This window comes from Fulvivirga marina, from assembly GCF_016775155.1.
Lineage (GTDB): Bacteria > Bacteroidota > Bacteroidia > Cytophagales > Cyclobacteriaceae > Fulvivirga > Fulvivirga marina.
The window spans coordinates 57,672-115,342 of sequence record NZ_JAEUGD010000002.1; the positions used below are offsets into that span (position 1 = coordinate 57,672).

General features: G+C 39.7%; 47 protein-coding genes (1 of these 47 only partly in view). 24 read left to right on the forward strand and 23 right to left on the reverse strand.

Going from position 1 to position 57,671, the window contains the following annotated elements:
- On the forward strand, positions 1 to 427 hold the final stretch of the coding sequence (aspS, locus tag JMN32_RS01055; RefSeq protein WP_202854417.1) for an aspartate--tRNA ligase. It extends 1,319 nt beyond the left edge of the window; the window shows 427 of its 1,746 coding nt (coding positions 1,320-1,746); its start codon lies beyond the left edge, outside the window; it ends in the stop codon at positions 425 to 427.
- An 88-nt stretch (positions 428 to 515) separates the two neighbouring features.
- Here aspS and JMN32_RS01060 read toward each other — a convergent pair whose 3' ends face one another.
- Both JMN32_RS01060 and JMN32_RS01065 read right to left on the reverse strand, forming a co-directional pair.
- Positions 516 to 1,619 carry a fatty acid desaturase family protein gene (locus tag JMN32_RS01060; protein ID WP_202854418.1) on the reverse strand — a complete coding sequence of 368 codons (1,104 nt, stop codon included), beginning with the start codon at positions 1,617 to 1,619 and terminating at the stop codon, positions 516 to 518.
- A 424-nt stretch (positions 1,620 to 2,043) separates the two neighbouring features.
- The gene (locus tag JMN32_RS01065) at positions 2,044 to 2,772 is read right to left on the reverse strand and encodes a pyridoxamine 5'-phosphate oxidase family protein (protein WP_202854419.1); all 729 of its coding nucleotides are present in this window, start codon (positions 2,770 to 2,772) and stop codon (positions 2,044 to 2,046) included.
- A gap of 86 nt (positions 2,773 to 2,858) precedes the next feature.
- On the opposite strand from JMN32_RS01065, the gene pdxR reads away from it, so the two are divergent.
- Positions 2,859 to 4,325, forward strand: coding sequence for a MocR-like pyridoxine biosynthesis transcription factor PdxR (gene pdxR, locus JMN32_RS01070; protein ID WP_202854420.1), 1,467 nt, complete (start codon positions 2,859 to 2,861; stop codon positions 4,323 to 4,325).
- On the opposite strand, the gene dnaA is transcribed toward pdxR, so the two are convergent.
- Positions 4,306 to 5,724, reverse strand: coding sequence for a chromosomal replication initiator protein DnaA (gene dnaA / locus JMN32_RS01075; RefSeq protein ID WP_202854421.1), 1,419 nt, complete (start codon positions 5,722 to 5,724; stop codon positions 4,306 to 4,308). The genes pdxR and dnaA overlap by 20 nt on opposite strands.
- 267 nt (positions 5,725 to 5,991) lie before the next feature.
- On the opposite strand from dnaA, the gene JMN32_RS01080 reads away from it, so the two are divergent.
- The 4 genes from JMN32_RS01080 (at position 5,992) to JMN32_RS01095 (ending at position 14,531) form a co-directional block, all read left to right on the forward strand.
- The gene (locus JMN32_RS01080) at positions 5,992 to 7,155 is read left to right on the forward strand and encodes a methylmalonyl-CoA mutase family protein (protein ID WP_202854422.1); all 1,164 of its coding nucleotides are present in this window, start codon (positions 5,992 to 5,994) and stop codon (positions 7,153 to 7,155) included.
- Between the two features lie 9 nt (positions 7,156 to 7,164).
- Positions 7,165 to 9,291, forward strand: a complete 2,127-nt coding sequence (gene scpA / locus JMN32_RS01085; protein WP_202854423.1) for a methylmalonyl-CoA mutase — start codon at positions 7,165 to 7,167, stop codon at positions 9,289 to 9,291.
- Between the two features lie 63 nt (positions 9,292 to 9,354).
- Positions 9,355 to 13,590 (forward strand): CHAT domain-containing protein, encoded by a 4,236-nt coding sequence (locus JMN32_RS01090; RefSeq protein WP_202854424.1) that lies wholly within the window; start codon positions 9,355 to 9,357, stop codon positions 13,588 to 13,590.
- A 113-nt stretch (positions 13,591 to 13,703) separates the two neighbouring features.
- Complete coding sequence (locus tag JMN32_RS01095; RefSeq protein ID WP_202854425.1) at positions 13,704 to 14,531, forward strand: ion transporter; 828 nt, start codon at positions 13,704 to 13,706, stop codon at positions 14,529 to 14,531.
- 2 nt (positions 14,532 to 14,533) lie between these two features.
- On the opposite strand, the gene JMN32_RS01100 is transcribed toward JMN32_RS01095, so the two are convergent.
- From JMN32_RS01100 to JMN32_RS01110, 3 genes are all read right to left on the reverse strand, one after another.
- A complete protein-coding gene (locus tag JMN32_RS01100; RefSeq protein ID WP_202854426.1) occupies positions 14,534 to 15,370 on the reverse strand; it encodes a hypothetical protein in 837 nt (278 codons plus the stop codon).
- Complete coding sequence (locus tag JMN32_RS01105; RefSeq protein ID WP_202854427.1) at positions 15,357 to 19,379, reverse strand: DEAD/DEAH box helicase; 4,023 nt, start codon at positions 19,377 to 19,379, stop codon at positions 15,357 to 15,359. Before JMN32_RS01105 ends, JMN32_RS01100 begins: the two co-directional genes overlap by 14 nt.
- A 110-nt stretch (positions 19,380 to 19,489) precedes the next feature.
- Positions 19,490 to 20,404: a ComEA family DNA-binding protein gene (locus JMN32_RS01110; protein WP_202854428.1), complete on the reverse strand. Its 915-nt coding sequence runs from the start codon at positions 20,402 to 20,404 to the stop codon at positions 19,490 to 19,492.
- Positions 20,405 to 20,637: 233 nt separating this feature from the next.
- On the opposite strand from JMN32_RS01110, the gene hemA reads away from it, so the two are divergent.
- Together hemA and JMN32_RS01120 are read left to right on the forward strand one after the other, a co-directional pair.
- The gene (gene hemA, locus JMN32_RS01115) at positions 20,638 to 21,903 is read left to right on the forward strand and encodes a glutamyl-tRNA reductase (RefSeq protein ID WP_202854429.1); all 1,266 of its coding nucleotides are present in this window, start codon (positions 20,638 to 20,640) and stop codon (positions 21,901 to 21,903) included.
- An 85-nt stretch (positions 21,904 to 21,988) separates the two neighbouring features.
- A complete protein-coding gene (locus JMN32_RS01120) occupies positions 21,989 to 22,753 on the forward strand; it encodes a S1/P1 nuclease (RefSeq protein ID WP_202854430.1) in 765 nt (254 codons plus the stop codon).
- Positions 22,754 to 23,105: 352 nt separating this feature from the next.
- Here JMN32_RS01120 and JMN32_RS01125 read toward each other — a convergent pair whose 3' ends face one another.
- The 6 genes from JMN32_RS01125 to JMN32_RS01150 all read right to left on the reverse strand — a co-directional run bounded on the left by JMN32_RS01125 (position 23,106) and on the right by JMN32_RS01150 (position 28,433).
- Positions 23,106 to 23,855 (reverse strand): SDR family oxidoreductase, encoded by a 750-nt coding sequence (locus JMN32_RS01125; protein ID WP_202854431.1) that lies wholly within the window; start codon positions 23,853 to 23,855, stop codon positions 23,106 to 23,108.
- A gap of 79 nt (positions 23,856 to 23,934) precedes the next feature.
- Positions 23,935 to 24,516, reverse strand: a complete 582-nt coding sequence (locus tag JMN32_RS01130; protein WP_202854432.1) for a TetR/AcrR family transcriptional regulator — start codon at positions 24,514 to 24,516, stop codon at positions 23,935 to 23,937.
- A gap of 120 nt (positions 24,517 to 24,636) precedes the next feature.
- Complete coding sequence (locus JMN32_RS01135; RefSeq protein WP_202854433.1) at positions 24,637 to 25,458, reverse strand: M57 family metalloprotease; 822 nt, start codon at positions 25,456 to 25,458, stop codon at positions 24,637 to 24,639.
- Positions 25,459 to 25,758: 300 nt separating this feature from the next.
- Complete coding sequence (locus JMN32_RS01140) at positions 25,759 to 26,580, reverse strand: M57 family metalloprotease (RefSeq protein ID WP_202854434.1); 822 nt, start codon at positions 26,578 to 26,580, stop codon at positions 25,759 to 25,761.
- Between the two features lie 170 nt (positions 26,581 to 26,750).
- Positions 26,751 to 27,533, reverse strand: a complete 783-nt coding sequence (locus JMN32_RS01145; protein WP_238354302.1) for an exodeoxyribonuclease III — start codon at positions 27,531 to 27,533, stop codon at positions 26,751 to 26,753.
- Positions 27,534 to 27,596: 63 nt separating this feature from the next.
- Complete coding sequence (locus JMN32_RS01150; RefSeq protein WP_202854435.1) at positions 27,597 to 28,433, reverse strand: aminotransferase class IV; 837 nt, start codon at positions 28,431 to 28,433, stop codon at positions 27,597 to 27,599.
- A 293-nt stretch (positions 28,434 to 28,726) separates the two neighbouring features.
- Here JMN32_RS01150 and hpf point away from each other — a divergent pair, with 293 nt between their 5' ends.
- Positions 28,727 to 29,032, forward strand: coding sequence for a ribosome hibernation-promoting factor, HPF/YfiA family (gene hpf, locus JMN32_RS01155; protein WP_202854436.1), 306 nt, complete (start codon positions 28,727 to 28,729; stop codon positions 29,030 to 29,032).
- A gap of 118 nt (positions 29,033 to 29,150) precedes the next feature.
- Here hpf and JMN32_RS01160 read toward each other — a convergent pair whose 3' ends face one another.
- Genes JMN32_RS01160 through JMN32_RS01175 form a run of 4 tightly spaced genes read right to left on the reverse strand, consistent with a single transcriptional unit; the run spans position 29,151 to position 36,703 of the window.
- A complete protein-coding gene (locus tag JMN32_RS01160) occupies positions 29,151 to 31,535 on the reverse strand; it encodes an ABC transporter permease (protein ID WP_202854437.1) in 2,385 nt (794 codons plus the stop codon).
- Positions 31,536 to 31,567: 32 nt separating this feature from the next.
- A complete protein-coding gene (locus JMN32_RS01165) occupies positions 31,568 to 33,994 on the reverse strand; it encodes an ABC transporter permease (RefSeq protein ID WP_202854438.1) in 2,427 nt (808 codons plus the stop codon).
- 12 nt (positions 33,995 to 34,006) lie between these two features.
- On the reverse strand, positions 34,007 to 34,240 hold the full coding sequence (locus JMN32_RS01170) for an ABC transporter permease (protein ID WP_202854439.1): 234 nt from the start codon (positions 34,238 to 34,240) through the stop codon (positions 34,007 to 34,009).
- A 30-nt stretch (positions 34,241 to 34,270) separates the two neighbouring features.
- Entirely contained in the window at positions 34,271 to 36,703 is a 2,433-nt protein-coding gene (locus tag JMN32_RS01175) for an ABC transporter permease (protein WP_202854440.1), read from the reverse strand.
- 258 nt (positions 36,704 to 36,961) lie between these two features.
- On the opposite strand from JMN32_RS01175, the gene JMN32_RS01180 reads away from it, so the two are divergent.
- Positions 36,962 to 38,335, forward strand: a complete 1,374-nt coding sequence (locus JMN32_RS01180; RefSeq protein ID WP_202854441.1) for a sigma-54-dependent transcriptional regulator — start codon at positions 36,962 to 36,964, stop codon at positions 38,333 to 38,335.
- 22 nt (positions 38,336 to 38,357) lie between these two features.
- Positions 38,358 to 39,686: a sensor histidine kinase gene (locus tag JMN32_RS01185; RefSeq protein WP_202854442.1), complete on the forward strand. Its 1,329-nt coding sequence runs from the start codon at positions 38,358 to 38,360 to the stop codon at positions 39,684 to 39,686.
- A 2-nt stretch (positions 39,687 to 39,688) separates the two neighbouring features.
- Here the strand turns inward: JMN32_RS01185 and JMN32_RS01190 are convergent, their stop codons facing one another.
- Positions 39,689 to 40,300, reverse strand: coding sequence for a CGNR zinc finger domain-containing protein (locus JMN32_RS01190; RefSeq protein ID WP_202854443.1), 612 nt, complete (start codon positions 40,298 to 40,300; stop codon positions 39,689 to 39,691).
- A gap of 123 nt (positions 40,301 to 40,423) precedes the next feature.
- Here JMN32_RS01190 and JMN32_RS01195 point away from each other — a divergent pair, with 123 nt between their 5' ends.
- From JMN32_RS01195 to JMN32_RS01205, 3 genes are all read left to right on the forward strand, one after another.
- Positions 40,424 to 40,735: an antibiotic biosynthesis monooxygenase gene (locus JMN32_RS01195; RefSeq protein WP_202854444.1), complete on the forward strand. Its 312-nt coding sequence runs from the start codon at positions 40,424 to 40,426 to the stop codon at positions 40,733 to 40,735.
- 65 nt (positions 40,736 to 40,800) lie between these two features.
- Positions 40,801 to 41,283: a DinB family protein gene (locus JMN32_RS01200; protein ID WP_202854445.1), complete on the forward strand. Its 483-nt coding sequence runs from the start codon at positions 40,801 to 40,803 to the stop codon at positions 41,281 to 41,283.
- A gap of 94 nt (positions 41,284 to 41,377) precedes the next feature.
- Positions 41,378 to 43,111, forward strand: coding sequence for an MASE1 domain-containing protein (locus JMN32_RS01205; RefSeq protein ID WP_202854446.1), 1,734 nt, complete (start codon positions 41,378 to 41,380; stop codon positions 43,109 to 43,111).
- 2 nt (positions 43,112 to 43,113) lie between these two features.
- Here JMN32_RS01205 and JMN32_RS01210 read toward each other — a convergent pair whose 3' ends face one another.
- From JMN32_RS01210 to tilS, 5 genes are all read right to left on the reverse strand, one after another.
- Positions 43,114 to 43,758 (reverse strand): hypothetical protein, encoded by a 645-nt coding sequence (locus JMN32_RS01210; RefSeq protein ID WP_202854447.1) that lies wholly within the window; start codon positions 43,756 to 43,758, stop codon positions 43,114 to 43,116.
- Positions 43,755 to 44,153: a DUF3052 domain-containing protein gene (locus JMN32_RS01215; protein WP_202854448.1), complete on the reverse strand. Its 399-nt coding sequence runs from the start codon at positions 44,151 to 44,153 to the stop codon at positions 43,755 to 43,757. The genes JMN32_RS01210 and JMN32_RS01215 overlap by 4 nt, the downstream gene beginning before the upstream one ends.
- A 143-nt stretch (positions 44,154 to 44,296) precedes the next feature.
- Positions 44,297 to 45,232: a malate dehydrogenase gene (gene mdh, locus JMN32_RS01220; protein ID WP_202854449.1), complete on the reverse strand. Its 936-nt coding sequence runs from the start codon at positions 45,230 to 45,232 to the stop codon at positions 44,297 to 44,299.
- Positions 45,233 to 45,449: 217 nt separating this feature from the next.
- Entirely contained in the window at positions 45,450 to 45,869 is a 420-nt protein-coding gene (locus tag JMN32_RS01225; protein WP_317191747.1) for a Crp/Fnr family transcriptional regulator, read from the reverse strand.
- 91 nt (positions 45,870 to 45,960) lie between these two features.
- Positions 45,961 to 47,223: a tRNA lysidine(34) synthetase TilS gene (tilS, locus tag JMN32_RS01230; protein ID WP_202854451.1), complete on the reverse strand. Its 1,263-nt coding sequence runs from the start codon at positions 47,221 to 47,223 to the stop codon at positions 45,961 to 45,963.
- A 188-nt stretch (positions 47,224 to 47,411) separates the two neighbouring features.
- On the opposite strand from tilS, the gene JMN32_RS01235 reads away from it, so the two are divergent.
- The 10 genes from JMN32_RS01235 to JMN32_RS01280 all read left to right on the forward strand — a co-directional run bounded on the left by JMN32_RS01235 (position 47,412) and on the right by JMN32_RS01280 (position 57,282).
- On the forward strand, positions 47,412 to 49,028 hold the full coding sequence (locus JMN32_RS01235; RefSeq protein ID WP_202854452.1) for an OstA-like protein: 1,617 nt from the start codon (positions 47,412 to 47,414) through the stop codon (positions 49,026 to 49,028).
- A 124-nt stretch (positions 49,029 to 49,152) separates the two neighbouring features.
- The gene (locus JMN32_RS01240; protein WP_202854453.1) at positions 49,153 to 49,863 is read left to right on the forward strand and encodes a T9SS type A sorting domain-containing protein; all 711 of its coding nucleotides are present in this window, start codon (positions 49,153 to 49,155) and stop codon (positions 49,861 to 49,863) included.
- Positions 49,864 to 49,971: 108 nt separating this feature from the next.
- Complete coding sequence (locus JMN32_RS01245; protein WP_202854454.1) at positions 49,972 to 50,784, forward strand: outer membrane protein assembly factor BamD; 813 nt, start codon at positions 49,972 to 49,974, stop codon at positions 50,782 to 50,784.
- Positions 50,785 to 50,806: 22 nt separating this feature from the next.
- Positions 50,807 to 51,130: a DNA-directed RNA polymerase subunit omega gene (locus JMN32_RS01250; protein ID WP_202854455.1), complete on the forward strand. Its 324-nt coding sequence runs from the start codon at positions 50,807 to 50,809 to the stop codon at positions 51,128 to 51,130.
- Positions 51,131 to 51,141: 11 nt separating this feature from the next.
- Positions 51,142 to 52,344 carry a bifunctional phosphopantothenoylcysteine decarboxylase/phosphopantothenate--cysteine ligase CoaBC gene (gene coaBC, locus JMN32_RS01255; RefSeq protein ID WP_202854456.1) on the forward strand — a complete coding sequence of 401 codons (1,203 nt, stop codon included), beginning with the start codon at positions 51,142 to 51,144 and terminating at the stop codon, positions 52,342 to 52,344.
- Complete coding sequence (gene porD, locus JMN32_RS01260) at positions 52,337 to 53,230, forward strand: type IX secretion system protein PorD (RefSeq protein ID WP_202854457.1); 894 nt, start codon at positions 52,337 to 52,339, stop codon at positions 53,228 to 53,230. The genes coaBC and porD overlap by 8 nt, the downstream gene beginning before the upstream one ends.
- A 3-nt stretch (positions 53,231 to 53,233) precedes the next feature.
- On the forward strand, positions 53,234 to 53,449 hold the full coding sequence (locus tag JMN32_RS01265) for a hypothetical protein (RefSeq protein ID WP_202854458.1): 216 nt from the start codon (positions 53,234 to 53,236) through the stop codon (positions 53,447 to 53,449).
- Positions 53,450 to 53,454: 5 nt separating this feature from the next.
- Positions 53,455 to 55,110 (forward strand): DNA repair protein RecN, encoded by a 1,656-nt coding sequence (recN, locus tag JMN32_RS01270; RefSeq protein WP_202854459.1) that lies wholly within the window; start codon positions 53,455 to 53,457, stop codon positions 55,108 to 55,110.
- Between the two features lie 20 nt (positions 55,111 to 55,130).
- A complete protein-coding gene (locus tag JMN32_RS01275; protein ID WP_202854460.1) occupies positions 55,131 to 55,721 on the forward strand; it encodes a hypothetical protein in 591 nt (196 codons plus the stop codon).
- A gap of 124 nt (positions 55,722 to 55,845) precedes the next feature.
- Complete coding sequence (locus JMN32_RS01280) at positions 55,846 to 57,282, forward strand: SLC13 family permease (RefSeq protein ID WP_202854461.1); 1,437 nt, start codon at positions 55,846 to 55,848, stop codon at positions 57,280 to 57,282.
- Here JMN32_RS01280 and JMN32_RS01285 read toward each other — a convergent pair.
- Positions 57,275 to 57,628 (reverse strand): DUF6249 domain-containing protein, encoded by a 354-nt coding sequence (locus JMN32_RS01285; protein ID WP_202854462.1) that lies wholly within the window; start codon positions 57,626 to 57,628, stop codon positions 57,275 to 57,277. The genes JMN32_RS01280 and JMN32_RS01285 overlap by 8 nt on opposite strands.
- Positions 57,629 to 57,671 lie beyond the last annotated feature (43 nt).

Here is a 57,671-nt window from a genome sequence, read left to right on the forward strand (position 1 = left end):
CTACCATGCTATGCACCACCCTTTCACATCGCCAGTGCCTGAAGACCTGAACAAACTGGAAAGTGATCCGGGAGCTGTAAAAGCCAATGCCTATGACATGGTAATCAATGGTGTAGAAGTTGGCGGTGGCTCAATCAGAATCCATGACAAAGAGATACAGCAACGTATGTTTAAGCAACTTGGCTTTAGCGATGAAGAAGCAAAAGCTCAGTTCGGCTTCTTAATGGATGCCTTTGAATATGGCGCCCCTCCTCATGGTGGTATTGCTTACGGCTTCGACAGGCTTTGCTCATTATTCGGTGGGTCTGACTCAATAAGAGACTTCATCGCCTTCCCTAAAAATAATGCCGGACGCGATGTGATGATTGACTCACCTAGTGTAATCAGTCAAGAACAGCTAAAAGAGCTTGGGATCGACCTAAAATAAAAGCTTACATATAAAAGAAAAGCCGTTTCAAATGATTGAAACGGCTTTTCTTTTATGACAATACCTGATAGAATTCCAACAAATAAATCTATGCCTTTACAGGGTCCAATGCCACTGTTTTGTTGCTACCAAATCTTTTAAGCGTTTTATAATGCGAAGCCAGAGCGCCTAGAAATGTGGGATTAACGTGATACGGAACACCATGTTTCTGTGCTATCCTTGATACTATTTTGGAGATTTCCGGGTAATGAATATGACAAATATTGGCAAAAAGGTGATGTTCGACCTGAAAATTTAACCCTCCGCACAAAAAAGTGGCGATAGAACTTTTAGTAGAAAAGTTAGCTGTGGTTTGCATCTGATGTACTGCCCATGACTCATCCACTTTACCATCAGTATCAGGCTCTGGAAATTCCGTACCTTCCACCACATGTGCCAACTGAAATACCAGCCCCAACACAAACCCCTCAGCAAGGTGCATGGCAAAAAAGCCAATGATGAATTGCCACCATGTGATGTCAAGAACAACTAATGGTAGAACAATAAACAAGGTGTAGTACACAGCTTTGAAGAAGAACAGGTTGAAATATTCAATCTTCGGGTGGTTGCTATTATCAGTATGACCTATTTTCTTTTGAAAAAACTTAACATAGTCTTTTCTAAAAACCCACGAAAGAGACGCAAACCCATAAAGAAAAAAGGCATAAAGATGCTGATACTTCATAATTGCTTTATGATCTTCCAGAGGTGAAAGCCTTACTAACCCTGGAGCAACATCCAAATCCTCGTCATGCCCCGGGATATTGGTAAATGTATGATGCACCTGGTTGTGCGTAACCTTCCACACATAAGCATTGGCCCCGATCAAGTTAAAAGTGAGACTTAAAATATTGTTAACCTTGCCACTTGAAGAATAAGAACCATGGATGGCATCATGACAAACATTAAAACCAATAAAGGCCTGAACCATTCCCAGAAGAATTGCTAAAAACAGCATCATTGGGGCTCCAAAGCCTCCAAGTAAAATCATCAGGTAAAGAGCGACAAGCCCTCCCAAAAAAAATATGGTTTTAAAAACCATCGCACCATTTGCATTCTTGCTAATGTTATTTGTTTTAAAATAGTTTTCGACTTCCTGTTTTACTTCAGCGTAAAAGCCAGATTGTTTTCTGCCGTTAAATTTTACTTTCATATAAATCGTTTAATGTAATTTTCTGATCCTGAACAGGATCCATTTCGGCTCATTTTTAAAAGCTCCTTAGTAGCTCTAAACCTTAAATCTAACTTTATACCTGATGCAAACGAAGCTTTTATCAAACTTTCACCTGAAACTTTCAGTTTAAACTTCCTTTGTTGTGCATTACTAACTAATTAAAGTATTATTCTAATTCAATCTCACCCAATATTCGTCGCGCTTAACTTTTATTTTGAAGGACACTAATGAAATGCATGAAGAGCAGGCAGGCATTAATACCTCCCTACAACGCAGGGAGAAAAAAGGTTCAGCTGTGTGATACTAATTCAGGTTCTGCCAATGGTTATTTGCAAAATAAACAAAACCCCACCTACAGTTTCCTGCAAGCCAGGGGCTAGCGACTTGACTCTAAAGGTTTTTCTTATTTATTCCAGGCAGCGTTGCTCAATCGGTGCCCATTATCATTTCTAAAATAATCTACTAGCCTAAACCCTTGATCACTTTCAGCAAGGTAATTACGTACAGATTCCGGGGTTTTTATGTGTGGCTTTAAGAGATCATCATTTATTGGAGTTCCAACCCCCATACCTATTGGCACCACTCCTGCCCATATATCTGTCTCATAATCTTCCTTATCATCTTTAGGAGGGCCGGTTCTGATTTTTGCAGAGGCCTGCTCCATTTCGATAGCAAGCACTGTAGTCCCTTTCAACTCTTTGTCGTTTGGTGGTCTTACTTCCTTCCAGCGCCCCTCTATCAAATGTTCCGACATAACATATAAAGCATGATTCTTATCTTCCTCGGCCACCACCCGGGCGGTACCAAACACCACAACAGACCTGTAATTCATGGAATGATGAAAAGCAGACCTAGCCAATACTAACCCATCCACATGACACACCGAAAGTGTCATAGGCACCCCTTCCTCCAATTTTTTAATCATTCTACTGGTAGTTGCTCCGTGAACATACAGCTGGTTCCCTTCCCGCCCGTAAAATGTAGGGATAATCATGGGGTGACCATCAACAATAAAACTTATGTGGCACAAAAAACCGGCATCCAGGATCTCATATACTGTGGATTTTTCATAACACCCCCTATCAGGAGCTCTTTTAACTTTGTTTCTGGAAGTTACTTCAAATTGTTCCATAAGAAATTATGTTTTAGATAATGTAAAACTAATCACATCATGGAGTATCTTTAGGTGCCATTTTTAACTTATTAACGGGTCCGGTTATGTTTCCATGGAAAACAGTCATCAAACTTGACAATAGTTTAAGCACTCCTTTATACCTCCAAATTGTCAATGCAATTGTCAGAGAGATCACTAGTGGCCATCTTGCTAAAAGCACCAAAGTACCTGGCACACGTTTGATGTCCGAAACATTATCTGTAAACAGAAAGACAGTAGTACAGGCTTATGACGAGCTGATGGCTCAAGGGTGGTTTGAAGCCTTTCCTTCACGCGGCACATTTGTTTCTGGCAAGCTCCCCATTGTTGAACCTCACACCTTAGATAGACATAAAGGGGGGGAAGATGTAGCTGCAATACTGCAAATAAAATCGACGGAGTTTACAGACTATAGGAGCAAGCCTAAACATTCAATAGAAATCAACCAGGGCACCCCAGACCCCAGACTAGCTCCTATCGATTGGATATATAAAGAGTGTCGATCTCTGGCCAAAACTACCTATGGTAAAAACTTTCTGAAATATGGTGCCGCCAGAGGAGATGAGAAATTAAGAATCTCACTCAGTAGGTATCTGTCAGAAACCCGCGGTATGAATATCAACAAGGAAAACATTCTGATCACCCGCGGTAGTCAGATGGGTATATTTATGATCTTAAATGTTTTACTCAACAAAGGAGACACAGTAGTTGTAGGGCATAGCAGCTATGATTCGGCGGACTGGAGTATTAAGCATCTAGGAGGTAATCCCCTACGAATAGGTGTTGACGAATTCGGGCTAAATATAGATGAGTTGGAAAAGTTGCTTAAGACAACTAAAGTGAGCATAGTATATATCACTCCTCATCATCATTACCCCACAACGGTGACATTACCCGCTGAACGAAGGATCCAGCTTCTGGAACTTGCTCTGAAGTACAACTTTGCCATTATTGAAGACGACTACGATTATGACTTCCATTATAGTAGCAGTCCCCTGCTTCCTCTAGCCAGCCTCAATCATCACGAACATGTGATTTATATAGGTTCCTTCAGCAAGATCTTCGCCCCGGCCATCAGAATAGGTTACATTGTATCATCTCGTAGAATCATCAATGAGCTAAGTAAAATAAGAGGCATTATTGACAGGCAGGGTGACCCGGTCTTGGAGCATGTAATGGCGCTAGCCATTGAAAGCGGTGAACTACAAAGGCACTTAAAAAAAACATTGAAAATTTACCTTTCCAGAAGAGACCTGCTTTGCAAACGTCTAAACGAAAAGCTCGGGGGATTAATTGAGTACAAAGTGCCGGAAGGTGGTATGGCTCTTTGGGTTAAGTTCCTCAGTGGTTTAAAACCTGATGCTGACTACTTGGTCTCCGAGTGTCTAAAAAGAGGCCTATACCTCAATTTATGCCATGATTTTATTAACCATCAAAGTTCCATGCGTCTTGGTTTTGCCTCTGTAAATGAGCAAGAGATTGAAACCGCTATCGATATTTTAGCTGAAGTTATTAAACAGAACGCATCTTAAGCTTTTTCTTCAGCTCTTCAACAGATGCTTTGAACGAAGCATTGGTGTCCATCATATCGTTAACTGACTGTACAGCATGTATAACCGTACTGTGATCACGGCCTCCGAAATGATACCCAATGGCCTTTAAAGAGTGGTTAGTGTATTCTTTAGAAAAATACATTGCGACCTGTCTGGCTATTACAATTTCCTTTTTACGGATTTTATCTTTCAGTGAAGCCACCTCCACTTTAAAGAATTCTGCAACAGTCTTTTGAATATAATCAATACCTACTTCCGTTTCGATATCATGAACTATATTCTTCAAGGTTTGCTTCGCCAGCTCAAGGTCAATATCTACACGGTTTAATGAAGCATGCGCAATCAGAGAGATCAGCACACCTTCCAGTTCCCTGATGTTGGTATCAACACTATATGCAAGGTACTCTATAACATTTTCTGGTATATAGATACCATCAGACTGCATTTTGCGCTGGATGATCGCTACACGGGTTTCATAATCTGGTTGCTGCAAGTCAGCAGTCAACCCCCATTTAAACCTGGACAAAAGGCGCTCCTGAAGACCTTTTAAATCTCGCGGAGGACAGTCACTGGTCATCACTATCTGCTTGCCTGCCTGATGCAAGTGATTGAATATATGGAAGAATATCTCCTGCGTTCTTTCCTTTCCTGCCAAAAACTGAACATCATCGATAATCAGTATATCCACTTGCATGTAAAAGTTTTGAAACTCCTGAGCCTTATTATTTCTTAAGGCATCAATGAACTGATTGGTAAACTTTTCAGATGACACATACAGTACAAAACGATCTGAAAGATTGTTTTTAATTTCGTTACCAATAGCCTGAACAAGGTGAGTTTTACCAAGCCCCACACCTCCGTAAAGCATTAGCGGGTTAAATGAGGTAACACCAGGCTTTTGAGCTACAGCATATCCGGCAGACCTAGCCAGTCTGTTACAGTCACCTTCAATATATGAATCGAAAGTATTATTCGGGTTTAGCTGCGACTCCTGATAAAATGAATCCACCGACTTCAACTGAAACGGAGAGATGTATTCATCTTTACCACTATTGGCATTGTAATTCTTAGAAGGTGTACGGTTAGGCAGACTAACAGATAAAGGAGAAGATTTGCTATTGCCTCTATCCACAATTACAGAATACTCTAATCGAGCCTTTGGACCCATTACAGCTATAATAGCCTTTTTTAGTACATGCACATAATGCTCTTCCAACCATTCATAGAAAAATTGACTCGGAACCTGAATAGTCAAAACATCATCCGCGCATTTTAAAGGCACTATTGGCTGAAACCAAGTATTGAAACTTTGCTCCGCCACATTATCCTTGATTACCCGTAGACAATCACTCCAAACCGTTTCGCAATCAATGTGCATGTATTGTAATTCTATAAGATTGGTTAGACTCTAAACCCTCCAAGAGAAAAGGGTAACAAATTTGTAAAAAAAATCACGAACTTAAAAGCGCTCTATAACTCTATTTTTTAAAGATTTTTCACTTACTTTCTTTAGAGCAATAAAAGAATACGATTTCTTTAAAATGTATAATTGAATTAGTTACGCAGGTAATAATATTATTACAACTCACTTCTAATAAGTAATCCAAAACAATTAACTTTACCTTATAACCTTACATATATATTAATGAGTGAACGACAAGAAAATTTATTTATTGACTTTAAAAACTCTTCTAAAGAGGATTGGGTAAAAAAGGCCACCTCTGACCTAAAAGGAGAAGATGTATTTAAAAAATATAACTGGAATTTTGACGACACGATCTCTCTTGCCCCTTACTATGATAAGAGTGACCTGGATGACCTCAAAAACATTGATGCCTTTCAAAACAGACTTATTCTGAAAGAGAATCCCACGGCCGAGAACAGGTATTGGGAGAACTTGCAAAAAATAATCGTAGATAACTCAAAAGCAGCAAATAAGCAGGCTCTGGAAGCCCTTAACAATGGCACTGATGGGATTATTTTCGATTTGACTCAGGGCAAGAAGGTTTCAATGGCAGATTTACTGGAAGATATTCTAATTGATTATTGCAGTATTTCATTCTTACTAGGTGCTGATTTTAAACAACAACTATCAGCTTACACTGACCTAATCGAGAGTAAAGGAATTGACCATCAATCTGTTTCAGGTATTGTTATCTTAAGTAAAGATTGCCAGACCACTGACAATTATCTCGAAGCTTTTAAAGCGACGGTCAATTTCCCAGGATTGCTATCTCTATGTGTTACATCCCTTGAAGAAACTGCGTCTTCCTCCATTGCACATTTACTTCAATCAGCCGTTTATGTGATTAACACTTTAGACACCGCTCAATTTGAGATCCATCAGATCATTTCCAAGATCTCATTTAGCTTACCTGTAACTACCGACTATTTTGGAGAAATAGCTAAGGTCAGGGCCTTAAGAAACCTGTTTTTCCAGCTTAGCCAAGCTTACCAGGCCGAAAGTTTCAACCCCGAAGACCTGCATATACACTGCATTTCTACTATTTGGACTGAAGAGAAGTATCAGCCTCATGCCAATATGCTGAAATCTACAACTGCCTCCATGTCCGCAATACTGGGTGGCTGTAATAGCTTATTGGTAGAACCTGAAGACTACAAAAATTCTCTTATGGTAAGGATTGCTCGCAATGTAAGTTCTATCCTCAAAGAAGAGTCTTACCTAAATAAAACCGTCGACCCAGCAGCAGGATCTTACTACTTGGAAGTACTCACCGACAAATTGGCCAGCGAGGCCTGGCAAAAATTTCAGAAAAAAGTAAAACAGGAAAAAGAAGAGATACAATAATTCTTAAATATGCAACCAGATTTCACCCATATAAAATACAACGAGTTTTCTCCTAAAAAGGAGAACTCACATCAGGTTACCACTACTACATCAGCAGAAAAAATAGATATACGATCTTTCTATACCAAAGAAGATTTTGAGCAACTTAAGCATACTGGCTATTCAGCAGGCATACCACCATATCTAAGAGGTCCTTATTCCACGATGTATGCTGGCCGCCCCTGGACCATACGGCAGTATGCGGGATTCTCAACAGCTGAAGAGTCCAATGCCTTTTACAGAAGGAACCTGGCAGCTGGACAAAAGGGACTTTCAGTAGCTTTTGACCTGGCAACCCACCGAGGGTATGATTCTGATCATCCACGTGTATCCGGTGATGTCGGTAAAGCTGGAGTTGCCATAGACTCTGTTCTGGACATGAAAGTACTTTTTGACCAGATTCCACTGGATAAGATGTCTGTATCCATGACTATGAATGGAGCGGTATTGCCGATTATGGCATTTTATATCGCGGCAGCGGAAGAGCAGGGTGTAACCCCGGAACAGTTAAGCGGAACTATTCAGAATGACATCCTGAAAGAGTTCATGGTGAGGAACACCTATATATATCCTCCCCTACCATCCATGAAGATCATTGCTGACATTTTCGAGTACACTTCAAAAAATATGCCCCGCTTCAACTCCATCAGTATCAGTGGGTATCACATGCAGGAAGCTGGCGCAACTGCTGATATAGAACTAGCCTATACCTTAGCTGACGGACTGGAGTATTTAAGAACAGGAATCAACGCGGGCATGGACATCGATGTCTTTGCTCCAAGATTGTCCTTCTTTTGGGCTATTGGCATGAACCATTTCATGGAAATAGCAAAAATGAGAGCAGGAAGATTATTGTGGGCGAAGATTGTCAAACAATTTAACCCTAAGAACCCTAAGTCCATGGCATTAAGAACGCATTGCCAGACTTCAGGATGGAGTTTAACGGAACAGGACCCTTACAACAATGTTACACGTACATGTGTTGAGGCCCTGGCAGCAGCGCTTGGCCACACCCAATCATTACATACCAACGCTTTGGATGAAGCCATTGCTCTTCCTACCGACTTCTCTGCAAGAATTGCACGAAACACTCAGCTTTATTTACAGAATGAGACAGGCATAACTAACGTGGTTGATCCATGGGGAGGATCTTATTATGTAGAAAGCCTTACTGCAGAACTTGTAGATAAAGCCTGGGCTCTGATAGAGGAAGTTGAAGAACTGGGAGGTATGGCCAAAGCCATAGAAAGTGGAGTCCCAAAAATGAGAATTGAAGAGGCCGCAGCCAGAAAACAAGCCAGAATTGACTCGGGGAAAGATATTATAGTTGGCGTAAATAAATACCAAACTGACGAAGAACCTGACTTTGATATTCTGGAAGTTGACAACACCAAGGTCAGAAACCAGCAAATAGAACGACTAAATCAGCTTAAGGCGGAGCGGAACAGTGAAGCGGTTCAAAAATCTCTTCAAGCTATAACGGAAGCGGCAAAATCCGGCAACGGCAATTTGCTGGAATTGGCAGTAGATGCAGCAAGAAAAAGGACCACGCTTGGGGAGATATCCGATGCTATGGAAGAAGTGTATGGCCGCCACAAAGCTACAATAAGATCAATATCGGGAGTATATTCGGGAGAAGCTAAAATGGATAACAACTTTAAAGAAGCTAAAGCACTTTCAGACAAATTTGCAGAGGAGGAAGGTCGAAGACCACGTATTATGGTAGCAAAAATGGGGCAGGATGGCCATGACAGAGGCGCGAAGGTAATTGCCACCAGCTTTGCTGACCTTGGTTTTGACGTAGATATCGGACCATTATTCCAAACTCCGGAAGAAGTAGCTCAACAGGCTGCTGAAAACGATGTACACATAATTGGTGCCTCGAGTTTAGCTGCAGGTCATAAAACACTTGTACCCGAACTTATTAATGCACTAAAGAAACTGGGAAGAGAGGATATCATGGTAATTGCAGGAGGGGTAATTCCTCCAAAGGACTATGATTTTCTTTATAAAGCAGGGGTTAGCGGCATTTTTGGCCCGGGTACAGTAATCGCGGAGGCAGCGAAAGACATCCTGAACAAATTGCTAAGTAATTAAAAATTAATAACCTGAACTATATTAAAATATAGGAAAGACTCCCTAAACCTAAATGCACGTGTCATGGATTTTAATTATACCAGCTTGAAGTCATACTTAGCCTTTATGCTGCTCTTTTTGTGCTCATTTGGTTATGCACAAAACTGGGACAAGTATCTTGAAAAAGCAGATGATCAGTTTGAAGAAGGTGATTACGCTAAAGCAAAAAAGACCTTAGCAAAATTCAAGAAAAAGGCAGCAAAAAAACTAGGCAGCAATAATGAATATATGCCTCAATACCACCTAAGAGAAGCCAAGTTCAATCTGGCTGTAGGTGTATTGGCAGATTTTGATAATAGTATTCAGCAGGCACTACAGGTCAGCTTGGCTGCAAATGGTAAAAACAGTGTAAAACATGCGCAAAACCAACTGGAAATAGCTGAAATTCTGGCACATTATGGCAATTATGTAAGTGCACAGGAACATGTCGATGCTGCGGAGCAGACACTAAAATCATCAGATAAGCTGGATGATAAAATGCAGGCACAAATCAACCTGACCAGAGCTGAGGTACTCTCTGGTCAGGGGTATTACAGAAAGGCATTGTCTTTTATTAATAATCAGTTAGATTACTTCCAAAGCAGAGCTGTACTTAAAGAGACTTACGTTGATGAGTCAGGAAAACTAAAAACCAGAAGGCTATCTGAAGAAGAAGTAGGTGAACGACTGAGCGACTATGCTACGCTACTTACTTTAAAGGCAAATACCTTTCGAAAAAAAGGCAATTACAATAGTGCCGACAGTGCATTTACCAGAGCTGAAGAGTGGATCAGCTATAACTTAGGCAACACCAGCGTCTATTATATTAACAATCAGTTTTTGCACGGCAAGCTGTTAGTTGAGAATGGTATTGACATTGATAAAATGCCTAATAGTATCAAGTTTGAAAAATCACTCTCCAACTTGAAAAGACAGCATGAAGAATCGCATTACCTTGCTTTTGATCTTTTTGAAGCTCTCCTAAAACAATACTTACAAAATGACAATAAGGGTAAGTATCGTAATCTGAAAGTGGAATATGAAAAAGCTATCAAGAGAAACTTCGCAAAAACAAGTTTGCATTATCTCAACCTGGAAACCATAGAGTTTGATTCCAAACTTGAAAAGGATAGAACGGATAACCTCGAGGCTCGGGCTTACGGTATACTTGCAAATACAAGGGCACTACCCAGAAATCACAAAAAGACCATTGACATTCTTGACTTTCTATATCGGCTAACCAGACAAAAGCAAAACTTTATTGCTGCAGAAAAAAATCTGGAGGATATCATTGAGATCAAAAAGACACTGTATGGAGAAAACTCTCCGGAGTATCACCTTGCTAAAATTGAACTGGCCAATTACTATCTGGACTTTACTGATAAAATCAAAGAGGCTGAAGACATCTATAACAAAAGCTTTTTCGAAATTGTGAGTAAGGAGATTGACCCATGGCATAAAGATTATGTCAACATACTCAATCACATCTCGGTTTTTTATGAAAGCTCCGATCAATATGCCAAGGCTTCGGCTACTTTGGACAAAGCGCTTGATGCAGCTCGTTCCAAATATGACAATCAGGATCCCGACTATGGAGTAGAGCTTAATGAAATTGCCAAACTACAGATCAAGTTAGGAGAGTATGACAAGGCTCAGGAAAACATAAGCAAATCGATAGAAATACTAGAAAAGGAAAAGCGTAATGAGAAACGTGTTGCAGACTATGTCAGTGCAATGGAAACAGATGCCAAGCTTAAAGCCATCCAGGGGTTATTTGATGATGCTGAAGTTACTCTGGAACGATCGCAGAAGTTATTGACAAGGGCTGAAGCAAGTGTAGATTATAATGAGCTTAATGCCACTGAAGAGTTAGCTAGCTTGTATATTACTCTTGGAAAGTATACAGAGACGCAAGCGCTCTTACAAAAACTCATCAGCACTTATGAAGTAAGGTATGGCCGCCAGTCCAGAAGGCTTGTTGCTCCACTGGTCAACAAAGGCAAACTAGAATTAATATCTGGAGAGTATCCTGAAGCAGAAAGAACAGCTCAGCGATCCCTAACAATTGCTGAAGGCATCTTTGGAAACAACTCTTCAAAGATAGCCCCATCCCTTCTGTTGCTTTCGGAGATATACACCAGTATAGGAGATTATGAAAAAGCCCAGTCAAATGTGGAAAGATCCATTAAAATTCAGGAAGCTCAATTTGGCAGACAACATGTAGATGTAGGAAATTCCATTACACAACTTGCTCTTATTCGTTTTTATAAAGGTGATAACCTGAGGGATGTAGAAAAATTAATGGACGAGGCTAAAAATATAATTGCCGAAAAACTGAGAACAAACAACCCTCAGTATGCCAACATCTTAACAGACTTGTCAAAAGTTTACATATCGCAGAAGAGGTTTGATGATGCCTTTAATGCTCTTAATCTGGCTGAGAGCATCTGGATCTCAAAAGTTGGCCGCAGAAACAATATCAATGCCGCAAGTATTTACACTCTAACTGGAGACATTTATTACCTACAGCGTAGGTTCAAGCTGGCAGAAGAGAATTACGAGAAAGCTAAAAAACTTTATGAGAAGTTCTTTAATGATAATCACCCGGAATATGTAAAAATACTTTCTAAACTAAGTAAGGTATACTACATGGAAGGAGATAGTCGCAATGCCAAGAAGTTTATTGAAGAAGCTTTGGTTAACTATGGAAACTTCATCAGAGATTTCTTCCCTGCACTAAGCGAGAGAGAAAAAACCAAGTACTGGAACACTATTCGCCCTGACTTTGAATTTTACAACACACTGGCATTTAAACTGAAAGATACTGACAAAAAGGTAATTGGTTCTGTTTACAACAATGCCCTGCTCACCAAAGCAATTTTGTTAAACTCTTCAATAAAAATCAGAGAAAGAATATTGAGTAGCACCGATGAAGAGCTGAAAAACAAGTATAATGAGTGGCTGGCCAAAAAGGAGCATTTAACAAACGTACTTTCAATGAGTGTGGAACAGCTTACGGAAAACCAAATCGACCCTGCAACGCTTTCACATGAAGTTGAGCAGTTGGAAAAAGACCTAAGTCAAAAATCCGAGCTCTTCAGCTCCAGCTTTGAAGACAAGACTATTGTATGGCAAAATGTACAAAAAGCACTTAAGCCAAATGAAATAGCTATTGAAATGGTAAGGTATCGCTATTTTGACCATGTATTTACTGATTCCGTAGTCTATGCGGCCATATACATCAAGCATGAGAAGGAGCAGCAGGACCCTAAAGTAGTTCTGATTAAAAATGGTCATGACCTTGAAAACAAATACTTCAAATTTTATAGAAACAGCATTACCTATAAAGTAAAGGACAGGTATTCATATAACAATTATTGGGCTCCCCTTAAGAATATAGCCGGGGCATACCCTACCATCTACCTGTCTGCTGATGGGGTGTTCAACCAGATCAACCTCGAAGCTATTCCAACTAATGATGGTAAGTATGTAATAGATAATTCTAACATCATACTGGTAAGTAATACTAAAGACATTTATCTCAAGCAGGTAAAGACACAATTAATACAAGAAGAAAAACGGGCTTCCATGTTTGGTAATCCTGCATTTTATCTGGCCTCAAATTCAGGAGATATCAATGCCTTGCCTGGAACTGAACGCGAAGTACGCGAACTGAGGGACTTGCTTAACAATAAAGGGTGGACGACATCCTCATATATGGAACAGGAAGCTAATGAAGAGCAAATCAAAAGGCTGGATAACCCTAAAGTTTTTCATATAGCAACACACGGCTTTTTCACGCCAGTTAAAGAACTACAAACTTCAGAGGAGATCATGCAAAGCGAATCTGAGGCAACTCAAAACCCCTTGATGCGTACAGGCTTGCTCCTTACAGGGGCCGGAGATCTTTTAAACAAGACTACCTATAACTACAATCTGGAGAATGGTATACTTACAGCCTATGAGGCCATGAACCTCAACCTTGATCAAACTGAGTTAGTTGTGCTAAGCGCATGTGAAACAGGTCTGGGTGAACTCGCAGTTGGAGAAGGTGTCTATGGATTACAACGTGCCTTTTTAGTGGCCGGTGCCAAGACACTGATCATGAGTATGTTTAAGGTAGATGACCGGGCTACACAGATTCTTATGTCCAAATTTTATAAAAAATGGCTAGAGACCGGTAAAAAGAGGCAATCATTTATTGATGCAAAAAAAGAATTGAGAACAGAATACCCAGATCCCATATATTGGGGATCGTTTATCATGATAGGGCTAGACTAGAAACCTACATACCAAAAGGAAATGCTGTTTCATATTAATATCACGGGGACAGCTTTTTTTATTTCTCTGATTGCATTGACTTTAATACCCTAAAACATCATTTTAGTAGCCTCATGGAGCAAAACAAGGATACATCAAAGCAAAATTGGAGAGTGTATCTCCACGAAGTTATTTTTGAAGCTGACACATATGAGGGAAAAGCTTTTGATGTCATCCTACTGGTTGCCATTTTGCTAAGCGTGATAGCAGTAATGCTTGAGAGCGTTTCTGAGATCAAAGCTGAATATGGAGAAACCCTCTATATTATTGAATGGTTTTTTACTGCACTCTTTACCATTGAGTACATTGCCAGGCTCATTGTAGTAACCAAACCATGGAGATATGCCATTAGCTTTTTTGGTATTGTTGACCTCCTATCTATCTTACCTACATTTCTTAGCCTGGTTCTTGTTGGAGCTCAGTCCCTTCTTGTTATTAGAAGTATCAGACTCCTAAGGGTATTTCGAGTCTTCAAGTTAGCCCGTTTTTTAGGAGAAGCTACTCAGTTGACCTCTGCCCTAAAGGCCAGTCGTCCAAAAATTATTGTATTCATTGGCGGTGTTTTTGCTATGACCGTGGTACTTGGTACAGCGATGTACCTTATCGAAGGTGGTGAAAATGGATTTACCAGCATCCCAAAAAGTATTTATTGGGCAGTGGTAACACTTACCACAGTTGGCTATGGCGATATCGCACCCCAAACCGTACTAGGTCAGGCTCTGGCCACATTGATTATGATATTAGGTTACGGCATTATAGCTGTTCCCACAGGTATTGTTTCTGCAGAAATGAGCAAAGTAAAAGAGTATCATCCGATTACAACGCAGGCGTGCCCTCACTGTGGTGCCGAAGGTCACGATAGTGATGCGGCATATTGCAAGAAATGTGGAGGAAGACTATAGTTCTAATGTTTTCTTTTAAAGCAGAACAGCCTCCCAGTTTCATTTGAAGTCACAAAATCAGTATCTGAAATAAAAGTAACACCCTCCATCTGTGCCCCACGAACAAACCTAAGTGCTTTATACTCTCCTTCAAAAAAGCTATTACCGTCTGAGATTTTAAAAAGATAAATACGTCCATAGCTTGTTAGGACTAGCATATTTCCTGATTTATTAATATCAGCCCCAGTTATCTGGTTAGGTAAATATAAAGTTTCTTTAGGGTTTATTTCGTACACGCCCGGTTCATCAGGAACTATGTAATGGTTTACAAGTTTCTTGCCTCTGTTCTTAGAAAATAAGTGTATTGCTCCCTCATGCCAACACATGGCCTCCACATCATAATTCATACCTCGCTTTTCAGGAGGAAATTTTTCCTGATCATTGTAGCGAAAGGAGATCTCTGACAACTTCTGACTAATGGCGTTGTATTTATATATGACAAGATTCTTTCGCCTGTTAGCATTATTACCAAAATCACCAATATAATAATTACCTTTATCATCCTTTGTCACATCCTCCCAATCCCGGTTTTTCGCACCAATGACCAGTGTATCTGTTATTCTACCTTTGAAATCAACAACAAAGAGAGCCTCATTTCCTCCACTATCATTATGAGTAAGCAATAAACTGTCTTGGTATATTTCCAACCCTGAACTTTCGAAAAAACCCTTCATTACAGCCAGAGAACTCTTTTTGTATTCACCATGGTTAGCCTGAAATTTGTCAGGCGCCGGATGAAAGGTATTGACCAACATCGATTTCAGCACCACGACAAGACCTATTAACTTAAATTTCAACATTGTGATGTGCCACAAATTTCAGAATAGTCTCTTCAACCTGCTCTCTGTTATGCCAATATTCCCGACTATAGAGTCCTTTAAAATTCCAATTTTTCTTACTCAGGGTAAATGGTGTGTAAACATGAAGGTCCTTCACTGAGATACTTTGGTAATATAGGTCATCATCTGTAATAAGTAACCCCAAGTAGTGATTACCATTTTTTACAGTCAGATCTGCAAAAGGCAATTCCTCCTCTAACTGAAAGTCTTTAGATGCAGCCTTACTCCATGCCTCCAGTTTCTTCTTTAGATACCATTCTGCATGGTGATTTTTCTCAGGGTAAGGCTCTGCCTTAAAGTTCCCTTCAGACACATCCCAAGCATATTCGAGATACGCTTTCAGTAATTTGGGACCTTCATTCTTAGATCCTTCTACCTTCAGTTGGTTGGGCATTATACTACTCACGACGATAATTTTCTCTCTAGCTCTGGTTATTGCCACATTCAACCTATTTTCCCCGCTTACGGCATTTAGGTTTCCGAATTGCATCATCATACGACCACTACTGTCCGGAGCATAGGCGGTTGAAAAGATGATAACATCTTTTTCATCTCCCTGAACGTTCTCAATATTCTTAACAAACCATGTGGAGGGAATAACAATCTGCTCCTCCAGGCATCGCTGATCAAGTACATCAATGATATGCTGCTGTTGCTTTGCATTGAATGTCACCACGCCAACTTGTTTTGAAGCATCAGTTTTTAAAATATCCACTAATAGGTCAACCACCTTTATAGCCTCCTCATCGTTAATATTGCTATCCCACACTCCGTCTACCTTCACATACTTTATCGCCGGCTCATTTTTATTTACAACCTGATAGTCTGGGAGTAATTTCAAATTACCATCGTAAAAATGTCTGTTAGAAAAATCTATGAGGTCTAGGGATTTGCTACGATAATGTCCCTTCAACTGAACATTCATCAGGTGGTGACTTGCAAGCTCCAGCAGAGAATCAACTTCCATAGCTGGATTATCATCGGTTTCTTCCTCAAACCTTGCCTGGTAAAGATCATTAGGCCTAAGCTGCTTATTATCACCGGCTACCATCACTTGTCTTCCTCTATACATAGCGGGTATGCCACGCTCGACAAAGCATTGTGAAGCCTCATCAAAGATCACCAAATCAAACATCTCTCTCATAGGAAAAACGGCAGAAACCGATTCCGGGGAAGCCATCCAGCATGGAATTAACTGAAACAGCTCCTCATAGTGGTTGCCAACCATTTTCCTTAGAGGCCATACCCTGCGCTTCTTTGTGGCCTGATGATATAGGTCTCGGTAGGTAACCATGTTATTAAGCCGGTTATACTCCACATTTTCATATGTTCGCTCTCGTGCCCTGAGTAAAAGCATGTCATTACTCACCATCAACTTCTCTCTTACCAGATTCTGTAGCTCAGCTTCGAGTTTATGAAACTTCAGGGAAGACACCGATCTCAAAACAGGATATTTGGTTTCAATATGCTCAATCCAAGATATTCTTAAGCTGTTTTGAAATAACTTCTCTATAGCATCAGGACTATAATCTTCAGCAGCCTCAATCACTTTATCTATCACTTGTATTTCCTGTCCGCTTAACTCAGTCCTTATTTTATCGTATTCACACAATGCATCAAAATCTTTTCTAAGGATTTTTTTGAGCTTATCAGTCACATCAGGGTTTTGAATAACATTAGCCACCTGCGTGTTGGAGAGATACATCAGCCACCCTGCCTTTTTCTGAGGTATTTCTTTGATCACACCATAAAGTTCTTCAAGCTTAGCTTTCAGCTCGTCATAGGTTAATTTCTGTACATTGAAATACTCTTTAAAATTACGGAGTGAGCTAAAAGTTAGTTTGGCTTTCACGGAAAGCTTTTGAAGGTGAAACCAGTTCTGTAAGTACCCTTTTTCATAGCTTTTAGGCACATCTGCCAACCATTCTCTCTTCCTTATTTTTGTAAGGTTATGTTCCAGGTTCAACCTGTTATCAATTTTTTCCACCATGGTATTAAAACCCTCACGATTTCTCTTGAGGTGATTCTCCACCAAAACCCGTTTAATGTAGAACTTATCTTTTGAAAACAACCTCCATTGTACCAATCGCAAAAGGCTTTTCCGCGCCACCATATTCCGTTGTAACACTTCCTGGAATTTACCAAGCTGATCAGAAGGCAAGCTTGTTTCCGGTCCAGTTCCCTTATAACACTCCATCAACACCCTTTCTGTATTTGAGAGCCAAAGGTTGCTTGTTTCACTATCAGAAAAGGTCATCATATGCTGGAAATATTTGTACGCCTTTTTATCCTTAAGTATCCTCAGCATTTCAAGCACTTGATCCTGTTTATTCAGGATAGCTTCACAATCATCCAGGGTAAGTCTGGAACCTGTTATTTGCTCTAGCTGATCTGCTATTTCCTCCTGGTACTGAGGTATCTCATCCAGTATGTGGTTCAGACTCTGCAGGTCTGCCACCATAAAATTTTCAAATGATTTACGATCATTCCACTCATAACCTGACCGGTTAAACAACTGGGCATAGGCAGCATAATTTCGTAGACGAGTTACAAAAGGAGAAAGATCACCAAATCTGAAATGAGTATACTCCTGCTTCAGATTGACAGTCGGTTCGTCAATATAAGATGTAAGATAGAGCTCCTTAACTGCTATACCACATTCACTCTCGTCAAACAGAGCGAACTTAAACTCTTCCATCTCTTCTGTGATCTGGTCAATTCTCCTACTGATCTGAAGAAATTTCCGTTCGAGCTGAATAGCATCCAGCCCGTTATTTTTCGCCTTATACTCATCAAGGCGCTCAATCTGGCGAGATATTTTATGATAAATTTCTTTTCTATCATTTCTAAAGTCATGCACAAGCCCCATAAAGTCGGCCATCCCCTTCTCGTCCATCCTTTCATAAACAACATCCAAAGCGGCACGTTTCTGACAAACCACCAGCACCTTTTTTCCAATAGCCACATGGTCTGCCACCAGATTACAGATCAGTTGGGATTTACCTGTACCTGGAGGGCCTTGAACAACTACTGAATTACCCTTTTTAATGGCTTTCAGTGCGTTCTCCTGGTAAGCATCCATCTTAAATGGTGTAAATGTTTTTTCCTCATCCACACTTTTTAAAAAATAGTAATCCGGCCCCTCACCTTTTGACTCCTCATAAACAGATCTTGCCTGAAAAAACTCCTCAATATCCTTTACCTGGTTGCTTTCTATCAGATGCATATAATCTGGAACCAGGTATGACCCTGCCTGAGGAAATATTCCCAAAACAGCTTCAGGGTACATTTTCAGCTCACCTTCCTTTTCACTTTTCTCAAAATCAGTTTTTTTGAACTCCTCAAATGCATTTAGTTCATCTCTAAAATTCTCCTGATTAAAATTGACTTCAATGAGGCTATCTTTGAATAGTTGATATAAAGAAGTCCGGAAAATGGTACTGTCCGTATCAAAATCTTCCATACTACGATCCAACAGTTCCTCAGAAAGTGGCATTTTATTATAATGGGCATAAGCCAGTAAAAAAGATTTATTCAGAGTGATCCCAGCATCATGACGCTGCTTCAACTTCCACTGCTTATCCACGGCAACCACCTCTACAGGGAAAAACATAACCGGGCATCGTATGAGGGTACCGTCTGACAGTTTACCTCTTATAAATGGCCATCCGATATACAAGTCTTTCGAACCTCTTTCCTCATATATAAACTGGTCTAGCCTGGAAAGTTTCTTCAATTTCCTGCTCATCCTGTTAGCATCCTCATCTCTGCTATCCATTTGTGGTCCCAAGTTGACAGTTTTGCCGGCTATCATGGACTCAATAATACTAAAGGACCCACCTTTCGTGATGAAGTTGAAATCATGTACATCGATAAACTGCTCAGCGGACAAACGCAGCAACAGCAGCGATCTGTTGTTTCCTGAAAGATTGGTAAGCCGCCTAAGATATGATTTTAGCAGTTCGTGCATTTGTAGCTATTACAGAATGAAAAATATAACAAATTTTATTGATTTACGAATTGCAAATTTATGAAATAAAACCCAACACATATTCTGAGCAAGGTAACGTGCCATCAGGCTCAAAATTCCAAATAGGGAGAAATTTTAGCAATAACTAACGAATCCACTCTATGGATATTATACAAGTCACTGACTTGGTGAAACTTACCATGCTGATACCTGTAGGCAACAATCGCACTCGCTTGTTTGTTAGAGAGGTAAGGATGTCTGGCTAACTGGTACTCAGTAGCCTCATTAATTTGCAAATAACGAATATCAGACAAAGATGGATCTAGGTAGGCAAGTGTATCCAGTTGTTTAAGAACTACTTCATTCAAACCCCAGACCTCATTCAACTGATCTTTGTTCACAAACCCTCCCAGGCTTTCCCGAAATCTAATTATTCTTTTAGAAAGTACGGATCCTATTCCCCTCAATTGTTTCAAGGTGATAGTATCAACTTTATTCAAATCGAAAGGCCTGAATTTACTTCTCTCAACTGAGGTAAAAGCAACCTTTTCAGGAGCAGTAAGCACTTTTTCAGGAAGTTGCCTTGCTTCTCTTTTAGCCTTTGTCTTAATATTTACATAACCCTTGATCCTGTCAAAGGTCTCTTCCGTCAACCCGTAAACCTTTTTAATATCTTCTGTAGTGTTGAATCTGCCCCCACTGGTCAGATATTTCTGCCAGTTGGAGGCTGTTTTTTTGGTCACTCCCATTAATTCAAGTTCATACCTGGAAACATTATTGGGGTCAAACAGTTGATAGGTAAATTGCACAGGCTGCTGTTGAGCAGTGTCAATCTCCATTTGTGCTATCAATTTGTTTAGTCTTTGCTCTTCAGCACTCAGATCAATTGCATCATTACGAAACTTTCTCACTATTGACGGAACAAAAATTAAGAACAACACTAAAGGCAGAAATATAAGCAACCCCGTTGATTCTGATTTCGATATCCCAAATACTCTACGTAGCCAAAGTTGAAACTTTATCATTATTAAAACAGTTGAGCAATGTATAATGATTCTTTTAATTAACTAAAAGCCAACCCACTGGATTTTTTTTCCGTAGGGGGTGAGGAAAATAAGTTATAAAACTGATCGGAATCATATTTTTGCCTCAAATGACATGATACATTTGTGGTTACTATTTGAAAACGATATAAATAGCTAGACTAATTTTCAAAGTAATTGGATACTAATTAAATTTGCAGGCGTAAATTATAGTGATGCAGGAAACATTTAAGGTACTCGGCTTATCATTTAAGAATACCCCACTTGAAATCAGGGAGAAGTTGGCACTAGATGAAACTCATGCCAAACGTTTAATGAAATTCATGAGTGAGTTTACTCAGGCAGTTGATGTCTTAGTATTATCAACATGTAATCGCACCGAAATCTACTATAGCTGTAAGAAAGAACTTACCAAAGAGATCTTACAAGGTATTAGTCTGATCAAAGAAATAGACTCTCCTATATCAGGATATTTCATTTCCTATAAAAATCACAGTGACGCTGTTGAGCGACTTTTTAAAGTTGCTATGGGGCTTGAAGCTCAAGTTGTTGGTGACTTACAAATATCAAATCAGGTAAAGAAAGCATACCAGTGGAGTGCTGATGAAGATATGGCTGGACCGTTCCTTCATCGACTGATGCACACTATATTCTTTACTAACAAAAGAGTGGTTCAGGAAACCGCATTCCGAGATGGAGCAGCTAGTGTTTCTTATGCTACCAAAGAGTTAATAGAAGACATTACTTCTGAAATCAGAGATCCTCGTGTCTTGATATTGGGACTGGGAGAAATTGGTAAAGATGTATGCAGAAACCTTGTAGATTCAAAAATCAGCAATGTAACCATCACCAACCGTACTGAAGAGAAAGCCACTGCGCTTGCAAGTGAATGTGGCTTTAAAACCGTTGCTTTCGATTCAGCCCTAGATGCTATACAGCATGCTGATGTTATTATATCTTCAATAGCAGCAGAGACGCCCTTCATTACTAAAGAGGTTGTTGAAAAATTAGAAATATTATCCTTCAAGTTTTTCATAGACCTGTCTGTACCAAGAAGCATAGAAGTAGCTATTGAGGACATTCCAGGTGCCCTGGTTTATAATATTGACAATATTCAAAGCAAAGCTTCCGAAGCTCTTGAAAAAAGAACTGCCTCTATACCGGAAGTGGAAAAAATAATTTCGGAGGCCATAATCGATTTCAACGACTGGTCAAAGGAAATGGTAGTTTCTCCTACAATCAAGAAACTAAAAAATGCCCTTGAGGAAATCAGAAAAGAGGAATTGGCCCGTTACTTAAAAAATGCAGACTCCAAAGAGGCTAAGATTGTAGATAAGGTAACCAAAAGCATGATGCAAAAGGTAATGAAATTGCCTGTACTACAATTAAAGGCAGCATGCAAGAGAGGTGAAGCAGAAACCCTTATTGACGTACTTAACGACCTCTTTGATCTGGAAAAACAATCTTCCTCAGTTAAATAATATCCGTTATTTTATCAATAAACATGTTCTTCATGAGGATCATGATAAATAATTTTGCTTTTCTTTGCAGCCTAACACCTAAAACATGATCAGAAAAGCAGTAATAATTTTATGTACGTTCGTATCACTTCACGTTTTCGGATGGGGAATGATAGGTCACCGAACTGTAGGTCAAATAGCTGAAAGTCACCTCTCCAAAAGAGCCAAGAAAAAAATAAACGAAATACTGGGTGGTGAATCATTAGCCGTAGTTAGTAACTGGATGGACGACATCAAGTCTGATGATTCATATGACCATACCCATGCCTGGCACTGGGTAACCATACCTGAAGGCCAGACCTATGAACAAAGTGATAAAAATCCCGATGGAGATGTAATAGCCACAATTGAAAGGCTAATCTCAGAGCTAAAGCAAAGCAACATATCAAAGAAACAAGAGGCCGAGAAACTTAAAATGCTTGTGCACCTTATAGGCGACATACATCAACCTTTACATGTTGGATTTGGTCATGATATGGGAGGTAACAAAGTAGATGTAGAATGGTTTTGGAAGAGTTCTAACCTGCACCGGGTGTGGGACAGTGAAATGATCGATTCTAAACGATATAGCTATACCGAGCTATCCACTATATCGGATAATGTGAGCAAAGAGCAAATTAAACTATGGCAGTCTGCCAATGTAAGGGACTGGGCTAACGAGTCAATAGCTCTGCGCAAACAGGTCTATAACCTTCCGGAGCATAAGAACCTTAATTACGAATACCGCTACCAAAACTGGTCAACTGTAAAGTTAAGGCTGGCTCAGGCTGGCGTGAGACTAGCAGGCATACTCAATGAAATATATGGCTAATAGAACAAGGAGGTGGAATTAGTCTCACCTCCTCAGCTACATTATGTAGCTACACCCTTATAGTAAAACTTCTGCTTGACATAGTCTACCACAAAGCAGAAAATCTTATCGAGAACCAAATATCGTAAAACGTTGGTTCTCAGCTCAAACACCCTATCCAAAAATTATTATATCAACAACTTACAACAAAAAAAGCCCGACGGTTATGTAAACTGCCGGGCGCAATATATGAGATGCACACTATACATCACTAGCTCATAGTTTTAAGAAAAAATGACCCTACCCCAATTCAGACAGCTTTTATGGTCAGCCAATTTCAGTCTACACTTACTGATCCCTGTTTATGTTTAGTTTAGACCATACTTAGCCCACCATCTACGACCAATTCCGCACCATTTACAAATGACGCTTCTGAAGACGCTAAGAATAGAACAGTTTTTGCAACCTCATCGGCCGATCCAAATCTACCTAGTGGCACCTGGGCAGCAAAAGCGGTTTCCATCTGCTGCACTTCTTCTTCCGATTTACCTAGTTTTCCATAAATAGGAGTATCAATTGGCCCGGGGCTTACTGCCACAGCACGAATACCCTTTTCTTTCAACTCAGTCGTGAGAATGCGTACAAGTGACCTTAATCCTGCCTTGGAGGCCACATATGCCCCCGTATGAGCAAACCCTTTGGTTTGTGCAATAGTAGTATTAAAGACAACAACACCCTCTTTATTAAGGTAAGGCAATGCTTCTTTCACCAAAAAAAACGGACCTTTGAGGTTAATTCCTATTACTTCGTCAAAAAGCTCTTCTGAGGTTTGCTCCACAGACTGAAATGGCGCAATACCAGCATTTGGAAACAGAATGTCGATGTTTCCAAACTTAGCAACTGTGGTACTTATCACCTTTCTGATATCATCAATCTTGCCAGCATCAGCGAGTACAGGCAATACTTCTCCTTCAATTTCAGCTGCAGCCTGCAGCAAAGCATCTTCTCTACGACCTGTAATTACAACTCGTGCACCTTCTTTAGCAAATAACTTAGCAGTAGCTAGCCCAATACCACTGTTTGCTCCGGTAATAACAGCTACTTTCCCTTTTAATTTTGTCATGATCTAGATTTTTATCTGAAACGATTATTCCATTATACGGCATAATGAAACGATCGTTTCAAATAATTTAAAAAAAAATTTACTCCAGTGCCATCATGATCTGATCCACTACACTATTAAGCTCCTTTCTGGAATCAGTAAGCATCCCCGTAAGACGTAGCCCTTGAAGGCTGGAAAACAGATATAGCGCCAGATCATCAGCACCTTTTTGAACTGATATCTCCCCATTATCTTGTCCGGTCCTAATCAATTCCGCAAATGTATGTCTCAACATCAGCTGGTTATCTATAAGAAACTTTTGCACTTTTTCATCTGTCGCAGAGAGCTCTGCCGTACAATTGATCAAATAACAGCCTTTATGATCCTGATCACTCTCAATACTATCTATCAGAGCATAAAAAAAAGACCTAATAGCTGCATAAACAGATTTTTCCTTAAATAGGTTAGCAAAAGCAAGGGTCTGCTCCCGCTCTTGGTAGAACTTTAACGATTCCAGAAACAAAGAAAATTTATCGCCGAAAGAATTGTAAAGACTGGAACGGTTTAATCCTGTTGCATTCACCAAATCTTGCATAGAAGTACCGTGATAACCTTTTCTCCAGAAAAGATCTGTCACTTTTCCAATAATTTCAGTTCTGTCGAATGTAACGTTCTTTGGCATCTGCGCTAATACACATATTTCTGAATAATCGTTCCATCATGAGCAATATCACAAATGTACAATATAAAAAGCCATTGGGGAAATCCCAATGGCTTTTGACTTTCTGTTTATGCTATTGGATTAATACAAATAATCTAATGCAGTTTTATCATGATTTGTAAATGGTCTGCTGGAACCATCAGTACAAGAAAGCATCCATGAACCATTTCCAGACGTATCAGCTCCGGTTGGAGTTCCTGGAATGTGGTTTGCACCTACTCCACCATCACCTTCATTATATGGAGAGCCACCACAGCTAATGCTTCTGTCAAAATAATCTGTATGACGGAAACCAATGCAATGCCCCATTTCATGAGCTATAATGGTAGCGATACCAGCGGTACCTAACCCATAAGTCGACTCAAGGATACCGCTTAAGTTAATGGTTCCATAAGGATCACCAGAGCCTGTAGGAAACCCCGCAGAACCCAGCACACCTCTTTGCTCATCTCTCCTATTCAATCTTTTGAATACGATGTCTGCACTTCCACTTGAAGAAACTCTCTGGAAAGTCAGCGTGAGGTTTTGAGCATTATATCTACTGATCGCCTCATCCAGACCAGCTTGTTCGCCTGAGCTAAAACCTTTTCTTCCGGTTGGCATATAAACACCAATCACCCTCGGACCATTTACCAGATTATCTGTACTATACTGCTCTACCGCAGGAATATCCTTACCCGGACTCATTCTCTGAAGATCTGAATCAGTGAGATAGATATCATTTTCTACAAGATACCCATCTTCAAATCGAGTCAAGCCATCTGTACTGAAACCCAATTGCGTAAGTCTGGAATAAACTTCTTCCGGTATTTGATCTCCAGGTGCTACGTTTTCATTTTCGCAAGCGAAAAACAAACTGCTAACCAAAACGGTCAACATTAAAATAGAACTTAGTCTTCTCATAATAAAATTGGTTTAGGTTATAAAAACATTATTATGACAATTTTCTTATTTCATTTGAAGAATCAAAACATTATTCCGTTTTTTTACTATTATTAGAAATTTTAGAAGATAACATTGAAGTATTGTAAAATAATAATTCGATCTATAATATTTTGCCAGCTCGTGAAGGTTCAGGTGACTATAAACCATCCGTATTGCACATAATCTATACTGGCTCCCAAAAGGGCATAAAAAAACTGCCTTAAACAACTCATCATTCGAGTCATTTAAGGCAGCCCTTAATGATAGGTTACTATATTATTAATACAAGTAATCCAAGGCAGTTTTATCAGCATTAGTGAATGGTCTGCTTGATCCATCTGTACAAGAAAGCATCCAAGAACCGTTTCCTGCAAGGTCAGCTCCAGTTGGCGTACCTGGGATATGGTTTGCACCTATACCAGCATCACCTTCATTATATGCAGAACCTCCACAACTGATACTTCTATTAAAATAGTCAGTGTGACGGAAACCGATGCAGTGTCCCATTTCATGAGCCATAATAGTAGCAATACCATCAACGCTAAGTCCATAAGTCGACTCAAGGATACCACTCATTTTGATTGTACCGTAAGGGTCACCAGAAGCAGTAGGGAATCCTGCAGAACCAAGAACACCTCTTCTTTCATCTCCTTTACTCAATCTTTCGAAAACAATGTCGGCATTGCCACTTGTAGAAACTCTTTGGAAAGATAGAGTCAGGTTTTCCGCATTGTATCTTCTGATAGCTTCATCAAGACCTGCCTGCTCACCTGAGCTGAAACCTTTGTTACCAGTAGGCATGTAAACATTGATCACTCTTGGGCCATTCACAAGGTAATCAGTGCTGTACTGCTCTACAACAGGAATATCTTTCCCTGGACTCATTCTTTCAAGATCTTCTGCAGTTAAGTAGATGTCATTTTCTACCAGGTAGCCATCTTCAAATCGAGACACACCATCAATGCTAAAACCTAACTGAGTAAGTTTTGAAAGCACTTCTTCTGGTACGCCATCACCAGGAGATACATTTTCATTCTCACATGAGAAAAAAATACCACTAGCTAATACTGCCAGTACCAAAAGGGAATTTAATCGTTTCATAATTTAATTTGGATTTAGGTTATTGAATATAAAACACTCGCAATGTTGGAAAAGCATGTTTAAACTCAAAACATTATTTTATTTTTTTTTCAAAAACAAAATAATGCCTTTGTAAAACCAAAAAATACCAAACAACTATCTATCGATACAAAATACTGACAATGAATGTTTTAACACATAAGTTTGACCATCAATTCTACCGGACAGTGATCAGACCCCTCATATTCGTTATGAATACCTACACCGCTTACCTTATCGAGAATACTGGAGCTAACAAGAAAATAATCTATTCTCCACCCCACGTTCCTGGACCGCGAGTTAAACATGTAGTTCCAGTAAGTATATTTGACCTCTTCAGGATTGAAGTGTCGGAAGGTATCCACAAAACCATGGTCCAAATAGTTGCTAAACCCATCGATTTCCTGCTGAGTATATCCGGCTGACTTGTTGTAATTTTGTTTGGCCCTGGCTATATCGATCTCCTGATGCGCCACATTAAGATCACCACATAAAACCACCGGCTTTTTCTCCTCAAGACTTTTGAGGTGTTTCAAGAACACCCCGTCCCATGTCTGTCGGTAATCCAATCTATTAAGGCCTTGACCCGAGTTAGGCGTATAAACATTTACCAGAAAAAAATCATGGTACTCAACTGTAATTACCCTCCCCTCCTGATCATGCTCTTCATACCCTAGATCATACACCACATTTAAAGGTTCCTTTTTCGAGAATATAGCTGTACCTGAATACCCCTTTCTGCCTTTTGAAGAGTTGATATAACTATGATACTCTGGTAGGAGTTGGGCTACTGTTTTGACATCTTCTACCTGTGCTTTGGTCTCTTGCAGACAAAATATATCAGGGTCCATTTTTGCTATGTTTTCCAGAAAATCCTTTTTCAGAATAGCTCTTATACCATTAATATTCCAAGAAACTAGTTTTATATTGTCCATAAAATCTGTTCAAAAAAATTGATTAGAAATGAAACTGTTATTGAATGTAAAAGCAGCTATATATCAGGTATTTTTATTCAAAAATTCATCTTCAAATTCACTGAACCCCTGCATCAGCAACTTTGTAATTACTCCGACCCTGCCATCTCCAATGACAAAATCATCTATATGGGTTACTGGTAACACCTTCTTTGTAGTACCTGTCAAGAAAGCCTCTTTAGCGCTGTTCAAGTCTTCTAAGGAAACCGGTGCTTCATATACCTTAAACTGCTTCCTGGCAATTCCAAGTACTTTTCTCCTGGTGATTCCCCTTAGAATATTCCTATCAGGTGTTATTATTTCGTTTTCCTGATTAACAATAAAAAAATTACTCCGGGTCAACTCACAAACAAGCCCGTTATGATGATACAGCACATCAAACGCTCCAGCCCTGGCTATTTCCTTCCTCATCCAGATGCCGGTCATATAGTTTATGGTCTTTATCTCTGAGAGTTCTCTAAGGTATGGATAGGTTATTAACTTAACCCCTAACCCGTAGCTTTCCTCCGAGGGAAATTCAATATACTCTTGAGTGATAATAAGGTTAGGTTTGCCAATACTGTAACCATCTGGCGAATAACCTCCTGTAAGCACAACCCTAATACCGGAAACAGGTATTTCATTCACCTCTATCAACTGCCTGATCCTGGCCTCAAGTTCACCCCTTTTGAGCTGCACCTCGTCAAATACTTTCCCTGCAGATATAAAAAATCTATCCAGATGCTCATCAATAAAAAGCGGAACATTATCCTTAAGTCTAAAAAAATCAAAGATGCCATATCCTCTGATAATACTCAGATCAGTAATCCCAATTCTAGCATCCTGCTGTCTGACAAGGTCATTATTTACAAAACAAAACATGTCTGAAAATTAAGGCTAATTGTAGAAATATTTATTAGTCAGGGACTTTATTTCCACAGCTAAACTACAGTAACATGACTCCGCTTCTCCTAAAACAGATGGCACGAACTTGGCAATTAGCTTTTATTATAAGAAGCTGTTTGTTCATCATTATTATCGCTTTAGCAGCTGGGTGTTGCTCGGTTTTTCGCCTTCGGCCTGGGTTGACTCATCATTTTCTGCTGGTAGTCACGGTGACTCTGCTTCTTTTAAGTCAAGTAGGAGGGCACTAACAGGGTAAACATTTTTAGATTATGAAGACAGATATTCAAACCATAGGATTTGACGCTAATCAGGAACTTATCGATTTTGTTAATGACCGCATCAAGCATTTAAAAAAATTTGAAACTCAAATAACAGGAGTAGATATTTACCTAAAAAACGTTAAAAATGATCAGGGTGAAACCAGGGTTGCCGAGATGAAGCTATTTCTACCCGGTCCTGCATTATATGCAGAGTATCAATCCGAAAGTTTCAGGGAGAGCATAATAGAGACCATTGATAAACTAAAAAGACAGATAAAAAAACGTAAAGAACTGCAAAACGAAAAAAGGCCTTAAATAAAAAGAGGTTGCTTCAAAAGTCCTACCCACTTCTACAATTCGGAAAACTTTAAAACAACCTCTTCTTAATTTCCTTTTACTGAAACATATTTACTTCAGTAGTTCTTTATGCTTGTTACTCAGTTCTTAGCGTATTGACAGGGTTAAGCAATGCTGCTTTAACAACCCTATAACTGACAGATAGAATGGCTATTACAACTGCCACCAAACCTGCAATTAAAAACTCCACAACGCCCATTTCAAAGCGGAAAGCAAAGTTTTTGAGCCAATCACTCATGATGTACCATGACACTGGAATGGCAATAATAAATGCCAGGAGTACCTGAAGTATAAATGTTTTGGCCAATAACAAAAACAGATCTCCAACCGACGCACCAAGTACCTTTCTTACTCCTATCTCTTTTGTTCTTTTTTGGATTATAAATGAGGCTAATCCAAATAGCCCCAAACATGCGATAAAAATGGTGATACCTGCACCAATAGTAAATATATTTCCAGCGCGTTTGTCATTCTTGTAAAACTGCTCCCACTGTTCATCAAGAAAGTGGTATTCAATTGGTGTACTTTCATCAAACTGGTTATGCACCTTAGAAGCGTGTGCAATAGCCTCCTCCATGTGCTCAGGGTCAAATTTCAGTGAAAAATAATCTATAGGCTGAAAAACATTGGATCGGTATCCGAGCACCAATGGCGCAATTTCATTGTGCAAAGATTCAAAATTGAAATCGGCCAACACTCCTATGACCTTATATTGCCCCTGACCAATTTGAATATAGTTACCCAACGGGTCGGACAAGCCTAAGGCTGAAACCGCAGTATCATTGATCAATACATGAAGTGAATCTTCAGCTATATTTCCTGTGAAATTACTACCAGAAGCCAGCTTCATTTCATAGACGTCAATCATATGTTCATCAAATCCAATATAATTGGTTCGGATAGAATCCTGGCTATTTCCCTGAGATTTAACATACACTTCCTGGAGGTTTTTCCATTCTCCAGGCACACGAGAAGATACTGCCACCTTCGTTATATAGGGGGAGTTGGCAAATTCACTTTTCATGGCTTCAAATCGCCTTCTCACCTCTCCATTATTGATATCTACTACCAGAAGCTGCTCTTTATTAAAACCTAAAGAACGATTTTGGATGTATTTCATCTGGTTGGATGCTACTATCGTGGCAATAATCATTATGATCGATAAAGTAAACTGGGTTACGACCAGCACTTTTCTTAACGTCACGCTTCCTTTACCTGTACTCATACTTCCTTTTAGAATATTGGCAGGCCTAAGTTTAGACATCACTATGGCCGGATATATACCTGAAAGTAAACCTATAGCCAGAGTGATCAGAAATAATAGAGCTAAGATGTTTCCAAAGGTCTCGGTGTTAAACACAAAACTTTTATCAGTCAACACGTTGAAGTATGGAAGTAAAAGATCCACAAGACCAATTGACAATGCCAAAGCTATAAAGGCTATAAATGTGGACTCACTCAAAAATTGTATTATCAGCTGATAACGCAATGCTCCTGACACTTTCCGCATTCCGATTTCCTTCCCTCGATGAAGAGATTTTGCAGTGGCCAAATTCATATAATTAATACAAGCTATGAGCAACATAAAAATACCGATACCCATAAATATGTAGATATAAGCTTTTTGCCCCTTAGTAGCCTCGCTCCCATATTCAATATTCTGAGAGCCAAAATGGATATCACTTAAGGGCTGCAGGTAAAAGTTGCGATTCGCTTCAGGTTTAAAGTATTTTTCCACAAAAGCAGGTATTTTTTTCGCAAATGCTGATGGAGAAGCTTTTTCATTGAACACCACATAAGTGCTGGCTCCATACGTATTCCAGTCTGTCTGGTATTTACTAAAAAACTCATCGGAATAAGGTACAGAAACCAATATCCTGATCTGCAAATGTGAGTTTTGAGGCACCTTTTTCATTACACCTGTGATAACATAAGTATCCCGGTGAGCCAAAGCAATTTCCTTTCCCAAAGGGTCCTCATTTCCAAACAAGGTATGCGCCCATTCCTCATCTATAATCATGGAATTGGGTTTGGAAAGCGCAGTCTCACGATCTCCCTGCACCAACTCAAAGTCAAACACATCAAAGAAACTGGAGTCTGCATAACAATATTCACGTTCTGCAAACTTGGTATCTCCAATTGAAAAGTTTACGTGCCCCCCAAACCTGAAAAGCCTGGTATATTGTGAGATTTCCTCATAATCAGAGGCAAGCGTCGGACCTGTTTGAGGAGTGGTTTGTCCAAAGTATCTCGTTTCATCCCCTTCTGTACTTATTTCAATGACACGATATATCTGATCTCGCTTACTGTGCATGGAATCATAGGCCATTTCATCCATCACAAATAAAAACAGTAAACTACAGCAGGTAATGCCAAGGGTAAGACCGGCTATGTTAATGAAAGAATAAGCCTTGCTTCGGGCTATATTCCTTACAGCTATTTTAAAGTAATTCTTAAGCATGTTGTTGTATTATTTTGATTAATTGAGTTCTGCTATTCATTTCTAAGTATATCCACCGGATTGGCCAGTGCTACCTTCACAGACTGATAACTAACAGTGAGTATGGCAATTGCAAATGCGACCACTCCTGATAGAACGAATACCCCCACTCCTATTTCGACCTTGTAAACAAACCCAGCCAGCCATTGCCCCATTCCGTAGTAAATCAAGGGGATTGCTATTAGCAGGGCTATAAGTATCATGGTAAAAAAGCTTTTATACTGCATCCTCATCAGCTGTTTGACTGAGGCACCGAAAACCTTTCTTATACTGATCTCTTTTTGTCTTTTTTGAGCTGCAAATAACGATAGACCAAACAAGCCCAGGCAAGCTATAATTATAGCTATGATGGATGCTGAAAATATGAGTGTAATGGCTTTTTGATCTGCTTCATACTTCGACCGTAAGCTTTGGTCGAGTTCAGAATACTCCCAGGGGGTGTCCTGAACAATCTCCCCCCATCTGTTTTGCATATGTGCAAGTACAGGTTTAAAGCTTTCCGGAGATACCGTAACCAGCATGTATTCATAACTCTCCTCCTGGCGGTGTTGAAGCATCAACGGCTCTATGCCATAATGCAATGATCGCTGGTTGAAATCCTCCACCACACCAATCACCGTAAAACTGAACTGTTCTCCCGAAAAAGAATCTGTATACACTTCTCTGCCAATGATCTCCTCTGGGGTATAGCCATAATCCTCCACGGCCTTCCTGTTAAGGATTACATCTCTTTCATTGCCCGCAATCTCTCTGATAAATCCACGCCCCGCTATAATCTGAATTTTAAGAGTTTCCAGGTAATCATAGTCTACACGGTTAATCCCAGTAAGCACGCCATCATGAATGGTTTGCCCTTCGGTATAGACCCGAAGGTCATTGAATACCTGATCACCGGGTAGGTAACTGGTAGCTGTTACATATTGAACACCCGCTATATTACCAAGCTCTTGCTGCATATTCTGGTAAGTTGCCTTTGCTGTTGGTGTATTCAACGGCACCACTATTTTGGAACCTGAAGAAAATCCCATATCATAATTACTCATGTAATCCATTTGCTGTACCATAATAGTCACAGCACCAATCAACACTATGGATACTACAAATTGAAATACAACCAACCCCTTCCTGAACCATTGGGCTCCGCTACTCACTGCAACTTTTTGCTTGAGTACTTTCGCTGGCTGATAAGATGAGAGAAGCAAAGCAGGGTAACTGCCAGAAATAATAGCTGTTACTAACAGCACAGTCACTATTGTCATCAAAATGTCTGGCGTAAACAAACTCATAAGATCCAGCTTTTGCCCCATCAGATAGTTGAAAAACGGAAGGAATATATCCAGCAACAAAAAGCCCAGCAACGCAGCAAATAGAATAAACAACACTACCTCCATGAAGAACTGAATGATCAGTGATCCACGCTGAGCTCCAAGTGTTTTTCTTATTCCAATCTCAAGCGCTCTCTTTCCTGCCTTTGCAGTAGCCAGGTTAACAAAATTAACACAGGCAATTACCAGTATAAAAAATCCGATGAGTGAAATAATGCTTACCCGCTCAATACTACCATTAATACTCAGGTCCAGATCATTGCCTGAGTACAGATGTATATCCTTTACCGGCATCATCCTTAACTCCTTTGTTCTGCCTTGCGTCTGAAAGTGCTCCGCTCCCCGCTTTTGAAGCACATCGTTGATTTTACGTTCTAACTGTGCCGGGTCCGTACCATCTTTAATCGACATATAGGAATACACGAAGTTTTGTCCTGCCCATGTGGTAATACTATTGATAAGCTCTCCCCACCCTGGACTATTCATGGTTATGAAAAAATTGGCGTCTATATGTGAGTTACCCTGCTTATCGGCAATTACTCCTGTAACCTCGTATTCATGAGGGTCATCTCCATTAATAATTGTTATCAACTGACCGAGGGATGAAGCCTCAGGAAATATCTTTTTGGCAATGGACTCTTTTATTACAACCGTACCGGGTCTATCCAAAGCAGTTTGAGGCTCGCCTTCAATGAACTGATAATTAAAAACATCAAAAAAAGTAGAGTCCACCAAAAAACCTCTGGTTTCATAAAACATTTTGTCCCTATATCGAAACAGGTTCTTTTCTACCTGAGGTGGGTTTACTACCCTTACAACATTATCAATTTCCGGCAGCTCTTCCTTAAGTGCCCACGCTATTGGCGGTGACCCTGTAGGCATACCATCTCCTCCTGAACCCGGGAACACTGTATTGAGTCGATACAGGTTTTCGGCATTTTCATGATGTTTGTCGTAGCTAAATTCATTATTGACATATAGAATTAGTATTAACGCACAACATATGCCTACGGAAAGACCCGCAATATTTAAAAATGAAAAGGTCTTTTCACGCCAAATATTCCTGAAGGCAATTACAAAATGATTTCTCAGCATCTTCTTTAAATTTTACTCACTTCTTAGTACTTCCACAGGGTTGAGCATAGCTGCCCTCATGGTTTTATAACTAACGGTGATGAAAGTTATACCCAGGGTAATAGCAAATGTGATAATGAAAATATCGGGTTGCAGTGTCACCCTATACGCAAAGCCTTCGAGCCAGTAGCTACCGGCATACCAGATCAGGGGTATAGCAAACCGTATAAGATTGTGAACTGCTACTATCAAATAATTCTTAATCATTAATAGATTTTTTCAAGTTCCGGAATATCTCTATTCGTCTTTCAGTACATTGACAGGGCTAGTTCTGGCTGCCCTTAAAGATTGATAACTGATGGTAACCCAACCGATAAAGATGGAAATAAAACCTGCAAGCAGATACGTACCCACTCCTGGTGTTATTCTGTAGGCAAAGGTTTGCAACCACTTATCCATTCCGTATATACTTATTGGAATTGAGAGCACAAAGGCTAGTATGATCAACTTAGACAGATCACCTGACACCATAATCAAAATGTCTTTAACCTCTGCTCCCAAGGCCTTTCTCACTCCTATTTCTTTAAACCTCCGCTCTGCAAAGAACATAGACAGGGCATACAGGCCAAGACAACTGATGATTACTGAAATCACCGCAAAGTACTTAATGAGATCAAAAGTGCTTTTGTCTGCTGCGTATTGCTTGTCCAAGTGGTCCTCTAAAGTAAAGTATTCAAATGGTGTATCTGGCAGCAATTGCTTCCAATCGCTCCCCAAGCTTGAAAGTACCTGCTGATAATCATCCGAATTTATTTCCAGCACCATATTTTGTGCACTGTTACCGTCAGACAATTGGAACATCATGGGATAAATTTCATCATGAAGTGACACCTGATGTATATCATAAACCACACCTACAACACGATACTGAAAATTCATGGTCCCAAAATCGAAATACAAGATCTCCCCAATTGCCCCCTCGGGAGTGTAGCCAAAACGATCGGCTGCCGTTTTATTAATTATAACTTTGGAGACAAGAGTATCCTTTTCCGGCCCATCAAAGTAATTACCTGCGAGCAACTGAATATCAAACAATTGAAAATAATCATACTCCACAGGATTTCTTATTATTCTCACGGCATCATCCATAGTTTGCCCTTTTTTATAAGCCAGTATATCCGAGAGAATATGAGAACCTGGTACCGAATGAGCACCTGTAACCTTACCCACTGAAGCGTTTTTTACGAACTTTTGCTTTAAAACCGGGTAGCTGGCAGCAGCCTCATCTGTAGACAAGGGAATAACCATTTTTGAATTTTTATTAAACCCAAGATCTTTACTCTTTATAAATTCTACCTGCTGGGAAATAACTATGATGGAGCTTATGAGAGCTATTGATATTACAAATTGAAAAACAACCAACCCCTTTCTAAGCAGTGCTGCGACGCCTTTATCTTTGTTTTTCCCTTTCAACACTTGGGCAGGTTTAAAGGAGGCTAGGTAAAATGCTGGATAAAGCCCGGCCAACAGCCCTGTAATAAGTAAAAACATCAACAGGTACTTGCCAATAATCCACATATTCTCTGATGACAAAATAATCTGATCGTCTACCAGATAATTAAAGAAAGGAAGGGCCATTTCGGCAAACAGGATACTGAATAACAAGGATATGAATACGATAATGAATGATTCGCCCAAAAACTGAACAATAAGCCCTTTGGAAGTCACACCCATTACTTTGCGAACCCCCACTTCCATTGCCCTATTACCTGCCTGAGCCGTTGCCAGATTTATATAATTAACACAAGCAAGAATCAGAATAAGAACTCCTATAGTCACTAATACCTGTATAAAAACAAGGCTCCTCCCCTGAAAGCTGTCCATTTCCAAATTGGCAGAGGTATGTACATCTTCAATGGGCTGCAGGTGCATCTCTTTCGAAAAACCGAGCTCTTTCATCTCTGCACCGCCATTTTTAATAAATATTTTATGGATCTTTTCTTCAACAGCACTTATATCGGCTCTGTCATCAAGTTCCAGATAGGTATAGACGAGGTTGTTGCCAACCCAACTTGCATCAAACTGACTTATGAATGGTTTCCATATGCTTGTTTCCCTGGAGATCACATACGTAGGCTTTAAGTGAGTTGGGTAACCATCATTTTCAATAACTCCGGTAACTTCATAATCCTGAGCACCTGTAAGGCTATTAAGCTTGATCGTTTTACCCATAGGATCCTGGCTACCAAATATCCTTGCGGCTGTTTTCTTGTCTAGTACAACCGCATTATTATGAGGAAAAGCTTGCTCAGCACTACCTTTTACAAACTTGTACTTCAGCACATCAAAAAAATCGGGCTCAGTTACCATCCCTCCATCGATATAAAAGGCTTCATCTTCGTATGAAATGAGGTCTTTACTACCAAACAAAGTAGGCATCAAAATACGGATTGAATTTTTTATCTCCGGTATTTCCGATTCAATTACAGGAGCAATAGGCATAGAAGAGGACCCTATATTGATAGCCTCACCACTCTTCTGCGTCAAGTGTGAGGTCACCCTTAACAATCTTTTTCCATGATGCTGATCGTAGCTAAGCTGCTCTGAAGTATATAAAAATAAGAGCAGGCAGCAAGCAAGGCTTACGGAAAGTCCTAAAATATTAATGGCTGCGAAAAGCTTGTTTCGCATAATATTTCTAAAAGTAATCTTTAGGTAGTTTTTAATCATAGCTTTATGCTTTTCAAAAATTGCTTTCCAACGATTATGCCATTCATTAAAATCGCTTATAATCAGCAATTTACAATTGATTTTGAGTTACAAAACCGTACAAGTGCCCACTGACAGAACATAAAAGTGCCCATTGATGGACACTTATTTAAGTATTTTCTATCTTTTGTAATAGATTTGGAACTAATGGATTCGGTAAGATTAAGGTTTATTAATCTTTAAAGGCTTAGTAAAGCTGGTCCAGAAAACCAAAATGAGATGACCAAACAACAAGGTAAAATATTAGTCGTTGACGATGACGAGATCATTCTGCTGACAGCTAAAATGTTTTTAGAGCAGTACTTCTCAGAAGTAAACACTTTGAACATTCCTAAAAATATTCCTGATGAGCTAGACAAACAAACTTATGATGTGGTACTGCTCGATATGAACTTTAGGCAGGGAGAAACCTCCGGAAAGGAAGGGATGAAATGGCTAAAGGAAATCATTAGTATTTCTCCTGAAACAAGTGTATTACTGATGACTGCATATGGTGAAGTAAATCTGGCCGTAGAAGCTATGAAAGAAGGGGCAGCAGATTTCATCGTTAAGCCCTGGCAAAATGAAAGACTTCTCGCTACAGTCCAAACAGCTCTTAAACTATCGGATCAACAAAAACAGGTACGGCACCTCAAATCGCAGCAAAAAATACTTTCTTCTTCAGCTGACCACCAGGCCGGCGATATCATTGGTCGGTCCAAAGCCATCAAAGAAGCCTTCACCATTATCAATAAGGTAGCTAAGACTGATGCAGACGTACTAATACTGGGTGAAAATGGTACTGGAAAGGAAGTGGCCGCCCGAGCGATTCATCGCCAGTCTAACCGGGCTGACCAGGTTTTTATAAGTGTTGATCTGGGTTCTATTTCTGAAACTCTTTTTGAAAGCGAGCTTTTTGGTCATAAAAAAGGAGCCTTTACCGATGCTAAAGAGGATCGGACCGGCCGTTTCGAAGCAGCTTCAGGAGGCACACTCTTCCTCGACGAAATAGGCAATCTTTCTCTAGCCCTTCAAGCCAAACTACTTACTGTCCTCCAAAACAGGAAGATTATCAAGGTAGGCAGCAACCACCCTGTAGAAGTTGATGTGCGGGTAATCTGCGCAACCAACAGCAACTTATATAATATGGTGAGTGAGGGGAGCTTTCGTGAAGACTTGCTTTACAGGATCAACACTGTTGAATGCACCATACCTCCATTAAGAAACCGAATAGAAGATATACCTCTGCTGACCGATCACTTTCTGGAAATATATTGCAAAAAGTATAATAAATCGAAACTCTACCTTCCGGAGGGAGTCATCAAAAGATTACAAAAATATAGTTGGCCAGGAAATATTCGTGAATTACAACATGCTATTGAACGGGCAGTGATCATGAGTGATGGTAATGAACTGCAAAGCAGAGATTTTTCATTTCCCGGAGACTCCCCAAAAGAAGAACAAGTATTTGATAACTATAACCTGGAGAACCTGGAAGCCTGGGCTATAAAAAATGCGATTAAAAAACATAATGGCAACATAAGTCACGCTGCCAAAGAGTTAGGACTATCAAGAGGTGCCATGTATAGAAGAATGGAAAAGTATGGAATATAAATAAGAGAGATTAGGAAAGGCTATGCGCAAAAACTTCAGATATAATGTCATTTTCAGAGTATTGCTTGTTGCGGTACTCTTAACTCTACTTATCTACTTTCTACTAGTGAGTAAAAACTATCTCAGAAGTACATACTTTGCCATATTTTTGATAGTCGCAATTATTGAGTTTATCTGGTATGTAGACAGAAGCAACAGAGATTTTGCTGCTTTCCTACTGGCTCTTCTGCAAAATGACTTTACTACCACATTCTCTGAAACCTCCAAAGGCCAGTCATTCAATGAACTTCATTCGGCTTTTAACCAGATCACGCAAAAGTTTAAAACTATAAGTTCCGAAAAAGAGGTGCAGCATATCTACCTTGAATCCTTGGTTGAACATGTCAGCGTAGGCATCTTAAGCTATGACGAAAAGGAGAAGATTCATCTCATGAACGGAGCTTTGAAAAACCTGCTCAATAAACCTCAGGTGCTCTACCTCAAAGGTCTTGAAGGAATAGACAAAAGACTTTTAAATACCATCCGCCATATCAAACCCGGAGAAAATCGGTTAGTGAAGATAAAACTATCAAACCAGCTACTTCAACTCAGCCTCCATGCCTCAGAATTTAAACTCCATGCACAATATTATAAACTGGTATCTTTTCAGAATATTAAAAATGAACTCGATGCCAATGAAATGGATGCATGGCAAAAGCTGATCAGGGTACTAACCCACGAAATCATGAATTCAGTTACCCCTATCTCTTCTCTAAGCAATACCCTTTACGAGATCATTGAAAAAGAGAACAAAAAAGGCACACTTAATCAGGATACTATCCAGAAAGTACTCACTGGTCTGGACGCAGTGAAAAGCCGAAGTGCCGGACTTCAATCTTTTACTGAAGCCTATAGAAACCTCACCAGGATACCTCCTCCTAATTTCAAAGAGGTCTATATAAAAGATGTACTAAAGAGAATCGAAACATTACTCAGGCCTAACCTGGAAAATGTAGACTTCAGAATTGCATATGATGACGAATCAATTAAGATTTTAGCAGATACTGACCTATTAGATCAAGTTATCATCAACATTTTAAAAAATGCTCTTGAGGCTTTGGAAGATTCTGACAATCCAAAAATATTGATCACTGTAAATAGCCAGGAAAAGACAAAAATAAGCATAACCGATAATGGCCCTGGGATTGATGAAGATAAGGTAGATCAGGTTTTTGTACCGTTCTTCACTACAAAAAGGGGAGGCTCAGGAATTGGCCTTGCACTATCCAAACAAATCGTAAGACTCCATAATGGCACTTTACAGGTGGAATCCGTACCGGGCCAGGGCACCTCATTCATTATTGAGCTATAAAACTAATGCTGTTCTTCCTGCTTTTTCTTTCTGTAGTACCTTTTAGCTTTAGCTGCACTACCGCAAGCTTGCATATCGCACCACCTCCTGCTATTGTTCTTGCTTTTATCTAAAAACACCCAACCACATGCGCCACACTCCTTCACACGACCTAACTTGCCTGACATGAGTAAGTCATAAGCTGACTTAATTACCGGATAAATGGGCTTCCGCAATTCTTTTCCTTTCCAGAAATATGAAGGAGTGTCACTAACATCCACACCTAACTTGGACATTGTCTCTGATAACAGTTCATTAAATTGCTCCTGCACGACAGCACCAACCTCCTGCTGACGGATGATCGCTATAAAAAGCGAGTAAAGAACGGCACGGGCCTCAACAATACCTTTCAAAAGCAAGTCTGCCTTTTCAGAATGCTGAAATGTTTTCTGTAACTGATCAATATCTTCAGCCGGCAAGGTGTTCATTCTCGCACTCCACCTCAAAACATCATCATAAGACACCAGGTAATCCTCCGGGTCAGCAACAGTCCAGTCATGCACGGTATTAATAAAATCAAGACAAAGCCACCCGCCATGTAAGCTGATACTATCAATGCTTCTTTCATGTGTCATCACAACAAAGATAGGGAGGATTGACAAGAAATATTTATCACCAGTAAAATACATTTTGATAGTGATAAATAAATCAATACTTTTATACCATCAAAATGTATTTTAATAGTATAAAAATGAATTATGATCGCTAGGACATGGCATGAAAAAGTGCCCCACACCAAAAAGGATGAATATTGGAACTACTTACAAAAAACTGGTTTCCAGGATTATACTAATACCAAGAACAATCTTGGCTGCCATTTCTTGCTGATCACCTTTTGGGGTTCAGTAGAGTCCATAAAGATTTTTGCAGACGAGCAATACGAAAAATCACGATATCACCCTGAAGATGCCAGCTGTTTGCTGGAAATAGAACCTTTTGTGCAACATTATGAAGTCAAGGAATTAAAATCACCACCCTCCCATACAGAGAGACTCAGTGCCACTACCTGAGGTGTGAACACAATAACTCCATGGAATTTTCCCCATGAGTAATAAAATAACTAAAACTAATAACTATGAAAGAAGTAGTAACAAAATCACTAACACATGCATTGGAAGGCTATAACAGCCACCTTGCTGCACACAATATTCTGGAAGGACTAACACTAAATACCGCAAGCAAAACCTTACCGGGTAGCCCATATACCATATGGCAACTTATTGGTCATATAAGCTTCTGGCAGGAACGGACCATTGCTCACCTTAAAGGCCAACCTCTAACCAGAGTACACAACATAGAAGAAGGCTGGCCATTTGGAAAATCACCTTCAAATAGTAATGAATTACAGGACTCAATTCACACACTACTCTCAGGAGTAACTGAAGTTAAACAATTGCTGGAAAAGGTTGCAGACCTCAAGCACCCCCCAAGTTACGACAGTTGCTATGATCTGATAACCTCAATGGCTACTCACCTTTCATACCACCTGGGTCAAATCATGATCTTAAGACGAATGCAGGGAGATTACCCTCCTCCATCAGGTGAGTACCCATGGTAAAAGTAAATGGGTGGCGGGTAGTTTACCTTGACTAGTGTAAAATTATTACTATATTTACGTGTTGTTGTACTATAGCTTGGCAAACAACGCCACCATGAATGCTATTTCATTAAAACCTTTCGCCACACTGAAAAAAAGCAACGATCTTAAGATCATTGTAGTATCAGTTCTCTATTACGCATCTGCTCAGTTCGGTTTATGGCTCTCTTTTGGAGAAACAAAAACCGTTCCTCTATGGCCACCGGCTGGCCTGGCTTTAGCATTGCTGATCATTCTTAAGCATCGCACCTGGCCTGCCATTACCATAGGTTCGCTTATTGCTGTTGCCTTGATATTTCTCCATCTTGGTATTACTTTTTCGTTTTCAGTGGTTATGGCTATGGTTGTAATAGCTATTGGCAATACTCTTGAAGCACTATTTGGCTATTTTCTCATTAGGAAGTTTATCAAAGTCCGTAATCCATTTTTAAAAACAACACACGTTTTCATTTTCCTATTAGTAGCGCTGCTCATGTGCACCTTGGGCTCAGGCATTTCGATGCTAAGCATGTGGTTCAATCACATAATAACTTCTGAAGCAATATTATCCACATTTTCAAGTCTATGGCTGAGTAACGTGGCAAGTGTATTGATCATAACGCCATTCGTAATTTCATGGACCGCCAACTTCAAGATCGAGTTTAACTGGCACCGTATTGTGGAAGGTATAATTTTTATAGCCGCCCTGGCTTTAATTGTTATGTCTCTTCAGATTGACACCATTTCTTCAACCATTGAGAAATCCGTCCCTTTTCTTATCATGCCCTTCCTCTTATGGTTAGGATTCAGGTTTAACCTTCAAACCACAATGACCGGTATATTGATTGCATCATTGCTGGCTATCTATTTCACACTTCACTATGAAGGCCCTTTTGTATTGGACAGTGAAGATAACTCAAGGCTAATCCTGCAGGTATTCATCGGGGTAATCAGCATATCCACAATCATTCTTTACGCTACAGTAAATGAACGTACTGTAGCACAAAAGGCCATCGAAAAGTTTAACGAGCAACTGGAAACAAAAGTAAAAGAACGCACTCAAGAGCTTCATGATGAGATTCAGGTTCGCAAAAAGATTGAAGAAAAAACAAGGATCTCAAATAGCAAATTAAGGAAAGCCAATATTGAACTGGATAATTTTGTTTACAGCGTATCTCATGATTTAAGGGCTCCCATTGCCTCAGTACTAGGACTGGTCAACCTGGCCAAAAAAGAAGAGGATATAATCATGATGAAGAAATACCTGGCCATGGTAGCAGAAAGTGCCGAAAGGCAAGATACTTTCATCAAAGATATCCTTGACCTATCAAGAAACGCCAGATTGGAAGTAGACAGTGAAAAAATTGAATTTGAAGAAATGATCAATGAGATATTTGATCAACTCAAATATAGCTCAGGGGAAAAGCAAATACTTAAAGACATCTACATCAAGCAGGACGTCCCTTTCAATTCAGACAAGAAACGACTAAAAGTAATTTTTAATAACCTTATCTCCAATGCCATCAGGTACAGTAACCATACTGATCCCTACATTAAAATTGACATTGCTGTAAACAGTGTAACGGCCAAGATCAACATTAATGACAATGGTCGTGGCATCCCCAAAGGTCATCTAAAGAATGTTTTCAAAATGTTTTATCGCGCTACAGATGATAATGCTGGTTCTGGGCTGGGTTTATACATTGTCAAAGAGACTGTAGATAAGCTGCGCGGTAATGTAGCACTAAACTCAGTCGAGAAGAAAGGTACTACTGTAAACCTCGAAATACCCAACTTGTCAGATAACTAAGCTTAATCAATGTAAGTATTCCGGTCAATTGCATTATACAGCTGCTCCATTTCCCTGATTTTAGAGTCATAGCCGTCTATTTCGTGGTAAAAGAAACAAGTCATTAACGAATCTGTAGCTCTGTTGCTGACCCTGAAACGTGATACCGTATTGCCATCACGCCAGACCAATTCATAGTTTCTAAGCGCCTTATTCAACTCATAATACCCTCCATACTTCTTCACAATACTACCACTATCCAGTTGTTGCTTGCTATATTCATCCAAAGGCTTAAACCGGGAAAGTCCCAAAGAATCCAATAAAAAATCAGAGACATCATTCTTAATCTTATACCTCAGCTTGACCAACGCAGAGTCCATAAAATAGAAGACCAGCTCTTCGACATGAGCACGCCCAATGGTCATGGCAGGATAATCTACTTTATAAAAGATCAGCCTCCGATCGAAAAACTCTCCAATATTTCGGGCGCCACCCAAACTCAGCATTGACATTTTTTCTTTTAACTCTACTTCCTTAAAATCCCCCTGCACCAGCTCACTAGGTTTGTTAAATTTCTCTTTAGTAATATCAAGCCTTGCTTTTGTAGAACGGTATTCACTACAGCTTACAATGGCTATTGAAACTATTAAAAGCCAAACTCTATTCATCTATCCTTAATTCTATACATAAATTTTAGCCCCGACCAGACTTCATCCACAGCACATATTTTAACATCTACTAAGCCAATATTCACCCCTATACTTCTTACCAGATTCTCATCTATGGTTGTCGGTACTTTAGATGCTTTCTTGGGCCATGAGATCCAAAGCATTGCATCTTTTTTCATCCGACTTTTCAAAAGGGGCAGTTGCTCCTTCAATTCACCAACATCCCTGGTAAAAAAATGGAGGAAATCAGCCTGTTCGTCATCATTGGCAAGTTTTACATCGGGCAGATCGTCTAAAAGACTAAAGTAGTTGTCCGGCTGATTCACAAGAACTATCCTCGATCCTTCCTTTAAGCCAAGCTTTTTAACAAGAGGTGTGCTGGAGTATCCGGCCATAATTTGGAATATCTTATCTCCAATATAACCTTACCCCATTAAATATGAAAGCATCAATAAAAAATAAGGCCACCCAAGTTATTAGGTGGCCTTTGAGAAGTTATCATACAGGAAAAGTATCTTGCATCCGGTCTTCTTTGAAATTATTTTGAATTAAGCTTATCCAAAACTTCCATAACCTCTTTTACGTGAACTCTGGAAGTCTCAAGAAGAGCCTTTTCTTCATCGTTAAGATCAAGTTCAATAATTTTCTCAATACCATTTTTACCTAGAACAACAGGTACTCCAAGGTAGCAGTTATCTATACCGTACTCTCCTTCAAGCTTAACGCAAACAGGGAATACCCTTCTCTGATCTTTCACAATAGCCTCAGCCATTTGAGCAGCTGCAGAACCAGGAGCATACCATGCTGAAGTTCCCATCAGTTTCACCAATTCGCCACCACCGGTTTTAGTTCTTTCAATGATTGCATCCAGTTTATCTTTTTCGATAAGCTCCGTTACAGGTATACCTCCTACGGTAGTGTACCTTGGAAGTGGCACCATAGTATCTCCATGTCCTCCCATAAGTACTGCCTGAATATCTTTAGGGGAGACGTTTAATGCTTCGGCAAGGAAAGCTCTGTAACGGGCAGTATCTAATATACCAGCCATACCCATCACTTTTGTTCTAGGCATTTTAGAGCTTAGGTGTGCCTGATATGTCATTACATCAAGAGGGTTTGACACTACGATGATAACAGCTTCTGGAGAATGCTTGATCACATTTTCCGTTACAGATTTAACAATACCCGCATTAGTTTCGATAAGGTCATCGCGGGTCATACCTGGTTTTCTTGGAAGACCCGAAGTAATTACAACCACATCAGAGCCTGCTGTTTTTGAGTAGTCATTGGTTGATCCTACAGTTCTTGTGTCATAAAGGTTGATAGGTGCCTTTTGCCAAATATCCAGTGATTTACCTTCGGCAACACCTTCTTTAATGTCAACAAGTACTACTTCATTGGCAATTTCTCGGTAGGCTAATACATCAGCACAGGTAGCGCCCACATTACCTGCCCCAACTACGGTTATCTTCATAATTTTTTATATGATTTTGTATGAATGAATTGAATTATCACGGTGGACAAATTTAATTAATCAATGTGACAAATTAAACTATTCAGGGTTTACTGTTTTCAGTTGCACAGTTCAAAGTTTTTCAACAATTAACCCCCTGTTTTTATGCCGGAAGTTTCAAAGATTAACCTTCAAACTGCTACACCAGAAGCAGCCAACTATAAATAACGAACTTATCTCAGCCTCGGTAAACCTGACTAAGATGAAAAAAGCCCCGGGAAGACTTGTAGGCCTTGAAAAGGTTAGAATTGTACTCGTTGTATATTTCTGCCAGCGACTCAAGCATCTTTACCTTGATTTTCAAATTGCTTTCAAAAATATCAAAGATATTATCCTGAGGTATTACGTAAAACTCAGCAGTTTCAGAACTAACAAATGCATTAAGCTGCCTGTTAGCATCCTTTAAAAGACAGCTTTCTCCAAGTGCAACACCAGCCCGAACACGGGTAAGACTCTCAAAGTCTTCGTTAACATCAATGTTTAGAGAAACCTCTCCCTTCTTCAGCAGGTAAAGCGCATGGCTTGGATCTCCTCGAAAAAAAACAACTTCATTCTGCTCATACTTCCTTTCATACATAAAAGGAAGAAAAAGTGACATCTGCTTGTAGTTCAAATCGGAAAACAATCTGATCTTAGCTAGAAAAACAAACATGTTATGCTCCTGAGCCGTGAAAGTTTTTTTAAAGGGATTAATCATTCTGCAACATTACCATATTGAATATCCTTTTTGTGTCAGGACGAACTTTGAACCGATCATCTACACGGTGTCCAACTACCCATACTACCTCTCCTGCCGACTCAATAACACATACTCGTTCTTTCAAGTTTAAAGGAATTTTCTCATCTATCATAAAATCGCTAATCTTTTTTTTACCCCTCATCCCCAGCGGCCTAAACGCATCTCCCTCCACCCACTTACGTAGTTTAAGCGGAAACTTCAAACAGTCGAAATCAAGACTAGCCTCATGTTTTTGCTTTAAGAAATTTTTGGGCTCTCCGGAATAATAACACCTTAGTTTAACAACCTCATTATCCACATATTCTTCATTGATTTCAATATACTGTTCCCCTATCTCTCCTTTTTTTAAAGGACTTATGATCAGGTGAGACCGGTCAATATTTAGCTGATAACTTCCTGAAAGGAACATTTTCCCCACAAGCCCCTCCAACCCATTTAATATCTCCTGCACCTGCTGCCAGTTGTAACCATACGGCTTTAAGAGCTCTTCAATCACCACCGCTGGCTGCTCCGCTATTTTCTCCTTCAAAAGGTATAGATCTTCCCCCTGTTCAGTCAAACTCTCCCTCCTCAATTGGTCGACACGCTGTTGCAACACCTTCTCTGTGCCCTCCAGTCGCTGACTAACCTGCATGAAAGTAGTGACCATAGATGGGTTGATTTTTTTTAAGGCTGGTATAACCTCATGACGAATCAGGTTTCTGCTATACTTAGTAGATTGATTACTGCTATCTTCCCTCCATTGCAATCCCTTCTGCCTGGCAAAACTTAAAATATTTTCCTTTGAAGCAAACAGCAGAGGTCTGATCAAATTATTCTTCTTAGGGAGAATTCCACGCAACCCGGCAATACCTGTACCCTTTGTAAGGTTAAAGAGTACGGTTTCAAGACTATCATCTAAATGATGCGCGGTAGCAATGTATTTGAAATTATGCTCTGCCATCAGATCTGAGAACCAACCATAGCGCAGGTCACGAGCAGCCATCTGCGTCGAAACTCCTTGCAGTGCGGCATAATTTTTGGTGTCAAAGGACTGAACAAAACATGATACATTATTTAACTGTGCCAGCTCCCTTACAAAAACTTCATCTCCATCGGATTCCAACCCGCGAAGCTGAAAATTACAGTGAGCTATGGCAAAATTAAATCCGGCATCCTTGAACAACCTGACGAGAACCACTGAATCAACTCCACCGCTTACCGCTAAAAGCATTTTATCCTCTTTTTGGCAAATATTATGGGAAGAGATGAAATCTAAAAAGTCTTTAACCATCGGAGCACGGGCTTTTTTGTTTAATTTTGAGATTGCTAATGCAAATTAGAAGGATGCCTTTTGACAAACATATTAATTTTATATGACTAAGCATTCCTGCAGTTTGCTAAAATACTGGGATAGAACAGATGAAATCAACACTTAAAATAGTACTTGTCATAGGATTTACCATGTTTTTGGGAAGCTCCGGTTTTGCGCAAAAGAAGGTAAAAATGAAGCAGGCGGACAAACTATTTGGTGGGATCAATAAAGCAGGAGAACGTTTCGACCGTTTTATTGGAGACGTGATCTTTGAACAAAGCGAAACCACCATATATAGTGACTCCGTACATTTTTATAGCAAAAGGAATTATATGGAAGCTTTTGGAAGTGTAAAAATTACCGAAGGCGACTCCGTGGTGATTACTGCTAAAAAATTGATCTATGAAGGTGACAAGAAAGAGGCCAAACTTCGAGAAAATGTAGTATTTGTAAAAAAAGGTCAGGTTACTTTATATACAGACTACCTTGACTATCATAGGAACCAACAAGAAGCTAGATACTACAATGGTGGAAAGCTTGTAGATAGCACCAATGTATTGACGAGTAAAAAAGGGTACTATCAGGTCAACACCAACATGGCCTCCTTTAAATCCGATGTAGTCGGAAAGAACCCGGACTACACTTTAGAGTCTGATACACTTCAGTACAACACCAAAACCAATATTGTATATTTTCGGGGCCCTACACAATTGACAGATGTGGATGGAAATGTATTTAACTACAAAGAAGGCCAGTATGATACAAAAATTAAAAGATCGGATCTCAACCTGGGGCAAATCGAAACAAAATCATATACCCTGGAGGGTGACAACCTGTTTCTTGATGATCTTAGAAAATATTACAGGGCTGTAGGTAATGTAGAAATGATCTCAAAAGAACAGGATGTGATCATCACCGGGGACCGGAGTTTCTACGAGAAAAGTACAGGTATAGCCAAAGTATTTGGGCGAGCGCTTATGAAAAAGATCATGGCTCAAGATACCATGTACCTGACAGCAGACACACTTGTGGCTATTGAAAGTGATGACCCTGCCAAGAAAAGGCTGCTGGCTTACAAAAATGTAAAAATATTCAAACCTGACCTTCAGGGACGAGCTGATTCGCTGGCTTATGTAACTGCCGACTCCATCATTTATTTCTATGATGATCCGGTACTATGGTCGGCCGGAAATCAAATGACAGCAGACTCCATCAATGTTGAAATTGCCAACAACACTATCAACAAACTCAACATGTCAGTCAACTCATTCGTAATATCAAAAGATAGTATAGACAACTTTAATCAAATCAAAGGGCGCTCTATGGTTGCTCATTTTAGCAGGGGTAATATTCAAAAAGTGGATGTTAATGGAAATGGAGAGAGCCTTTTCCATGCACTGGATGAAACGGAGTCGTACCTGGTAGGGATTAACAAAATCATTTGTAGCTATATGCTGATCAAGTTTAAGGAAAACAAGGCTGACAATATCTCATTTTATGTAAAGCCGGAAGCATCATTTATTCCTCCACATGAGATCAATGCACCTCAAAAAAAGTTGAAGGACTTCAACTGGAGAGAAAAAGAGAAGCCTGAAAAAAACGAAATGCTGGAAAGTACTATACTTGCTCAGCAAAAAAACTCCAAGCAAACGATAAAAAAAGCTCCTAAACTAATACCTGATGAACCAGATGTGTTAAGACCGAAGCAGAAAGAAAATGAATAATATCCTAACTCAAAAAATAAGGTCGCCAAAAACAAAAAAATTCGTATCAATTATAAATAATTTTACGTATCTTAAATGATTACACCACGCCAACGAATGGCTACAAAAATTATTATGTGCTAATATGAAAATATTCCTATCAATGATATTCAGTTTTGCGATAATTTGCTTTGCGCATGCGCAGAATTTTGAAGTCATTGAGCAATCCGGCACATTAAAAGGTAGCATTGGAGGCACTGTTAAGGCCCCAATCAAAATAAAAAATACGAGCGACCGTCCCATTCAAATTATTGTAAAAAGAACCGATCAAATAATAGGTACCAGCCAAAGCAGCTACTTCTGTTGGGGGGATGAGTGTTATGAACCAGAAATTAGTCAGATGCCCCTATCCAAGAAACTGGAACCTGGCGAGACTTCATCTAAACTAAAGACCGTTCTGGAAACCGGTCTTTCAGCAGGGTTCAGCACTGTAAAATATTTAATATACGACAGAGATAACCCTTCCGACGCGGTAGAATATGAGGTAACCTACACTGTTGAAGATCTGGACAAGAAAAATACTATTTTCAGCTCTGATCAAGTCCACATCAATGATGTTTACCCAAACCCGGTAGTAGATTTTGCCATCATTGACTATAACCTGCTTAAAGAAGACATACATGCAAAAATAGTCATACACAATGTATTGGGAAGCATCATAGGAGAGTATGAACTCGCCTACCTGGAAACTAAGCTAAAGATCAATACCGAAGAGCTTAATCCAGGCGTTTATTTTTACACCTTATATATTGACAACGATGGGATTATGACCAGAAAGCTTGTCATCAGAAAATAAAAGCTTCAAATTAAAACTACCCGTAAAATTCTTTCGTTATAAACCCTGATCTCAAGCCAATATCATTTTATTGCTTATTAACGATTACTAACCTATATTTGCACCCTTATGTTGAAACGGGTATTTTTTAAGTATTTTTTAGCTGCTTTTCTCATCTTTTCTCTGGCATCATGCAGCAAGTTCAGAAAAATAGAAAAAAGTGAGGATTGGCGTGTGAAATATGACGCAGCTTTAAACTATTACGAAAACAAGGATTATTATCGGGCCGGAGCACTTTTCGATCAGATATTACCTATCGTGAGAGGACTTCCCGAAGGAGAAAAAGTTCAGTTCTACTTTGCTTATACACAGTACTACGAAAAATACTATTTACTGGCAGCACACCACTTCAAAGTTTTCTATCAGACATATGCTAGAAGTGAATTTGCTCAGGAGGCTCAATTTATGCATGCCTATTCTCTGTACGCTAATTCTCCCGTTTATAATCTGGATCAAACCAGTAGCATAGAAGCTGTTATAGCCATGCAAAATTTTTTAAACAAATACCCTGACAGTAAGTTCAGAGAGGATGCATCAAAGGTAATTGACGAAATACAGGAAAAACTAGAGAAAAAAGGCTACGAAAACGCAAAACAATATTATAAATTAGAACGTCATAAAGCAGCAGTAGTAGCTTTTGAAACTTTTAAAAATGATTTCCCTGATTCTAAGTTTAATGAGGAGATAGCATTTTTGAAATTCATGGCACAATATAGCCTTGCGGGTAAAAGCATACTTTCCAAACAACTGGAAAGATACCGACAAGCTAACGAATACTATCTGGAGTTCATTGATCAGTACCCTGATAGTGAATATATTCGTGAAGCTGAAAAAAAATATAACGACAGCCTGGAGAGAGTTACCGAGCTGGCTAAGAAATAAAATAACTTTAATAAATATAACTATGGCTATTCAAGCATCTATTGTTACAAGAGATATGGACAAGCTTTCGGCTCCAACCGGAAACGTGTATGAAAGTGTAGCAATCATTTCAAAAAGAGCAAGACAAATAGCGGTAAACGTAAAAGAAGAACTGAACTCAAAACTGGCTGAGTTTGCGTCTACTGTAGATAACCTTGAAGAAATTTTTGAAAACAGAGAGCAAATAGAGATCTCAAAGTTTTATGAAAGAATGCCAAAAGCTACCAATGTAGCTATCGAGGAATTCTCTGAAGGCAAAGTTCTTTTCAGACGTAGAGAAGACGAAGAAGGCGGCTTGCAACTTTAATTGGCTTCGGCATGCTCCAGGGAAAGAAAATTATATTGGGAGTATGTGGTAGCATAGCTGCTTATAAATCAGCTCTTCTGGTAAGATTACTTGTAAAAGAAGGTGCAGAGGTAAAAGTTATCATGACCACCTCTGCATCTGACTTTATACCCCCTCTCACATTATCCACACTATCAAAGCACCCTGTTTACTCCCGTTTTATAAAGGATGACTCTGGACAATGGAATAACCATGTTGAATTAGGACTCTGGGCCGACCTATTCATAATTGCTCCGGCAAGTGCAAACACCATCTCTAAAATGGCTCATGGCCTTTGTGATAACCTGCTCCTGGCTACCTATCTTTCAGCACGATGTCCTGTATATGTTGCTCCTGCCATGGACCTTGACATGTATACACACCCTTCAACGCAACGCAACATATCACTACTTGAAGAATATGGCAACAAAGTGATAGATGCTGGACATGGTGAATTGGCCAGTGGCCTTGTAGGTCAGGGACGAATGGCTGAGCCTGAAGATATCCTGCAAGAGGTAAAAAGCTTCTTCGATAAAAAAAAAGCACTTGCAGGTAAGAAGGTTCTAATCACTGCTGGCCCTACTTATGAGGCCATAGACCCGGTAAGGTTCATAGGCAATCACTCCAGTGGTAAAATGGGCTATGCTCTGGCTCATCATATGGCACTAAATGGCGCTCAAGTTGTATTGATTAGCGGCCCCTCTCAACAATCTGTAGACCATAACAATATAGAGTTAATTAAGGTCACCTCTGCCCAGGAAATGTACGATGCCTGCATACAGCACTTTCCTAATGCCGACATAGCAGTACTCTCGGCAGCAGTCGCCGATTATAAACCAGCCCAAATGTCCGATCAAAAGATCAAGAAAAAGTCCAATTCACTTACTCTCGAGTTAGTCAAAACACAAGACATCGCTGCATCGCTGGGAAAATTGAAAAAAAATGGGCAGTTTACCGTAGGTTTTGCTTTGGAGACGGAAAATGAACTGGACAATGCCCAAAACAAGATCAAGTCAAAAAACTTTGATTTGATTGTACTGAATTCGCTCAATGATAAGGGTGCAGGGTTTGGGCATGATACCAACAAGATATCTATCATAGACAAACAAAATAATGTCCGCGATTTTGAGTTAAAAAGTAAAACCGATGTAGCTAAAGACATTATTAACACAATTATAGAGGTGATCAATGCGTAAGTTAACCTTGGCCATATTATTTTTCTCTACCCTACTTTCCGTTAAAGCTCAGGAACTCAACTGCAGAGTAACTATCAATGCAGACCAGGTTCAGTCCTCTGACAGAAGAATATTTGAAGACATGGAAAATGCCTTCTCGCAATTCCTGAATAATCAAAAGTGGACTGATGACCAATTTGAAAGCTTCGAAAGAATCAAATGCAACCTGATCATTACGTTACAGGACCCAAAAAGCATTGGCAACTATGAAGCAACCGTGCAAGTACAATCTGCAAGACCAGTTTACAACTCCAATTACGAGTCTATCCTGATCAATTTTGCTGACCGTGACTGGCAATTTGAATACGTAGAATCTCAGCCGCTGAATTTTAATATCAATAGCTTTAATACCAACCTTACATCCATGCTGGCATTTTATGCATACCTGATTCTAGGCATGGACTACGACTCGTTCAGCGAAATGGGCGGCTCTACATACTTCCAAAAAGCTCTTACTATTGTTAACAATGCCCAACAGGCCAATCGGCCTGGGTGGAATGCTCTGGGAAGCACACGAAACCGCTATTGGCTGATAGAGAATCTTACTAATCAGCAAATGCATGATATTCGTAAAGGCATTTACAAATACCACAGACTGGCCTTGGATACATATGAACTGGATAGAGATAAGAGCCGCCAGCAAATACTGGAAGTATTAAAGAGCATCAAAAAGATACGAGAAATATATCCAAGCTCAATATTGATCATCAGTTTCCTGGATGCAAAGTCGGATGAGTTGATCAATATTTTTTCTGAGGGCAATATTCAGGTAAGAAGAGAAGCTTTTGATATTCTTTCCACAATTGACCCTTCAAAAAGGAGTGAATACGAAAAAATAATAAAATAAATCGTGGCTAAACGTCAGTTAAGAATCCCCACTAACAACATACCTCAAAAGTGGCCAGAAATTTCAGGTAAAAAAGCTAATATTGTGCTTAGTAATGGCAGTGTATTGATGGCAACACTCCTTAACCTGCAAAACGATAGTCTGGAAATTAAAAACATGAGACTAACCAGGCAGGTGCTACCACTAAACGGAATATCTGAAATCATAATAGATTATTAATTAGGATGCTAAAACATCTTCTAATCAAGAATTATGCTTTAATCCAACAACTGGAAATCACCCCATCGGCCAACCTGAATATCATTACAGGAGAAACCGGTGCAGGTAAGTCTATTATGCTCGGGGCTGTTGGACTTCTTTTGGGTAAACGGGCCGACACCAAAGTACTTTTTGATGAAGAAAGTAAGTGCATCATAGAAGGTCACTTTGATGTTAAAAGCTATAACCTTCAAAAGGTCTTTGATGAGGAAGAGCTTGATTATGCAGAGATATCAATTTTCAGAAGGGAAATAAGCCCTACAGGTAAATCCCGGGCTTTTGTAAATGACACCCCTGTTACTCTGGATGTACTTAAAAGGCTGGGTACCCGCCTTATGGATGTACACTCACAGCATGAAACACTGAATCTCGGCAAGCAAAATTATCAACTTGCCTTTGTTGATGCTTTTGCTGGCACCACCCAGTTACGACACGCTTACAAAAAGGATTACGACACCTATAGAAAAACCCTAAAACACCTTGAGCAACTCAAAGCTGAAAATGCAGAAATAAGTAAGGAAGCAGATTTCAATGCTTTTTTATTGGATGAACTGGTGAAGGCTGATCTGAAAGCAGATGAACAGGCTGACTTGGAAGCTTCTCTGGAAGTGATGGAGCATGCAGAGGAAATTAAAACTAAATTAAATGGCTCACTGGATGTGCTCTCCAATAGTGAGTTTTCCGCCATTGACAGTTTACAACAGGCTAAAGTATTTCTTGGCCAACTGAGTAAATACTCCAAGAACTACTCTTCTCTTTATGAACGGTTAGAAAGTTCTTTTATTGAACTTCAGGACATTATCAGGGAACTGGAAAAAGAAGAGGAACTGGTTGAATTCAACCCGGAACAAACTCAATTGATGCAAGAACGGCTGAGCATGATCTACCAACTTCAGCAAAAACACCATGTTGGAAGCATTAAAGAACTGATTAGTATAAGAGAAGACCTAACCCTTAAAACTGAGCGCTTCAACAATATGGATGAAGAGATCAAGAAAGCAGAGACCGAAGTGGTCAGACTAAAGGGTATAGCGGAAAAAAAGGCACTCGAACTCAGCAAAAAACGTAATGCTGTATTTACAAAGCTGGAAAAAGAACTCGGCGAGCTTTTAGCCCAGGTAGGAATACCCGATGCAACTGTAAAGCTAACCAGCTCGAAAAGTGAGTTGACGGATAAAGGCATAGACCTGATCAACATGTTGTTCAGTGCCAATAAAGGCATTGCACCTCAAGAGCTTTCCAAAGTGGCTTCAGGCGGAGAGTTTTCACGATTTATGTTTTGCATAAAGTACATACTGGCCCAAAAGATTTCATTGCCTACCATAATTTTCGACGAGATAGATACCGGAGTATCTGGAGAAATTGCGCTGAAGCTGGGGTCAATGATGAAGCGTATGGCCCAAAGCCACCAACTGATTACTATTAGCCACCTACCTCAGGTAGCAGCCAAAGGAGACAAGCATTATTTCGTGTACAAAGACAGCTCATCGATCAAGGCTGAAAGTAAAATCAAGGCTCTGGAAGAAGCCGAGCGCATTGAGGAAATTGCCAAAATGATTGGAGGAGACAAACCATCGAGCATTGCTTTTGAAAATGCCAGAGAGCTAATTAGCTCTAATTAATTTTTGTATATTTATTCCTAATGCAGGAAAAAGTCCCTAATATAATCGAAGGCTTTACCCATACGGAATACCTTACGGTATTTAGCGCGATTATCTTTGGTTATGTAGGTGCCGAGTATTTTCAGGGATGGGGCTCTATTATAAAGAACCGTGATCACATCCGAATCTATTGGCAACACCTGCTTTGGACTATTTTTGCTTTCATTATGTTCATCCAAAACTGGTGGGGCATTTGGCCCAGAACCGCCGCCATCAATGAAAGTATTTTCTTCTTTATTTATTCTCTGATCCCAATATTTCTTTTCTACCTGATCAGTGTTATACTTTTTCCTGATTTCAAAAAGCATGAACAAGTTGACCTAAAAGATTATTTTTACAAGAATACCAGATGGCTCTTTTCACTTTTTGCCGTTTATTTCGTGCTTACCATTATCAGCTCCTTTGTATATGATGACATAGGGAATGTATTTGTACAGAATATAATCAGGGCTGGCGGTGTACTTTTGGCCGCAACTGCCGCATATTTCAACAAAAAGGTATGGTTACATACTGTTTTTCTCGCTCTTGGGTATTATATGTTAATCCAGTTTTTCCTAGCCCTGCCAACCTGAAGTACAAACTCCAATGTAAACAACTGTCTTCAGTACTATTCCCCGTAAAGGTGCCGAACATAACTCTTACTTTGTTCATAAGCATTTTTATAGTTAATTATGTCTTTCTAAACCTACTAATACAATGAAAAAGCATAATTGGTTATTGATTTTTCTTGGTCCGATTATTTTCTTCATACTTCTTCAACTCCAACATTCATCATACCTCACTCCTGAAATCTGGCGTGTACTAGCCCTCACCGCCTGGATGGTTACCTGGTGGATTACAGAAGCAGTGCCTATTCCGGTAACTGCACTTCTACCCATGATAATGCTTCCATTACTTCAAATCTTTAAAATAGCAGAAGCCACTGCTCCATACGCCAGCCCAATCATATTTCTTTTTATGGGGGGCTTCATGATAGCCATAGCCCTTGAAAAACACAACCTTCACTTACGCATAGCACTCAATCTGATTAAAATAACCGGAACCAGTGGTAATGGCATCATTCTTGGCTTCATGCTTTCCACTGCACTACTAAGCATGTGGATAAGCAACACTGCCACCGCCGTAATGATGCTGCCTGTTGCCGCTTCAGTGATTAACCTTCTGATTGAAAATACCAGTTCTACCAAGGTTTATAAAAATTTTGCACTGAGCCTTATGTTAAGCATCGCCTATGCTGCCAACATTGGCGGCACTATGACACTGATAGGCACCCCGCCTAATATTGTAATGGCCGGCTACCTGAGACAAATGCTAGGGTATGAAATGGAATTTAGCCGGTGGTTACTCATGGGAGTTCCTATAGGCCTTTTTCTTTTGTTTGCCTGTTATTTCCTACTTACCCGGGTTTTGTTTCCCAACCACATGAAAAACATAAAGGGCTCAGAAGAGGTAATCACGGGCAAACTGAACCAGCTAGGTTCCATCTCCAGAGAAGAGGCCATAGTTCTGGCCATATTTGCCATTACTGCGGCATGCTGGGTATTCAAATCACAATTGAATAAGCTGGTTGGAAGTGACTTGCTTTCTGACACCACTATAGCCATGGCTGGGGGAGCACTTATGTTCATTGTACCTGTCAGTCTCAATAAATCTACCTTCTTATTACAGTGGGAAGATACAACAAAGCTCCCCTGGGGTATTCTTATATTATTTGGTGGGGGCATGTGTCTGGCCAAGAGCCTTGAACATGTAGGTATAATTCAACTTATTGGTAAAGCAGTGAGTAGCTATCACGGCGCTAGTTTAATTGTACTTATATTGGTCATAACCGCAATTGTACTACTTATGACCGAACTTATGAGCAATGTTGCTCTGGTCGCAATATTTATCCCGGTAGTGATAGGCGTAGCCAAAGGCCTGGATTTAAATGCCCTTGTCTTGGTTATTCCAGCCACACTGGCTTCGAGCTGCGCATTTATGATGCCCATTTCTACGCCTCCAAATGCTATCGTTTTTGCCAGCGGCCACATCCGTATGCGAGACATGATGAAAGCAGGTATATGGCTCAATATCGTGGCCATTATCATACTGACAATGGCCACCTATTGGTTAGTAAATTTGATCTTTATCTAGCCAGATCTTCTTTCTTGGCTTTTTTCTCTTCAATGATATATGATAAACCCAGGCCTACACCTCCGAATATAAATAACATGGAGAAATAACTAAGTTCATTCATGTTCGTGCTTGAATCTATGAAGTAACCCACTATAAATCCCAGCCCGATCCCGATCAATAGCAGGGAAAATCTGAGGGGGCCACTGGTACTGGACCTTGCATTAGACAATTCTGCCGGAGACATTCCTTTTTCTATCATAGCTAAGCGTTCGTCATTAGTATATCTTCTTAAATAAATGATCATAATCACCACACCTATGATAGCTATGATTGGAATAAAGACAGCAATAAATTCGATTTCCATATTTTTGACCTTTAGTTAAACATTTTGCCCCTTTGACGCACTG

Coding starts and splice junctions, on each gene's coding strand:
- JMN32_RS01160 (WP_202854437.1), bottom strand. CDS start 31,535: ATGCTTAAGAATTACTTTAAAATAGCTGTAAGGAATATAGCCCGAAGC.
- JMN32_RS01140 (WP_202854434.1), bottom strand. CDS start 26,580: ATGAAACGATTAAATTCCCTTTTGGTACTGGCAGTATTAGCTAGTGGT.
- JMN32_RS01280 (WP_202854461.1), top strand. CDS start 55,846: ATGAAAAAGCATAATTGGTTATTGATTTTTCTTGGTCCGATTATTTTC.
- JMN32_RS01235 (WP_202854452.1), top strand. CDS start 47,412: ATGAAATCAACACTTAAAATAGTACTTGTCATAGGATTTACCATGTTT.
- tilS (WP_202854451.1), bottom strand. CDS start 47,223: ATGCTTTTAGCGGTAAGCGGTGGAGTTGATTCAGTGGTTCTCGTCAGG.
- JMN32_RS01175 (WP_202854440.1), bottom strand. CDS start 36,703: ATGATTAAAAACTACCTAAAGATTACTTTTAGAAATATTATGCGAAAC.
- JMN32_RS01100 (WP_202854426.1), bottom strand. CDS start 15,370: ATGTTGAAATTTAAGTTAATAGGTCTTGTCGTGGTGCTGAAATCGATG.
- JMN32_RS01130 (WP_202854432.1), bottom strand. CDS start 24,516: ATGCCAAAGAACGTTACATTCGACAGAACTGAAATTATTGGAAAAGTG.
- JMN32_RS01165 (WP_202854438.1), bottom strand. CDS start 33,994: ATGCTGAGAAATCATTTTGTAATTGCCTTCAGGAATATTTGGCGTGAA.
- porD (WP_202854457.1), top strand. CDS start 52,337: ATGCGTAAGTTAACCTTGGCCATATTATTTTTCTCTACCCTACTTTCC.
- JMN32_RS01275 (WP_202854460.1), top strand. CDS start 55,131: ATGCAGGAAAAAGTCCCTAATATAATCGAAGGCTTTACCCATACGGAA.
- hpf (WP_202854436.1), top strand. CDS start 28,727: ATGAAGACAGATATTCAAACCATAGGATTTGACGCTAATCAGGAACTT.
- JMN32_RS01150 (WP_202854435.1), bottom strand. CDS start 28,433: ATGTTTTGTTTTGTAAATAATGACCTTGTCAGACAGCAGGATGCTAGA.
- JMN32_RS01170 (WP_202854439.1), bottom strand. CDS start 34,240: ATGATTAAGAATTATTTGATAGTAGCAGTTCACAATCTTATACGGTTT.
- JMN32_RS01145 (WP_238354302.1), bottom strand. CDS start 27,533: ATGGACAATATAAAACTAGTTTCTTGGAATATTAATGGTATAAGAGCT.
- JMN32_RS01185 (WP_202854442.1), top strand. CDS start 38,358: ATGCGCAAAAACTTCAGATATAATGTCATTTTCAGAGTATTGCTTGTT.
- JMN32_RS01110 (WP_202854428.1), bottom strand. CDS start 20,404: ATGATAAAGTTTCAACTTTGGCTACGTAGAGTATTTGGGATATCGAAA.
- pdxR (WP_202854420.1), top strand. CDS start 2,859: ATGTTTCCATGGAAAACAGTCATCAAACTTGACAATAGTTTAAGCACT.
- JMN32_RS01190 (WP_202854443.1), bottom strand. CDS start 40,300: ATGACACATGAAAGAAGCATTGATAGTATCAGCTTACATGGCGGGTGG.
- JMN32_RS01090 (WP_202854424.1), top strand. CDS start 9,355: ATGGATTTTAATTATACCAGCTTGAAGTCATACTTAGCCTTTATGCTG.
- JMN32_RS01195 (WP_202854444.1), top strand. CDS start 40,424: ATGATCGCTAGGACATGGCATGAAAAAGTGCCCCACACCAAAAAGGAT.
- dnaA (WP_202854421.1), bottom strand. CDS start 5,724: ATGCACATTGATTGCGAAACGGTTTGGAGTGATTGTCTACGGGTAATC.
- JMN32_RS01120 (WP_202854430.1), top strand. CDS start 21,989: ATGATCAGAAAAGCAGTAATAATTTTATGTACGTTCGTATCACTTCAC.
- JMN32_RS01060 (WP_202854418.1), bottom strand. CDS start 1,619: ATGAAAGTAAAATTTAACGGCAGAAAACAATCTGGCTTTTACGCTGAA.
- JMN32_RS01205 (WP_202854446.1), top strand. CDS start 41,378: ATGAATGCTATTTCATTAAAACCTTTCGCCACACTGAAAAAAAGCAAC.
- JMN32_RS01080 (WP_202854422.1), top strand. CDS start 5,992: ATGAGTGAACGACAAGAAAATTTATTTATTGACTTTAAAAACTCTTCT.
- coaBC (WP_202854456.1), top strand. CDS start 51,142: ATGCTCCAGGGAAAGAAAATTATATTGGGAGTATGTGGTAGCATAGCT.
- JMN32_RS01180 (WP_202854441.1), top strand. CDS start 36,962: ATGACCAAACAACAAGGTAAAATATTAGTCGTTGACGATGACGAGATC.
- JMN32_RS01135 (WP_202854433.1), bottom strand. CDS start 25,458: ATGAGAAGACTAAGTTCTATTTTAATGTTGACCGTTTTGGTTAGCAGT.
- scpA (WP_202854423.1), top strand. CDS start 7,165: ATGCAACCAGATTTCACCCATATAAAATACAACGAGTTTTCTCCTAAA.
- recN (WP_202854459.1), top strand. CDS start 53,455: ATGCTAAAACATCTTCTAATCAAGAATTATGCTTTAATCCAACAACTG.
- JMN32_RS01105 (WP_202854427.1), bottom strand. CDS start 19,379: ATGCACGAACTGCTAAAATCATATCTTAGGCGGCTTACCAATCTTTCA.
- JMN32_RS01210 (WP_202854447.1), bottom strand. CDS start 43,758: ATGAATAGAGTTTGGCTTTTAATAGTTTCAATAGCCATTGTAAGCTGT.
- JMN32_RS01240 (WP_202854453.1), top strand. CDS start 49,153: ATGAAAATATTCCTATCAATGATATTCAGTTTTGCGATAATTTGCTTT.
- JMN32_RS01250 (WP_202854455.1), top strand. CDS start 50,807: ATGGCTATTCAAGCATCTATTGTTACAAGAGATATGGACAAGCTTTCG.
- JMN32_RS01245 (WP_202854454.1), top strand. CDS start 49,972: ATGTTGAAACGGGTATTTTTTAAGTATTTTTTAGCTGCTTTTCTCATC.
- JMN32_RS01065 (WP_202854419.1), bottom strand. CDS start 2,772: ATGGAACAATTTGAAGTAACTTCCAGAAACAAAGTTAAAAGAGCTCCT.
- mdh (WP_202854449.1), bottom strand. CDS start 45,232: ATGAAGATAACCGTAGTTGGGGCAGGTAATGTGGGCGCTACCTGTGCT.
- JMN32_RS01285 (WP_202854462.1), bottom strand. CDS start 57,628: ATGGAAATCGAATTTATTGCTGTCTTTATTCCAATCATAGCTATCATA.
- hemA (WP_202854429.1), top strand. CDS start 20,638: ATGCAGGAAACATTTAAGGTACTCGGCTTATCATTTAAGAATACCCCA.
- JMN32_RS01215 (WP_202854448.1), bottom strand. CDS start 44,153: ATGGCCGGATACTCCAGCACACCTCTTGTTAAAAAGCTTGGCTTAAAG.
- JMN32_RS01200 (WP_202854445.1), top strand. CDS start 40,801: ATGAAAGAAGTAGTAACAAAATCACTAACACATGCATTGGAAGGCTAT.
- JMN32_RS01125 (WP_202854431.1), bottom strand. CDS start 23,855: ATGACAAAATTAAAAGGGAAAGTAGCTGTTATTACCGGAGCAAACAGT.
- JMN32_RS01095 (WP_202854425.1), top strand. CDS start 13,704: ATGGAGCAAAACAAGGATACATCAAAGCAAAATTGGAGAGTGTATCTC.
- JMN32_RS01225 (WP_317191747.1), bottom strand. CDS start 45,869: ATGTCACTTTTTCTTCCTTTTATGTATGAAAGGAAGTATGAGCAGAAT.